This window comes from Lysinibacillus sp. JNUCC 51 (assembly GCF_015999525.1).
Classification (GTDB): domain Bacteria; phylum Bacillota; class Bacilli; order Bacillales_A; family Planococcaceae; genus Lysinibacillus; species Lysinibacillus xylanilyticus.
Genome location: NZ_CP065545.1, coordinates 2200686 through 2258356, shown reverse-complemented (window position 1 = coordinate 2258356; position 57671 = coordinate 2200686). Strand labels below are relative to the sequence as shown.

Sequence of the window (57671 nt, the reverse complement as noted above, 5' to 3'; positions counted from 1 at the left end):
AATGTTGATGGCATTCTCTTTTTTGATGTTCTCTTTTTTTCGAAGGGGAGGGATAAGGAATGAAATGTATAAAAATAGATAAAGACAGATGTGTTGTGATTGGAGCTGACATTCCGTACGAAGTGGAATGCAGTGATTCTGACTTATTTGTAGAGTTATTTAATGCAGATGTTAATGCTTTAGAATTATCAGAAGATAATAAGTTAAATTTTGAAATAGTAAATAAATTTAAAAATGATCTTCAAAATATTAATGAAGGCAATGATACAACTGATTATATATATATTAATAAAGAGAGAAAGCTAACTAAAGAAGAAGAAGTCCTTTATGCTCAACCCGGTAGTATAGTGTATATTTCAAATTGTTCTGTAAATTTTATTCTTAAGAATTTTTCAGACGTTGCAGAATCTAAACATATATATGTTATTGAATTATTTGATGATATTTTGATTACAGGTGTTAATCAAGAAAAAGGTACCTGCTTAAAATGTTTATTAAATAGATATCTAGAAAGCAGAGATGAAGTACTAAAAATCAAGAATGTCAAATCTTTAATAACAAATACGCAAACAAACAAAGAACTTACTTGCGCAGCTGAAACTTTAGCAAAATTTAAATTAACAAATGCTGACGATACTATCACTATTTTTAATAAAAATAGCAAAAGTATTATAAATACTAATCTAATTAGTATGAATGGTTGTCATTATTGCTTTGGAAAAAATAAGAGTAGCTTTAATGATATTGAATGGTTGGAATCGAATGAAGCAATTGGTAAAGAATATAGAACTAAAGAATTAGAAAGTGCCGAAACTATTTTAAAAGAGTATATTACACCAATAGGACCCATTTATAATCTTAAAGAATATGAGAAAAAAGATTTTTTAAATACAAATGTATATGAAGTGAATTCCAGTGCTTCATATGAGGAAGTTGGCTACAATCTACATGGTGGAAAGGGATATGATAAGCAGACCGCACTAATTAGTGCAATAGGTGAGGCATTAGAAAGATATAATGCACGAAGATTCGAAACAGATTCTCTAATTAGAGGAACATTTAATGAATTGCAACAAAAATATAATATATTGAATCCTAAAAATCTAATTCTAGATAAGAATACCCCGAATGAATATCATTCTGACAAAATTTATGATTGGATAATATGTAAAAATTTATCTACGAATCAAGATATGCTTGTACCAGCAATTTCTATTTTCTTTCCGTTCTATACATTTGATGAATCTGAATTATTCCTTTCTCAAAGTTCAACAGGTTTGGCATCAGGTTTTTCAATTTCAGAAGCAATTTTGTCGGGGTTATTTGAAGTTATTGAAAGAGATGCTTATACAATTTATCACAAAAATTCTATGTATTACGGTAATATCGCAACTAATGTTTATTCTGATGAAGTAGCAATATTAATTAATTCTCTTTATAACAACGGAATTGAAGTGATTTTACACTATTTAAAAACAGATGTAGCTGCCCATGTAGTGCATTGCTCTTTATTTGATAAAAAGGACCGTTTACCTATATATACACATGGCTCTGGCTGTAGTCTTGATATAAATTCAGCTATTAAAAATGCCATAATTGAAGCTTGCCAATTACGTATATCACAAATACAGCTATTGAATAGTGAAGGTGATAATGAATCGGAAGATTTTAAAATCTACTATGAGTGGGCAAAAGGTAACACAGATTATGTGAATCCATTTATAAACCAACCTAACGAACGTACAATATCAGCGTTCGAAGATTATAGACAGGGTAGTATAAACGAAAATTTGATGCATCTCTTAGCAAGTATAAGTGAATTGGGATATGAGGTTATAACGGCCGATTTAGGAAGAGAAGATAATTTACTTAGTACAGTAAGAGTAATAATACCAGGATTCCAAGATATAGATGACTATGGAGGAAGGGAATCGAAACGTTTAGACGAAATTCCATCACTCTTAAACTTATCGGTTAAGTATAATAAAAATCCAATGTTTTCTTAGTAACAAGCAAAGGAGTATTGATGTGCTTAAACTAACAACCGAAGTGGAAATAGAAGGGAATTTAATTGTAAATAAAGCTTATGGAAATACGTTAGAAGTAAATGACGGATTGAAGGAGTTTATTCTTGAATCAATGAAAAATGGCTTAACCCAAACCATGGAAAAATGGGGAATTGATGAGGGTGATCCTATAGTTATAGAACTTATAAAAGGTGGTTTTATATTTGATAGTGAAATAGGATTCCAAGTTGAAAATCTACACACAGTTGTAAATCATTCGCATACATTTTTTGGAGTACCTAATGGGGATATATACCGAGATTATTTAAATAATGATGAAGAGGGTATTTGTGGTTTTATTTCCGTTCCTTATAATAGAGGTTCTTTAGTTTATAACATAGATATTGAATCACCTAATTATATAAGAGTTAAATCTAATGATCTCTTTCAGATAACATTACAAAACAATGGCAAATCACATGGTTATTATTCAACATTTCAAAACAAAAATATTTTTATAGATAAAAAAGTTAAAGACTACGGTGAAGTTAAACAACTATCCTCAGTTACAGCATACTTTGAAAGAATCGAAGATATATCAAGGAAATTAATGAACTCAAATATTACGCCCTTGTTTATCGGTGGAGATCACACTATCACATATCCAATTATCAAAGGTATTAATTCGTTAAATAAGGAATTTCAAGTAATTCAAATAGATGCTCATTCAGACTTTTCTCCTGTGTTAAACAAGAAGAGTGCTCCTATCCAACATAGTAATATTATTTCATTAATTAGTGAGTTTTCGAATTTAAAACGGATTTATCAATTTGGATTAAGTGGATTTATGACTGACGAAGAGCTATCAGGATTAACTCAACATAATAAAATCTCTTCTTATTTCAGGAAAAATATAAAAAATGTACAAATTGATAAAAATTTGCCAACTTATATTACTGTCGATGTAGATGTATTTGATTCAACACTTATGTCTGCTGTATCTTATCCAAATATAGGTGGATGGGACTTTAATGATTTTATCGAGTTTATCAAATTATATATATCCAATTTAAATATAATTGGTGTAGATATTGTAGAGTATGATAAATCAAAAGATAGTGATGGGAAGGGAGCAATCTTGGTAAATAACATTATTTTAGAACTTCTCGGTGCTGTCTAATAATGAATTATACCATTTAGTGCATTTTTGGAAAGGATACCTAATATGAACCAAGAAATTAAATTAATTAAAAATAAGTTTTATATACTGGAGGGGTTATACAATCTAGGGATTGTAATTTTTTCGGCTACAATATATTTATATTTAGAAAATATAGGATACACATTAAGTGAAATTAGTCTTTTCATTTCGCTCTTCTGGTTAATTAGCTTTGTTACAGAGATCCCTTCCGGAATGATATCGGACACATTCGGTAGAAGAAACACCATGCTACTTAGTTGCTTAATCCGCGCAGCAGGCCTACTTTTTCTATTCATTTCAGAAGGCGAGTTAATCTATCTAATATTGGGGGCAGTCCTTACTTCAATTGGAGAAACTTTAAAATCGGGGACATTAGATTCTTGGCTAGTTGAAAGTGTAAATAAAATTAATAGTGACGAACAGCTAGATGAGATATTTTCAATGAATGGAATCATTGGGAAGACGTTAGGTATGGCAGGTGGATTTATTGGAGCTCAATTCTTAGGTAAAATAAATCTTTCATATCCAATAATTACAGGAGCTGTTTTACTTTGTATTACTGCAATTTTTGTAGCCAGTTTCATTAAAAATGAAAATACTGAAGTAAAAGAAAAGCTACAATTTAATAAGGTTTACAAAGAGTTTTTTAATTCATTTAGAGAGGGGATTAGATACTTTAGAGAAAATAAAAGTTTTTCGTATTTAGTTGTTTCATTTCTTCCCTTAACTATTATACTTGCTGGACCTAGTAATCAATGGCAGTTATTTTTCCAAGGAGAAAATAAAAGTATTATTACAGGTTATTTATGGATTTTTATAGGTTTGGTGTCAATGGTTGGAACATGGTTTATAGGTAGACTTCCACAACTTGAAAAGAAAAGAATGAACATTCTTATCATCAATGTAATAGTTAACTCGATATCTATTGCAGTACTTACAATGATAGAATCTTATATTGCTGCATTTGCATTGTTTTTAGTACATGTATTTATAACAGCAGGAGATGAAATCATCCGTATTACAGCACTTCATAAAAATATTAAAAATGAGAATAGAGCAACAATTATATCATTTTATTATACATTAGAAGCCATTTTTACAATAGTTGGTTTAGTACTTGTTGGTGTACTCTCTGATTACTTTAACATGAATATTGCTTGGTTTACATGTGCTTTATTAGGGTTCGTAATTGCATTACCAACAATGATTTTAGCTAAGAAACGAGGACAAACACTATGAAAAAAACAGTTCGTGAAAGATATTTTAATGGCGAATGTCTGTCTATTATACCTAAAAAAGAAAAGAACAAGTTAGAAGTATTGGAAGAGATAATTAAACTTTTCGAAAAGAACCGTAGATATAATGAAAAGGAAATAAATGAAATTTTAAAGAATTTATATCCGGATTTTGCAATTTTAAGACGGTATTTAGTTGATTATGGATATCTAAATAGGGATAAAAAATGTACTAATTATAGTGTTAATGAAAGGTAATATATCCTATGTATTTTGAGTTGGAAGAGGATTATTTTATTAGGGTTCCTTATTTTACTGAATCTTTTTGGAGAAGTTTTGTAGAAAAAGAAGAATGTACTTATCCTTCATTTTCACCAATTGAGGAAGATTACTTTCATTCATCTTTAATATTGTCTTCATTAGAGTTTTATCAAGCTCTAAGTCAATATGAAAAAAAGAATACTAAAAAACAGAAATCGATAGAAAAAACGCTATCAAATTATTTATATAGAATGACATATAAACAATCTCCTTTTGGTTTTTTTAGTACTGTTATTGGCGTAACAAAGTTTAATGATTCGCTAAATGGGGTTCTTAATAATATTAATGATTTGAGAAAACAGAATTCCAAAATTTCTATTAGTAAAGAATGGTACCTTAATCTAGTGAAAAATGTACAAACCGATGATAAAGTTATTAGAAAATTAAAAGTAAAAAGAGGGGATTATATCCTCAAAAATCAAAAAAAATATGTAACAAGAATTGACTATGATCTTTTGCCTGAATATGAGCTGATAGTATTCAATAAGTATATAGAGGAAATCTTAGACATATGCACAGAATTTACTGATATGGATACCCTTATATTTAAAATTGGAGAGAAAAATAACTTAACTGAAAAACAGGTTATGGCTATTGTTAAAAAGTTACTAGAGCAAGATATATTAGTATCTGATATTCATCTTCATGAAACCAAAGATAATTTGGAAGTGATAATAAATAAGCTTAAAGGTACTAAATATCAAGAAAAATTGTTATCAATAGTTGCAGATATTAAATACTTAAATAAAGAAAAAGAATTTACTCCTATTTCCCTAATATCTTTAATAAACAAATGTAAAGAAATTTGCGAATCTTCTCAATATATAGCAGGGAATTCGATTATCAAAAACAATGATTTATCTGTACTCGATAACAAAAGATTATTTAATAATCTCCAAGAAATATTGCCATATTTGCTAGTAACTTTTAATAAAGAGGTGGAAGAATTAAAAATATTTACAGAAAAATTTTATGATCAATACTCGAATAATTATGTACCTTTTTTAAGAGTTATTAACGAGTGTGGAACTTTTAGCTATAATGAGTCTGATAATTTAAAGTCTAGTAATTTCTTAATTAATAAAATTATTGAGGCTTTAGCTGGGAGAAAAAAAATTAATTTAAATCTTGATGATTTTCCTATAATTGATGAATTAAAACTACCTTTTTTAAAAAAAATACCAAATTTGCAGCTTTTTATAAATTTGTGTTCTATAGACAATGAAACTTATGTGAAAATAGATAATGGAATAAAAATGAGAAACAAAGGTTCGTTCGAAGGAAGGTTTTTATCAGATATAAACAATACAAAAGCTAATACTGACGACGATTTTATAGTAGATATGCCATATTCATCTGTAGACCTAAAAATGAACAATATTTTAGGGGATTCCATAAATGACATAGATCTTAATGATATATATGTATTTTGGAAGGACAATAAGTTAAATTTATTTTCGAAAAAATTAAACAAAGAAGTAATAGTAAGAAAAAATAATATGGTGAATTTTATGTATATACCATCCTTTTTAAGGCTGCTATATACGATTTCTAATCAGTTAACATGGACTGGATTATACGAAGATAAGTTAGATTATCTTCAATATATACCTAGAATTACTTATAAGAATGTTATTTTAAAGTTAGAAACATGGAGAATAATAGTAGATGGATTAGATTATAATAATTTTGTTAATAAATTAAACTTTTTGAGTAAGAAATTCTCTATGCCGAAAAATATAATTATATTTTCGGGTGACGATAAATATCCTTTAGATTTATCAAATAGTTACGACGTTAATAAAAGTTTTGAATTATATAGAAAAAATGGTTATTTGGAAATAAAAGAGGATATTAGGGAAATTTATGCTGGTTACTCAATAGATTTTGTAATGAATTTTAATAACGCTCTATTTAAAATGAAACAGTCAAATATAAGTCCTAGAGATAATATAATATTTTTGTCGAACGAAGCATCGATGACTTTAGGAGCATTAAACGATAAGTGGCTCTTTTTTGAAGTATTTATTGATCGGTTAGAGCAGAACTATATTCTAGAAGAAATATGCAAAATAAGTCTAGGAAATAAATTCTTCTTTGTAAGATACTTTAATAATGATGATGAGACATTACGAATAAGATTTAAAATTAATAATCTTATGGAATGCACAAATGTAATGGGTATTCTTTGTAATTTTTTTAACAAAGAAATTAATAATAAAACTATAAAAAAATATAGTCTAAACAGCTATGAAAGAGAGAATTTATACTTTGGTGGCGAGAAAAATTTAGTTGAACTAGAAAACTATTTTATTTTAGAATCGGAATTTGTAATAAATAATATTCTAACCAAAACTAATTTCGATGAAAAAAGAATACTTATTATTCTTTACATTACACATTTCGTAAAGAAATTAAATGTTGAGATGGAGCCTATTATAATAAGGCGATCGTCAAAAGAATTATATAGAGCCATGAAGAGACAATTAATTGAAGTATATCGTTCACCTCTTGATATAGATATAGAAGCAAACGTTTCTTCGATAATTCAGAATGCAAAGGTCAATACATTAGATTTAAGCGATCAATTAAAGAGAAAATTGATTCATTTATTTATAAACAGAGCTATTGGATATGTACCTGATGAAGAAAAGCTAATTATTGATACAGTAAAACAATTTATAGTTACATTAAATTATTTAGTAGAAAAGTAGGGTGGACTGATGCTGTTAGAATCTGAATATGGTTATTTATACGAAGAAGTGGAGAATATTAATTATTTACTTTCACTAAATATGGAGCTCCCTGCTGAATATATAGAAGATGTATCAAGGACAATATCTACATTCAATAAATTATCTGAAAATAATGATTTTACTGATAAAATTTTACTGAATAATATGAAGGAGGGGGAGTATAGATATTTAATTGATGAGCAAGGTAATAGTTTAATAGATATCTATAACAAAAAAATAAAAGAGGTCACATTAGATGTTGAATATATTAATGGCTTATATAATAAAATGATTTTGAAAAGAAATGAATATATTCAACAGCAATTATATAAGGATTACTTTACTTATTATAAAGAAAAGAATGATAATAACTTATTAGATAAACTTTTTAATTCAAAAGTTAATCAAGTTATTCCTAATTATATAAAAGAATTAAAACTATTTTATAATAAATATGAAATAAATGACAATGATATTTTACATCCATTTAAATTAAACAATATAAGAATAAATAATCAAAAATACAAAGTAAATTTTAAAGAAGATGTTTTAGAAAATATAAAAATAATGGACTCTGATTTTGGTAAGTATCTTGAAAGAATTTACAATGAGGGTTTTATTATCATAAGGGAGTCTAATTTACAAGAAGGCTTTTTTGTCGAGTTGCCCTATACTAAAAAAGGATTCGTATACTTAGGTTGTATTGGAGATATTGATGATTATTTTAATACCATACATGAAATAGGCCATTTTTATCATCAATATATTACATCCAATGTTGAATATAAAAATCAATGTAACTCATTAGAAATTAAAGAGTTTGTTGCACATTCATTTGAAGCTTTATTTGTAAGGCAGTTTTCATCAGAAAAAGTAAAACAAATTTATGAAATACAGCAAATATCTTCTGTTTTATGGAATATTGTTTTATTTGAGTTCCAAAAAATCATCTATAGAAATCTCGATGATTACGTATGTTTGGAAGAAAAAGAACATATTTTTGTAGACTTAATAAAAAAGTACACACATAGTTATTTAGATAATACTAATAAATATGACATATTATTAGGAAGTACATGGATGTATGAGTCTATGTTGTTTGAGACACCATTTTATAACTGTGAATATATTTATGCTCAAATAAATGCAGTAGATATATTGAATGACCATCAGAGAAGTCTAGAAGAACTCAAGAATAATTTTAAAAATGGGAAAAATATTAATATTAAATCATTAGAACAAGTTATATAACACGAGTAGATATTTTGGTATTTTCCCTGGTGTTCGTTAAATAGGTTGATGTTACGAACAGAGCAATTTTTATAATGAATTAGCTGTATTAATTAAATATTAGTCTTAATTATTGTTGCGTATTTTGGGTAAGGCTAAAAACGAAGAGCTGCCAGAGATTCATGTCAAAATTTTTGCCTCAATGAAAATCATTATGCGAATGAAGTTTTTCGTGTAAATCTTGTTCATAAGATTGGTCTTTTTTAGTGGATTAGGACGGTGTAATCACCTGACTCTTCTATTATAAAGGACTTTTTTTATGCGCAAATAAAGAATGATGAATATTTTGAATAATTTTGATTGAAGTAGTTTTAATGCAATGGTTAAGGGTATATATTAACTAAATGGTTTAGATATAGGAGAATGGGAGGGGGGATTATGAGGAATTTAGGGCACATTTTTAGGGATATAAGAATAGACAAAGGGTATTCTTTGAAGGACATAGCAGATGGTATTTTAAGTGTATCTTTTTTATCTAAGTTTGAACGAGGAGATTCTGATATTTCTCTATCCAAGTTTTATTTATTATTAGAAAGGCTCAACATAACATTGGATGAATTTTTATTTATCTCTAATGACTATAATCCAACACAAGTCGAGACCTTAATGAAAAATGTTAGAAACGCTTATGAGAATAACAATATCAATTTATTATATAAATTAGAGCAAGAAGAAATCTATAAGTGGAAAAAATATAATTTCTCAAGTCATAGGTACAATTCTATTATGATTCGTGCTCTAGCCTATGACTTAAATAAGCAATTAGAATTGTACCAAGAAGATATTACATTTCTTAATGAATATCTTTTTAAGGTAGAGAATTGGGGTTTTTACGAAATCATGTTATTTGGTAACTCTATGAGTATTCTTCCCATTGAATCAATTATTACTTTTTCAAAAGAAATATTAAATAAGACTCAATTGTACAGTAGGGTAAAAAAGAATAAAGAAAAATTGATAAGAGTGCTTTTAAACACTATTGTTTATTGTATAGAGTCAAACAGATCATCAAGTGCGTTACATTTTATTATCTCTGCTGAAAAAATACTTGAACGGAATTCTGATCTGTACTTTGAAAAAGTAAAGCTTCTTTATTTAAGTGGAATTTATAAAATTATTTCAGGAAACAGTGATGTAGGAATTGTTATGTCGAATAAAGCTATAAAAATAATGGATGCTTTGGGTGATATCAATGCAGTTAATAATCATGAAATCCATTTAAAGAAAAAGATAGAAATTTCAAATATGACAACTCTTAATTAATCTATCTAAATTTTACGGGGAAAAATATATAACATTAGAATGATTTTTAGTTTTGGAAGTTGCGGAAAGAACATTATTTTGTGATCGAACAAGATATAGAGAATATTTAAGAGACTAACATGGAGATGGAGTTGGTCTTTTTGCGCTATTTGTGGTTTTTTAGAGCATAGGCTTACAATTACTTTGTTTTATGCTTATAATAGGGGGGTCAGAATTTTATCTTCATTCGGTAGAAGCTCCCACCTTTAAAGGTGATGAGATGAATGTGCATGTTTCCTTTTCAGGGGGTATCCAAACGCTTACTAAATAAAGATAAAAGCCTCGGCGGATGTCACGGATTTTCAAAGGAATGAATACCCAGGATGTTAGCCTAAAACCTTCGCATCCTGCGAAAACGGCTAGCTGACCTGCATCGGTAAAAACGCCACGTCCTGTGGCATTACCGAAATGACCGACATCGTGTCGGCCCTCGTGCAGGCCTAGGCACAATTCAAAATCCGGACGTAATTACGCCATGGCGAAAGTGATCTGATGAAAAAGTAGCCACAAAGTGAGCGATTGCGATTGAAAAAATTATTATATGTAGCTTTTTTTCTTGTTTTTATAGTCATTTTTTTGTACGTAAACAATCACTGGCTGGTCGTAAGCAAGTATGAATTCGAGTCAGAAAAAGTGCCTGCCAGCTTTGATGGGCTACGCATTACACAAATATCAGATTTACAGGATGCTCTCTTTGGCGAACAGCAAGAGAAGCTCATAGCAAAGGTGAAAGCAACAAATCCTGACCTGATTTTTATTACAGGTGATTTAGTTGATAGTAATCGTTATGATTTGGAGCGAAGCTTGCAGGCTGCTAGGGGATTAGTTAAATTAGCGGATGTCTATTATGTACTAGGGAACCATGAAGTAGCGACGAATAAAGTGAATGTAATTTATGAGGAGCTATCATCGTTAGGTGTACATGTATTGTCCAATGAATCGACCGTCATTGAGCGCGACGGGGAGCGCTTGGCGATTGTTGGCATAGAAGATCCGTTATCTGGTAGAACAACAAAGGAAATGCTAGAGATAGCAACAGAAAATGTTCCACCAAATATATTAACGATTTTACTAGCGCATCGACCAGAAGTGTTTAATACGTATGTGGATTTTGGAATTGATTTAGTATTCGCAGGACATGCACATGGCGGACAAGTTCGAATTCCTGGTATTGGTGGTCTTTTTGCACGAGGACAGGGAATACTTCCAAAATATACGGCTGGCGTTTTTGAGGAAGGAACGACAACAATGGCCGTTAGTCGAGGATTAGGTAATAGTACAGTACCTATTCGAATTTTTAATCCACCAGAGATTGTTGTAATGGAATTAAAGAAAAAATAAGCACTGCGTCTTTGCTACGCAGTGCTTTCTATTTGTTTACGCTCTATACGTTTAACAAGATAGATACTTATTTCATATAAAATAATCATTGGAATTAAGACGAGTAACTGGCTAATAAAATCGGGTGGTGTAATTACAGCAGAACCAACCCCCATCCCGATATAAGACCAGCCTCGTATTTTTTTCATGGATTCAGCCGTTAGTACACCAATAGACGATAAAAAGAGGGCTACGATTGGTAATTCAAAGAGTAGTCCGAGTGGTATAGTTGTCATCACTAAAAAATGCATGTATTCATTTGCTGAAACCATAACATCAAAATTAGTTGCTCCTACACTTACTAAAAATGCGTAGCTGAGTGGATTAACAATAAAATAACCGAATGCTACGCCTAATAAAAAGAGTACGAGCATGACAGGTGCATAAAGACCGAGGAAACGGCTTTCTTCTTCTTTTAAACCTGGCTTTACGAAGCTCCACAAAAAATGAACTAAAAACGGCATAGATAGACCGAATGCTAGTGTTGTGGAAATCGTCATGTAAAATTTTACAACCTCTAATGGCCCTAAAATAATTAGTGAATGTCCTCGAGTTACATAAGGAAACCAAATATTAATGGTAGAGAATACGATAATAAAAAATAAAATAAATACGAAAAGCCCTTTAATAATTTGTTTTCTCAGTTCAGTAAGATGTTCAAGTAATGATGCAATTGGGAAAAGAGGTTCATTAACTACCACGTCCTGATCAATTGTCTCTACTGGAACTTCAACAAAAGCCTCCACAGGTGTGAGAGGCTCAGCTTCTTTCTTATCAAGTGGACTTAAATATTCTCTTTTTCCTTCTTCATATGGATCCATAGGAAAACCTCCTACGAAGCGTCAGATTTTTTATTTTCTTTTTTCGCTGAATCATCTTCATCATCAATAAGCCCCTTTGTGGACTTTTTAAACTCTGCAAATGTTTTACCGACTGCGCCGCCGATTTCAGGCAATTTTTTTGGACCAAACACGATTAAAACAATTACTAAAATGATGATTAACCCAGGTAATCCAATTGCTCCAAGACCTCCCATAGTCTTGCCTCCTTTTAATAAAATGTATAGTATATCAATTTTGCCCTGGCATAATTCCGTGACACCCGCTGAAAGAAGTTATACTAAGGAACCACCTGATTTGCTATATTTCACAACACCCTCTGCACAGCGATAGGCTAGTGCCCCTAACGTACCAGTTGGATTATAGCCACTATTGTGTGCAAAGTTTCCTGCGCTCACAGCAAAAAGGTTTTCTGCATTCCAATGCTGCATGTAGTTATTCACAACGCCATCCTCAGGCTTTAAGCTCATAACTGTTCCACCTGTATTATGGGTTGTTTGATACGGTACAATATTGTAATCAGTAATTTCAGCATTAGGGACAACAGTTTTGGCGCCCATTTCTTTCATAATGTCAGCTGCACGTGCCGAAATATATTTATGAAGTGCGCGATCCTGATCCGTAAAGTTATACGTTAACTGTATAAGAGGTAAGCCATAAGCATCCTTATACGTAGAATCAAGAGACAAATAATTTTCTTTATGTGGCATTGAAGCACCCTGTGCACCAATCCCGAATGAACGAGTATAGTAATGAATAGATTGCTTTTTAAATTCTGATCCCCAAGTTGGCGTATCAGGAGGTGTTGGATTCGAGCCGATAGGCCGTGCACCTGTTTGTGTTAGAGCTATATTTCCACCGTGAATAAAATCTAAGTCGCTATGGTCGAAATTATCGCCATTATAGTCATCTAAACTCACACCGAGTGAACCTGCACCCATAAAGGTGTTATACTGCTCATTGAAGAAACCTGCTGCTCCAGGTAGTATTTGATAGCAATAGTTTCTTCCAAGTGTCCCTTTTCCAGTAGCTGGATCGTAACGTTCTCCAATGTTAGAGACCATTAATAGTTTGGCATTATTAAAGACATAACTAGTAAGTACGACAGCATTAGCTGGTTGAATAAATTCTTCACCAGATATCGTATCGATGTATCGGACACCAGTTACTTTATTGTCTTTCTTTAAGATTTCAACAACATTGGAATTGTAGCGTAAGTCAAAGTTGCCTGTTTTTAATGCAGTAGGAACAACTGTAACCTCAGCAGATGATTTGGCGCCATATTCACAGCCGAAGCGTTCACAGAAGCCGCAATATTGACAAGCATTAATCGTTTCGCCATCAGGGTTCTTATAAACTTCTGATAAGTTAGCAGAAGGAACCATGTAAGGTGATAATTTTAATTTTTTTGCAGCTGTTTCAAATTGCGTAAGCATCGGTGTCATTTTCATAGGCCCAGTCGGATAAGGATTTGATCGTTTTCCACTAAATGGATTTTTGTCATCTCCCGAAATACCTGCTGTTTTTTCGAACTTGTCGAAATAGGGCTCAAGTTCATCGTATGTTAATCCCCAATCTTGGATTAAATAATCAGGTCCAAGCTTATTCGCACCATATCGTTTGTCTGTCAATGTTTTAATTTGAAAATCATATGGTAAAAAGCGATACGTCATACCGTTCCAGTGTGTACCAGAGCCGCCAAGCCCTTCACCAAGTAAAAAAGAACCGAGTTGACGCATAGGCAATGCTTTCATATTGCGATTATTACGGAAGCTTACTGTTTCCTTAGAAAGGTTTTGCATTATATCGTAACGAATTGCATAACGATATTCGTCATGGATAGTCAAATAATCTTCTGTGCCACGCTTTTGTCCGCGCTCTAGACCAACGACCTTTAAGCCTGCCTTCGAACACTCTGCCGCGACAATACCGCCGGTCCAGCCTACCCCGACTGTTACAACGTCTACACTAGGTAATGTTTTTGCCATTTTTCTAACCCCCTTATATTAGTGGCTACCTAATGAATTAGGCTCAATTTTTTGGAATTTTGGATCTTCGATTTGAGTAATATACGCCATTTGATGACCAGGGAAGCCTTTCATACGCCAGCCATCCATATCACGATTCCCACCATATATTGGATCAGAATAGGCACCTTCTAATGTTGCTGCACGCAATAAATTAAAGAAGAAAGCAGATGTGACACCGCTCATTTGCACTTCGCCTTTCTGGAAGGCAGTTAAAATTTCATCCATTTGCGTACCATCTATATCGTTAAAGCTCTTTTTATAGCGATTCTGTGCTTCCGCCTCTAACTTTTGAACACCTTGCTTAAAAATTTCCGCACGCGTTAAACGACTCTGATAACCTTGTGTTGGAGCACCCTCGCCAAATGGTCCATGCATATATTCTTTAGAATTACTGCCATATTGCCCTGCAAGCTGATAGTCAATAAAGTAAGGTACATCTAAGCCCTTTGCCCCTGGACCTAAATCGTCCTCAGGGAAAATACGTTCAGTAGCATTTGCTAAAATATTAAAATCTCTTTGATTCATAAAAAACATTTTGGCTTTTGGCGAACCAGTCTCTTCAGTAGCAGTTCCATGCTGACCATGCTCTTGCGTGGCAGTTCCTTTACCAGACATGTTATAGCCTACAAGACCACCTATTAATCCACCGCCGACTAATGTACCTGCTGCAATCCCTGTTGTTTTTAAAAAATCACGACGTGAAATATCTTTTTCAGGACTCATAGAAATCCTCCCCTCAAAATGATAGAAACTATTCTATTTTTTATAATCAGCAAAAAAAGTAAATTATAATCAGGTATATCTGGAAAATTTTTTAATTTAATCCAATAGGTGAATCAACTTGGTGTAATCAAGATGGGGTGTGGATAAGTTGTGTGTTAACTGTGGGTAATGTGTGGATAAATGAAAGCTGCTAAGAGATCGATTATTACAGCTGAGCGAATGTCTGTGGATAATCATCGATAGGGGGATAGTAGCAATAGAAGTTCGGCAAGTGATGATGTGCAAAAATAAATAATAAATAAAGGAGCTCCCCAAGTAATGGAGAGCTCCTATCATCTAAAAGGTTAGTTAAGTACTTCTTGCACAGCTTCAAATAGTTGCTGGGTAGAGATAATACGCTCGCCACCGCCTTGTACCATCTGATCACTGCCACCGCCTTTTCCATTAACGAGTGGAAGTGCTTTTGCAGCAATGTCCTTCATACTTTTCTCAACTTTTGTACCACGTGCTGCGACAAACTGAAGCTTGTCTTCATTTTCTGAAACGAGTAATACGATAGATTCGGTCTGCTCTGCGACAATAGTTCTTGCTAATTTTTGAAGCTCTTGCATAGAACGCTGAGTAAAGGCTGCAGTAATAATACGTTCTTTACTAGAAACTAACGCTTTTGCTTCATAATTTAGTAGTTCCTCTTTTGCTGCCGCGAGTGCCTTTTCTGTGTTTTTCTGTGTTGTTAAGACTTTTGTTAGTGCTGAAGCTGCTTCAGTTTCAGGTACACTTAATTGTCTTGCAACATCAGCTAATACTTTCTTTCGCATCGCAAGCTCCGCTAAAACTCTGTGACCACAGACAAAGGAGACACGAATATTGCCCTTCATTTTTTCAGTGCCAAGGATTTTTATTGCACTTACTTGTCCTGTAGATGTTGGATGCGTACCGCCGCAGCCGTTGTAATCAAAATCAGGAATAATAACAAGTCGAATATCTCCTGTGACGGCCACCTCTTTACGAAGGCTATAGTTCTCAAGCTCTTTCTCTGTAATCCATTTCGTGTCAATTGGACGATTCTCTACAATAATTTCATTAGCACGGGCTTCCGCAGCCACAAGCTGTTCTTCCGTTAGGCTGTCTACTGCAATATCAATTGTGACCTGCTCAGTGCCCAAGTGGAAGCTAACCGTTGGTGCATCAAAAAGCTCGACAAAGGCCGCGGTTAAAATATGTTGACCTGCATGCTGCTGCATATGATCAAATCGTCGTTGCCAGTTCAATTTACCAAGCACTTCTCCAGCTAAACTTGAAGAGTCACCTTGAATATAATGTCGAATTTCATCATTAATTTTCTCAACATCAATGACCTCGACATCATTTAAAGTACCCGTGTCATGAGGTTGTCCACCTCCTGTTGGATAAAAAGCAGTATTTGATAGCACCACGTAGTTACGGCCATCTATATCGGTTCCTTTATTGACAATTGTTGCATTAAATTCACGTAAAGTAACATCTTGATAATATAGTAGATCTTTCAAGAAAAAAAACCTCCTTTATGTAGAGTATTCTTAAGAGAATCGCGTCTCTCAATTAGTTCAATTTAATTGTGGCATAATTACTTTCAAGTGTATACGAGTTTTCTATTTGACCCATGCTGAATTTGATTTAATATATAGTATGAACAGGTTAACTTAAAGGAGATCGTACAATGGAAATTACACAATTCTCAATGGAAGAAATTTTAGATCCAACAAACATTATTGAAGGTAAGCGTTACGAATTTATTTTAGATGTAGATATTGATGAAGAAGATGAGCTTTATCACGAAGCAGGAATTGAAATTCGTGTACTAATCGCTGAAAAAGGTGAAGAGTCATTTATTTTAAATTACTTCATCATGGAAAAAGCAGAAGGTGAGTATTTAGATTTTGCATTAGAGGATGAAGAGCTAGAAGAGATTTTAGCATTCTGCAAAGAGGAAATTGCAAAAGCATAATTTGCTCGCATAAAAGCCTTTCCAACAAAAATAAATATTTTCTTATTTGATAAAATTCCGCTTTTCTTTCTGGGGACAGGCACGAGCTACATTGGTGAACTCTTGTTTGTCTCCAGGGAGTCAACGCGGAATTTTAACTTATTTCAGCAGATGTCCAAACATTCGCTGAAATAGGGAACTCAGTCTAAGAACGCCACGTCCTGTGGCAATTTATCTGTGCGAAAGCGAAGCGACAGCAACAACACATGACTGAGTGACCAATATCGTTTAGCCTAAAGGCTCCGGCGGATGTCGCAGAATCGGAAAGGATGTTAGCCTAAAATCATCGCATCCTTGCGATAACGGCTAACTGACCTGCATCCTGCCGCTACGCTTTCGCGCAAAAAACATTTGCAGGCCTAAGCACAAAGCCGATTCCGGACGCAATTATGCAAGGCATAATTGATCGTTACATCACTAATTAAGAATTATTTAAGATTGGTGAAATATTAGTGTTGTGTTGAAGTGCTAGACTAAGCTTAAGACTTCAATAAAACGGGGATTTTTAAATTTATCATTAAAAGTTAGGGATAATATTTTTTAAAACGTATTATTGTATATAGTTGATTGGAGTGGAGGCTGGGCGACTCCTTGGGGATTAGCGTCACAGATGAGACCCTGCAGCGAAGCAAAGCGGCTCATCGGACGCCCCCAGGAAAGCGCTCAGCCGGAACGGAAATCAACCCACGTTATGGTGAAGAGCTGATTTTTAAACGAAGAGGTGTTTTATGTCAGTTTATACACATTCTATTATGGTTGCTTTTTTAATAACAATTTTCTCATCCTTTGTACTATTTGTACCTTGGCTAATTTACACGTATCGGAAATATGGCTACTTATCTGTATCCAAAACCATTATTATGTTCTCATTTATTTTTTACTTTTTATCGGCATTATGCTTAGTTTTACTGCCTTTCCCGGAAACACGTGATACTTGCTCTTTGCAGGCCCCAGATACAGTCCATTATAATTTACATCCTTTTCAATTTGTCACTGATATTTTAAATGATAGTAGGATTGTTTTGACGGATCCATCAACGTGGATGTATATACCGAAAAAGCCTGCTTTTTTCCAGGCGTTCTATAATTTCTTACTGCTCATGCCATTTGGTGTATACTTGCGTTATTTTCTTAAAAAAAGGGAGTACTGGAAGCGTGCATTTCTATTTAGCTTTTTGTTAACATTGTTTTATGAGGTAACCCAATTTACAGGGATATATGGCATCTTTAATTGTGCGTATCGAATTTTTGATGTGGATGATTTAATGCTTAACAGTGTTGGTGCACTATTAGGGTTCTTTTTAGCTCCAGTTGTGTGGGCGCTGTTTCCTTCTCATGAAGAGGTGGCGGCTAAAGCAGCAGAGATGGTCAAAAAAGATATCGTCAAGCCATTATCAATTTTGTTAGCACTAGCAATAGATTTAATTATCGCACAGTTCATTTTATTCATCATTGATGCTGTAACAGGATATAGTGGTATGTTCGAGTTTTTAGTGAAAATTGCATTATATATGTTGCTATTTGGTGTTGTTCCAAGCTTTACAAACGGTGCAACTTTAGGGATGAAGTTCATGCGCTTTACAATGGTAAGTGAAAACGGCAAAAGTATTGTAAGTCAATCATGGCGCCGTTGTATTGCCATTCTTGTAGTAGTATGTACATTGAAGATTATAACAACGCTAGGCGATATCCAATTAGATATGGATTCACCATTTTATGTACTACAAATTGTCATTACATTGCTAGCATTTATAGCGAACTTTACTTTAACGATGATCATTGCTATTCATGTAATACGCGTCATCGTAAGTGGAGGCAGACGCCGTTTATTTATGGACTATTATGCAGGCTTAATAGCAACGAGAAAAAAATAAGGGGGATTGTTGGATGAAATACGTAATCATCGGAGGAGATGCTGCCGGAATGTCAGCAGCAATGGAAATATACCGAAATGTGCCAGGAGCAGAGATTACATCTGTAGAACGTGGATTTATTTATTCATATGGGCAGTGTGGCTTGCCCTATGTTGTAGATGGGCGTATTTCATCGACAAAGAGGCTTATAGCAAGAGACGTAGAAACGTTTCGTGATAAGTATCGTATTGATGCCCGTGTTGGTCATGAGGTTAACCGAATTGATGTAGACAAAAAACTTGTTATTGGAACGCAGTCGTCTGGAGAATCATTTGAAATTCCCTATGATAAGCTACTTATTGCAACAGGTGCAGATCCTATAATGCCTGTGGAGAAGGGTTCAGATTTAACGGGTATACACACGGTTAAAACAATACCTCAGCTAGAGGATTTGCTAGCTGATTTAACGTCAAATATAGAAAATGTAACGATTATAGGTGCAGGCTATATTGGGCTAGAGATGGCCGAGACAATACACGCTTGCGGCAAGAAGGTAAGATTGATTCAACGAGGTAGCTATGTTGCAAGAATTCTAGACGAAGAGCTTGCGCAACATGTTCATGAGGAAGCGAAAAAGAACGACATCGAGCTTGTGCTAAATACAAAAGTAGAGGCGTTCGAGGGCAATCACCGTGTTGAACGTGTTATTACGGATAATGGCACATTTGAAACAGATTTAGTCATTATGGCTGTGGGGATTAAACCGAACACACAATTTTTAGAGGGAACAGGCATTGCATTAGCTAAAAATGGTGCAGTCATTGTCAATCGACATTTAGAGACATCTGTTGAAAATATTTACGCTGCGGGAGATTGTGCAACGCATTTTAATATTGTAAAGGAACGCTTAGATTATATACCTCTTGGCACGACAGCTAATAAACAAGGTCGTTTAGCAGGACTCAATATGTCGGGCAAGTCTGCGCCGTTTAGTGGTATTGTAGGTACTTCAATCTTAAAGTTTTTCAATTTAACGATCGCCACGACTGGTATTAATGAGCGCAATGCTAAAGAGCTAGGTTTTGAATATGAGGCATTTAAATTATCTGCACGCCATATTGCAGGTTATTATCCAGGTGCTCAACGGATGTTTATTAAAATTGTTGTTCGTAAAAGAGATCAACAGCTTTTAGGAGCACAAATTGTTGGACCTGCAGGTGTTGATAAACGGATCGATGTGTTTGCAACAGCGTTATACAATAAAATGACATTACCAGATTTATTAGATTTAGATTTAGCCTATGCGCCTCCATTCAATGGTGTTTGGGATCCCATACAGCAGGTTGCCAGAAAAAATGCGCGTTTATAACATAGGAGGTTATTTGCAATGAGCATTTACGACATTCAGGTTGCTTTAGAAGATGGTACTGAATATAGCTTAGATCGTTATAAGGGTAAGGCAATGTTAATTGTTAATACAGCTTCCAAATGTGGCTTTACACCACAGTTTGAAGAATTAGAAGGTCTATATAAAAAGTATCAAGATGAAGGCCTTGTTGTGCTTGGCTTCCCATCCAATCAGTTTAAGCAAGAAGTTGCGACTGCTGAGGAAGCGGCATCACAATGTCGTGTGACATATGGGGTCACGTTCCCTATGCATGAAATAGTAAAGGTCAATGGTAAGGATGCACACCCTATTTTTGACCATTTAACATCCCATTCAAAAGGTTTTCTCGGCAACAGTGTAAAGTGGAACTTCACAAAATTCCTTGTGAATCGCAATGGTGAGGTTGTTGGACGTTATGGATCAGCGGATAAGCCAAGTAGCTTTGAGGATGAAATAAAAAAAGCATTAGCATAATAAAGTTAAAGGATTCACGCACAGTTTTGTGTGTGAATCTTTTTTTGCTCTTTGGAAGTTGGATGTCGATAAAGTTCAAAAAGTTGGTTGATAAAAAGTGAAAGTTAGTGGATAAAATTCAAAAGTTGGTTGATAAAACGTGAAAGTTAGTCAATAAAATTCAAAAGTTAGGCGATAAATCTTGAAAGTGCTCCGATAACGAAAAATTGGATGATATTTTGTTTAAATGTATGTCATGTGGATAAATTGATTGGAATGAGGACTGGGCGACTCCTTGGGGGTTAGCAATAGAGGAACGAAGGCTAAAACCAACACGTCCTGTGATAACGCCTTCGTGACCAACACCCTGCTTTTGCTGCCGCTTCGTTGCACTTCGCTTTCGCGAAAAAAAACCCTGTTGCCCCAAGCGGCTCATCGGACACCCCCAGGAAGCTTTGCTCTGTGCGACAGCAACAATGTTTTAACTGTGCGAAAGCGAAGCGACAGCAACAACAATGTTTTAACTGTGCGAAAGCGAAGCGACAGCAACAACAATGTTTTAACTGTGCGAAAGCGAAGCGACAGCAACAACAATGTTTTAACTGTGCGAAAGCGAAGCGACAGCAACAACAATGTTTTAACTGTGCGAAAGCGAAGCGACAGCAACAGAGAGCCAAGTCGGAACGGAAATCAACTCCTCGTTTATGATGATGATTTAAGGTTGTTGTAAGCTTGCGACAAATTTGCTGTAAGTTTGGGGGGATATACTAAAGTCAGAAAGAAGAGGTGAGCGTTTATGACGTCATTATTAAAAGTACAAAATGTAGAAAAAACTTACGGCAAAGGCGCAAATACATTTACAGCGCTATCGAATATATCATTTGAAGTAGAAAAAGGAGAGTTTGTTGGTGTAATGGGGCCTTCGGGGGCTGGGAAATCGACGCTACTAAATGTGTTAGCGACAATTGATACACCAACGACTGGTGAAATTATTATTGGTGATACAAACTTAGCGCGCATGAAGGATGCAGAGTTAGCAGATTTTCGTCGCGATAATCTAGGCTTTATCTTCCAGGATTATAACTTACTCGATTCATTAACAGTTCGCGAAAATATCGTACTGCCGCTTGCGATTGCAAAAGTGCCAACAAAGGCAATTAACGCAAAAGTAGAACGCATAGCTACACTGTTTGGGATAAAAGAGTTACTCGATAAATACCCATATCAAATTTCAGGTGGGCAAAAACAACGTACAGCATCATCGCGTGCATTAGTTACAGAGCCGAAATTAATTTTTGCGGATGAGCCAACAGGTGCTCTTGATTCAAAATCAGCAACAGACTTGCTTGAAAGTTTAAGTGATCTGAATAATTCTCAAGCGGCTACTATTATGATGGTTACGCATGATGCATTCGCAGCAAGCTTCTGCCAGCGCATTCTATTCATTCAGGATGGACAGCTTTCTAAGGAAATTCATCGAGGTACTCAAACAAGAAAGCAATTCTTCCAAGAGATTTTACAGGTGCTTGCTGGCATCGGAGGTGGAGTAAATGACGTTATTTAGTTTAGCGCGTAAAAATATTCAGCGCAATTTGTCGAACTACTTTTTATACATCGCCTCAATGGTTTTTAGTATCGTCATCTACTTTACGTTTGTGACATTAAAATATAATGATGATCTTTTAGCCTCAAAACAATTTTCGCAGCAAATTAAAGGATTGATGAGCGGATCATCTGTTGTATTATTATTCTTTATCGTCATCTTTATGGCGTATTCCAATTCGTTTTTTATGAAGAAACGGAAAAAGGAAGTAGCACTTTACTCGCTACTAGGTGTGCGTAAGCAGAAAATTGGCTTAATGCTCTTTTTTGAGAATTTAGTAATCGGTTTTGTTTCTCTAGTACTAGGAATTGTTCTTGGATTCTTTATGTCTCAAGGTTTATTAATGATTTTAGTACGTTTGATGGGCTTCGAGGTTGTAGGGAGTTTAACATTTTCCACTGAGGCTCTAGTAAATACAGCAGGAATTTTTACGCTACTATTTTTATTCACATCTTTACAGGGCTACCGTGTTATCTATCAATTTAAATTGATTGACCTGTTCCATGCAGAGAAGCAAGGAGAGAAAATTCCTCGTGCATCGATTTTAACAGCTATTCTTGGGACAGCGTTACTTGCATTTGGTTATTATACAGCGTCTGCAGATATCTTTACGAGTAATATTTGGAGATTCTTCACTATACTAGGTACTCCATTAATGGTTATAGGTTTGACAATTGTAGGGACATATCTATTATTCCATAGTGTTAGCGTATTTGTGTTAACAGCATTGAAAAAAGCAACTTCTTGGTCATGGAAAGGCTTGAATTTAATTGGTGTATCGCAATTATTGTACCGTATTCGAGCAAATGCTAAATCTCTTTCGATCATCGCTATTTTAAGTGCGACTACGATCACAGCAGGTGGCGGAGTTTTCGGAATGTACTACAATGCGGAGGCCAGTGTACGTCAAATGCTACCTAACACATTTATGTGGAAGGGCGATACGGTGAAATTTTCTCAAGAAGACGTCTTATACAACGAATCGCTTTCTGTGAAAAATTTACGCGTGGATAATGAATATTCGTTTTTTGAATATACATTATTAAAGGAATCTGACTATAATCGTTTAGCAAAATTGCAAGGGAAAAAAGAAGAACTGCACATTGCAAATGGTTCAACAGTTTTACTTGATGCAAGTTTCGATGAACGTTTTTCACATGATTTTACTGGTGAAGAGTTTAAATTGGAGAACGGGGAATCATTCCATGTTGATAAAATGTATACAGAGAGTGTATTAAACTTTATTCCAGCTGGGACAGTCCTCGTAGTTAATGATAAAGTGTTCGCTGCAACAAATGCAGAAGGTGTTAAAATGCAGGTAGTTGGTATGGATAATGACTTGAAGCAACAGGCTATTTCAAAGGGAATTTACAATCAACTATCTACTGAACAGCAGGAAGGGTTTTCAAGTGTTCCACAAAGTTATGAGGATGGTATAGCTACTGTAGGATCACTATTGTTTGTAGGAAGCTTTTTAGGATTAGTATTTTTAGCAGCGACAGGAAGTATCATTTACTTCAAAGTTTTAACAGAGGCAGAGGAAGACCAGCCTAAATATGCAATTTTAAATAAAATCGGTGTTAACAAAAAACAAATATTAAAAACAGTTGCAGGGCAGGTTGCCGTTATCTTTAGTGCACCACTCGTTGTCGGCATCGTCCATAGTGCATTTGCGCTACTAGCCTTTTCACAGTTATTTAGTATGGATATAACTAAACCAGTAATACTGTGGATGATTGCTTACTCAGCAATTTACGGTATATATTATATCTTTACAGTTCGTTCATTCTATAAAATTATTAGACAGGGGAATTAATATGAAAAAGGTTTTCGTAGGTATAGGAGCATTGTTCCTATTGTTCGTAGCGGGACTTGTTGTTCTGATGACAGTAGATTTTAACCGTTTAAATAAAGAAGCATACTATGTTCATATCACTACAGATGGTGATATAGAGGAATATAAGTTAGATAATGGAGAAATTATGAAAATGTATTGGTACGAGATACCTGCTTATGACGAAAACGGTAAAGAACAAACATTAAAGTTTTCAGCTCATAAAAATTTACGTCACGATGCATACATGAAGCTTTATGTAAAAAAAGAAACGGAAGTTACATCATATGATGAAGTGAAATTCAATGAGCTACCTGCAAAAGTACAGGAGCTAATGAAGAAATAAGAAGAAGGAGTAGTCCCTAGTATCGGGCTACTCCTTTTCTCCTTCTTGTAATTGAATGCTGACAGTTGTACCTTGTTGTTCTTCAGAGGTAATAGTTACAGTTCCTCCGTGCGCTTCAATAATATCTCTAGCAATAGCAGTACCTAACCCAGTACCAAGTGTTTGTTCAGTATTTGTCCCTCGATAATAGCGCTCAAAAATATGTTCAAGATCTTCGGCAGAAATGCCTTTACCATTATCAGAGATAGTAATAGAAGTATCATCAACAAGAACATTGACTGCAACATCAGAAGGATTATGAAGCAATGCATTGTGTAAAAAATTCATCACCGCTCGTCGCATAAAGTGTTCGTCGATGTGATACTTGATGACATCTTTAGTTGCATTAAATTCAATATCGGCTTGCTCGTATTGTGGTGTATTAAGTGTATCAATTACGATTTCACGAATAAATTGCACCATATTTACCTCGATTAAGCTGAGGGGAAGCTGTTGATGTCTTAATCGCATAGTTAAATTTAAATCATCTAATAAATCTTGCATATGCAATGATTGTTTTTCGATAATCTGAGCATATTCTGTTTGTTCACCAGGAGTCATTTTCCCATCATTCAGCAGCTCAGCATAACCACGAATCGAGGCAAGGGGCGTTTTCATATCGTGTGAGACATTGCTGATCCATTCCTCGCGCATCATCTCTAATCTTTTTCGTTCCTGCTCATGTGCAGCGAGCTCTCTCGATACCTCTTTTAAATTTTCAAAAACTGGTTTGTAAACACCACCAGGCATTTTACTAGGCAAATGCTCACGATTTTTTAAATGACGAATACGTTCAATCAGTGCATATAGAGGTTTGGTCAACGTACGACCGAAAAGCCATCCAACTAATGTAGCTACTAATAAGTCGGCAATAACAATGAATAACCCAAACTTGCCAATAAACTGTAATACTGATGGGCCAGAAAAATGCATGACTAATCTTGTAGTACCACTACCCTTAATACCAATGAGATAACTAACATCATCTTTACTGCCTACATAGACCGTAGTATCAGCATCAAATTCTTTATATTTATATACTTGAATTAAATCGATGGGTGCATAATGCGCCTGAGCCTTATCTGGTGCAAAATGAGATTCAAGAACCTGGCCATTTACATCTAGCAATTGAATCCAAGCATTTCGCTGATGTAAGTGTTGAAGCCCCTCTTCATTTACTGCAGGCGTACCATTACTGATTTCAATATACTTCTGGAAGTCCCGGACAAAGTTTTCCTCTGTAGTTGCTTGTACACCATCATAATCATTTGCTAGCCGATAAGAGAGGAGCCCGATTAGAATGGCCGTATTTACGAAAATAACAATAATAACAATAGACAGCACAGACAGAAGGAATCTAGCTGTTAATTTCCATTTCATACTTGCTCCTCTTTTGGAACGACAAATTTATAGCCAAGCCCTTTTACAGTTGTAATATACACAGGTTTTGATGCATCCTTCTCAACCTTTTCACGCAGACGTCGAATATGCACCATTACGGTATTATCTGAGCCAAAAAAGTCTTCTCCCCATACACGCTCAAACAATGTCTCTTTACTTAAAATTCGATTAGGATTGTGCATAAAGCAAGCCATTAAGCCGATCTCCTTAGCCGTTAGCTCCAATAAATCATTGCCCTTATGTACCTCCGTTTCATCACCATTAAGCAAGAATGGACCAACTTGAATAGACTTTACGGAAGTGACTGGCGCTGTTTCTTGCGTTTGGTAGCCTGCTCTACGAAGCTGTGCCTTCACACGATAGGCAACCTCTTTAGGACTAAAAGGTTTCGTAATGTAATCGTCTCCTCCGATAGCAAGTCCTAAAATTTTATCTATTTCCTCATTTTTCGCTGACATGAAAAGCACCGGCACATGCGACACTTCTCGAATACGCCGACATAAATCATAGCCCTCACCATCAGGAAGCATCACATCAAGAAGTACAATATCGGGTTGAGTCTGTTGAAAGCTTGTCCAAGCTTCTTGAATGGAGCCAGCTGTATGAATTTGCTTATAACCTTCTCTTTGTAGGCTGACTTTTAGAAGGTTTGCTAAATCTGCCTCATCATCCACCACTAGAATAGTTGGTTCTTGCATAGTTCCACGTCCTTTCTTCTTTATTGTAGTAGTTTAAGAATAGCGTATGGCTAATAAGTTTAGTAATAGCGCGATAAGCAATTCCTTATTATTTGAAATAAAAGTTACCGATTGAAATATCACTTTATGTGACTCATTATAAATGAAATTTGCTTAAAAAAGGAATTGAGACATTCCTTGAATAAAAAATATAAAAATGTTAACCGATCAGTTCCCTATTTCAAAATGGGCAAACAGTAATGGCTATCCGGATTTAGATAATCTTATTTCGTTAAGTGGGCTATATTATAAAGAAAATTATAATCCAGAATACAGATAATTAACTTCAAACTACAAAATGGTTGGAGAAAAGGTCAGTACTATTAAGAGCATTAAGGCTTTTTGAAACTTTTTACAGATGTAAAGCGTAATAAGAGTATCAACCATTTAAGGAGGCAAACAATGTTTAAAAAAATAGCAGCAGACGCGCTCGGACTTTCAGATATTGGGGTAGTTGTCACTCGTGAGGACTATGATAAGACGGATGCAGATGATTTTATCCTGCATGAAATTGATGAGAAAATTTATTTTTTAATTAAGACGAAGGCAGATGAGTATTGCTTTACAAATCGTGCGATAATCCATGTAGACGGTGAAAGCGCAATGAGCAAAAAGCGTTTACTGCGTCGTTACGACTACTCAATGCACAATATTAGTGATGTATTCCTCGAAACAGCAGGAACTATTGATCTTGATGTCGAAATTAAATTTACAATCGACAATACACCATTATCAATTGATATTCATAAACGTTTTATCGATGACATTAAAGATTTATATAAAGCGTTGCATGCCATCAGCTATGAGCAAAAGCAAAATGCATACAAGCTAGAGGTGGCAGAAAAGAGTTTATCCGTTGCTTCTGCATCCATTGGTCGTATCGGTAATGACAATGTCTCACCATCTGCATCCTTCGAAGAGATTACACGTTTTGCGAATAATTGGATGATTGACCATAAGGACAAATACAAGAAAGAAGATTTCTCACACATATTTGATTTATACATGAACAATTAAGGAATATAGCTCTCTACGTTTTGTGGAGAGCATTTTTAACATAAGTATATACATAAAATCAGAACTAGGAGCGTGACGAAAAATGATAAACGAGTTGCAAATGCTAGAAAAAGAAGAAATGGAAAGTGAAGACCTTGAAAGTGGAGATCTTGTACAGCATCCGCAAGCCGTCGAAACATTATTCGTAAATGAGTTCATAGATGGTATTTTAGATCCACAACAGAAAATGCTTGGACCTGTCAAAGATGGTGGCACAATTATTGCTAATACTACGCCGGGATGTTGGGGCCCGATGCTAACACCGACGATCCGTGGTGGGCATGAAGTAACAAAGCCTATATTTGTAGAAGGGGCAGAGGTAGGAGACGCCATTGTCATCAAAATTAAATCCATACAGGTGACATCAATAGCAACAGCATCTGGGCACGATGAGGTAATTCCAGATCGATTCATTGGGGATCCATTCGTATCAGTAAAATGCCCAGGTTGTGGTAAGCTTCATCCTAGTACAGTTGTCAAAGGGATAGGTCGGCAAGCCATTCGTTGTTCGACATGTGATACAGAAACATCACCTTTTAATATGACGAATGGCTATACTATGGTGCTAGATCATAAAGGTAATATTGGTGTGACTGTTGGGCGAGAAGGGGCTCGCCGTATAGCACTTGATGCTAAAAATTATATGCGTACACCTGAAAACTCTGTGCAAAATCCTGTGGTTGCATTAGCAACAAGTGATTTGATTGGTGTTATGGCAAGAATGAGACCTTTTTTAGGGCAGCTTGGAACAACACCTTCAAAGGCGATGCCAGACTCCCATAATGCTGGTGATTTTGGTTCGTTTTTAATCGGTGCGCCACATCAATATGCATTTACGCAGACTGAATTAGATACACATCGTACAGATGGACATATGGATATAAGCCGTGTTCGTGAGGGTGCGACAATAATTTGCCCAGTAAAGGTTCCGGGGGGCGGTGTGTATATTGGTGATATGCACGCAATGCAAGGTGACGGAGAAATTGCAGGACATACAACGGATGTTGCCGGCATTGTTCAACTTCAGGTAAGTGTGTTGAAAAAGGTGGCTTTGGATGGCCCTATTTTATTGCCAAATACAGAGGATTTACCTTATACGGCTAAACCTTTTACAAAGGAAGAAAAACGTCGTGCACGTGAGCTTGCTGAGGAATTCGGCGTCAAACAAGTGGAGGAAGTATTCCCTGTATCAATTGTTGGCTCTGGAACATCATTAAATGAAGCAACAACTAATGCTATAAGCCGTGCTGCAAGGCTTTTTGAGATGAGCGAGCCAGAGGTTATGAATCGAGCGACAATTACAGGATCAATTGAAATTGGTCGTCACCCTGGAGTTGTAACAGCAACCTTCCAAGTACCTAAAACAGTACTAAAAAAAGCAAGAATTTATAAGCCAGTGAAAAAACAATATGATTAAAGGCATTCCGAAAAGCCCAGAAAGAAAGCAAACTAGAAGATTTCATAGTTTGCTTTTTTTGTGTGGATTATATTTTTATATGGTGAAAGACAGATTTGAATTTATGTCTAAAATTCGACATTTTGAAATTAAATTCTTTTTAGTAGTGTTATAATAGAACAAGCTTAGAAATCGATACGGTTCTATAGAATTTAGAATAAAGAGGAAGGTAACTCATGGCAGATTTCATACGCTTGCAGGACAAGGAAGAAAACTCAAAACCTATTAAAACATATATATTCAAGATGAAAGGTGGGGGACATGCTCCTTCGCGCACAAATTTTGCTGATGCCATAACAGGTGCAATCGGTGGACTAATATGTATTTCTGTGTTGCTTTGGTTGACGAACTATACAGGTGCCTCATGGTTAATGGCGTCACTTGGTGGAAGCTGCGTACTCGTATTTGTCGTTTGGAATGCGCCATTGTCCCAACCTCGAAATATTATTGGAGGTCATTTGATTTCAGCTTTTATCGGCTTGACCATGTATTCGTTGTTAGGGACGAGCATTGTCTCAATTAGCCTTGGCGTAAGTGTAACAATTTTTTTAATGGCCTTATTAGGAATTATTCATCCGCCAGCAGGAGCGAATCCAATTATAATTATTTTAGGAGGCTATGGATGGAGCTATCTAGTAATGCCCGTTCTTATTGGTGCTCTCATTATCGTATTCTTTGGTCTTGTCATAAATAATCTACGAGAAACACGGAAGTATCCTTTGTTTTGGTGAGGAATAAATTCGGGCATGTGGCAAAAAAATGTGTTGCGCTTCATGAAAATAAACATTGCCGGTACGCTTTCGATGCAGAAAAAATACGTCAAAAACTTTGACGTATTTTTTTGTATCTATTAATGCGTTGTAGTTAAAGTTGTCGATTTTTCACGAATACTTTTGTTGTCATTTCTTTTATGTAAATCATGATTTCTTTAGCATATGTTGGATAAGATTTGTTATATTGAAGAAAGAGTGTTAAAAGATATAATCAAGTATTTTACAGGATAGGGGAAGATCTTTGTTGGTTGAATTTGATGGGGGGATCCAGTTGCATGCTGTTGGATTGTGATGAGCAGTTATTCATGACATATAAACAAAGTGGTGAAAAGGGTGCTGAAAAATTACTTTCAAAATGGTTAGAAGCAGAGATTGATTCACCAGCAGACCCGAAAATTCTAGGTACTGCACTTTCACCAAATTTATTTTTAGTGAATGAGGAAACAGCGATGAATATTGCGTTTTCAACTGCACGAAAATATTGGGGTCGTGTAACGACAGATATGCAAACTTTTTTTAATAAACATGGTTTGGATACTAAATTTGTCACTGAACGTCTCAATGCCTTTTTTTATACGCAAAAAGGCAAGGAGACCTTTTTTGAGCAGCTTTTTGCACAGCATACAATGGACTTGGAACGATTAATCTGGCTAATTTTCGGGAAGCGTATGCAAATAACAATGCCAGTTAACGAACTACAAACTATATTTTTATATAAATTTGAAAATGAATATTTTGTGCATATGATTTATAAAGGAGAAGCTCAATTTTGGCATTGGCTTTTCATAAAAAAAGTTTATTCACTGTTTATCCACAAACCATTAGAACAATTCACATTTATCCATGAAATGATGGGGCATATTGAGCAATCTACAAGAAAAACTTGTGTACATGTGGATAACTTTGTGAATAATTATAGAGGAACACTGGATAAGTGTATAACTTATGTGGATAACCGTAATTCTACTTGCCTGGCTAAAAAACAGTTACATCTTTACCAAATTGTAACGCACTATCGTCTATCGGAAGGGGATTATCGGTGTGTTAAAGCGCTAATTACTTCTTTTGAAGCGGATTGGCGTTATTCAATGTATGCATTGACAGAGAAAGAAAAAGCTTTGATTGCCTATCTTCTGTTTCATATAGCGCATCGGGAGCAGAGCCACGAAACTGTTATTCATTACGGTGAGTATTTATTAGAAGATGAACGACTTAATAATTATGCGATAGAGATTTTGTTGGAATATAAGGATTTATTGCCGAATCGTAAACCAACACCTCCTGCCATTATTAAAAATTATGAACTAAATTTTTTAGAAAACTTGTATGCAGTATTGCTTGATCATTATGTAAAAATGGGGCGTTATCAAGAGGGGCTCCTGCTTTTAAAAGAACATGTACTAGCATCCAATAAAAAAATACATGCCTCTTTAGTACAGAGTAACTATAGTAATGAGCAATTTATTGCGATTGAGGCATCAGTTCAGCAGGATATTGCTCTTCATGTTAATAATTCATTACAGCATATCGGCTTGTCTGTGGAAGAATGGCGTCGACTTTATCGTCAGATAGAAACGCCTTGCTATTCGGTAGCGCAGAGCGCATCCACGCATATGCTCAATATATTAAAAGTTTTATTTGTGACGGAGCAGTATGAGCTGTTTGAAAAATTGATGGAAATTTATAAAAAATATTTACTCATTGATGATCATTTCGAAAAACTACGAGTCTTTATAAGTGCATATGTTTAATTATTTCAGCCGGTGTACAAACATCCGTACCTGTCGCTTCGCTTTTGGAACAAAAAATAAAGGAGTTCAGTCGTCCCGTGGCAAAGACTGAGTGACCACATCAAAAAAGTGTCTAATGTATTTTAATTGCAGCATTAGACACCTTTTTTATTTTGTACAGTTGGCCAATATTATTCTAAAACCCCTTTGTCCTTTAAGTCAGCAATTTGCTCGACACTATAGCCAAGTGAAGACAACACTTCCTCATTATGCTCTCCAAGCTTGGCACCGACATGCTTGTACTGCGGCTTAACACCGTCAAACTTAAAAGCAGAAGCAATTTGTTTTTGCGTAGTACCGTCGCTTTTAGGAATATCAACAATCATACCACGAGCCTTAAGCTGAGGATGATCGCATGCCTCCGGGAAAGTTAATACAGGTTCGACACATCCCTCGAAATCCTCGGTAAATACTTCAAGCCATTCTTCGTAAGTCTTCGATAAAAACGCATCATGGACAGCTTCTTTAAAACGAATTTGTGTATAGTATGAATCATTAAACGTATTATCAATGAGCTCAGGAATATCAAGCGCCTCACAGAGTAATCTGCGGAATTGAGGTTCAAGACTTCCTACCGAGAAAAATCGGCCATCCTTTGTTTTGTAAAAGTCATAGTAGCTACCACCATTTAAAATTTCCTGCTCAGGCTGAGGTACACGACCGCCGCCAATATAAGCAGAACCATACATAGCATTGAGTGAAAATACAGCATCGGTCATACTTATATCAATATATTGCCCTTCACCTGTTTTTTCACGGTGTAAAGCAGCTGCGAGTACTCCAATTGCTGAATGCATTGTTCCCCCAGCAATATCGGCTAGCTGAACACCCATTGAGACAGGTTTTTTATCTTTATGACGTGAATAATCAAGTATGCCAGCTAATGATAAATAGTTATTGTCATGTCCAGGCCGATTGCTATATGGTCCGGTTTGTCCATAGCCTGTAATAGCACAGTAAATAACCTTAGGATTTACTTCTTTTAGTGCTTCATAGCCGATGCCAAGCCGTTGCATGACACCAGGCCGAAATCCTTCGATAATTATGTCGTACTCTTTCACGAGTGACTTAACAATCTCAATAGCTTCAGGAGATTTTAAATTTAATGTTAATGACTTTTTAGAACGATTCAAATGTTGATGAATATACGCCTCGTGATCATCGTCGTAAGGAGGCATAATACGTGTTAAATCTACGCGCTTTGATGATTCAACGTGAATAACCTCAGCGCCTAAATCAGCAAAAATCATTGTCGCCATTGGTCCCGGTAGTAATGCAGAAAAATCGAGAATTTTTAACCCCTTTAAAATACCCAAATCTCCCAACCCCTTTTTGTGTAGGCTACATTGTATTCAAAAATGCATTGTAGCGCTTTTCTCATAATCCCCATTTTGTGAAAAGCATGCATCACCACTGTATTGATACAGAATGGTGATAAATTATCAGTATTATAACAGAAGAATTGATGGCTTGACTATGTTAATTTTTATTATAGAATATTTAGTTGAAAAATTATATGTCAGAATAACGATAAAAGTAAAAATATTCAGAATGTAGAATTATTTTCATAACATGGGGGTGATTTCGTTCGATTTGTTCAACCAATCAACTATTTCTGTATCGAAAGCGAAGTGTCGGCTACATCCGCTGAAAGAAGTTAAAGCATCCTTACAGATATCGACAAGGCTACAAAAAATCTCTATGCAATAGATTTCTGCATAGAGATTTTTGCCATTCAAATTACTTGGAATAAAAGTTAACTGTATAATAGGGTGCACCGCTGTCTTTAAAACAGACACCAACAAAAATATGTGTAAATTCTTTTCTTAAAATATTTATACGATGTCCTTTGGAATTCATAAGTGCTTCATGGGCAAATATACTATTGGGCTGACCATGTGCTATATTTTCGCCATACCAATAGTGATTAACTCCACCAGCAGTGAGGCGGTCATTGGAATGATTTCCTTTATGATCTTCATGACTAAAAAATTGATGTGTGATCATATTGCTACTATGCTGCCGAGCAATAGGGTTACACCCATTGTCATAAATGAGTGGTTGCAATCCTTCAATAGCCCGCTCATGGTTAATAAGATCAACCATTAAATCTTCAAGTCCTGTTCGTAATTCATAGGAAGGCTTACTATAATAACCACGTTTACTTAATTCGGTTTTAGCGTTTATCCAAATAATAGAACGAACAATATTGTTTTTGTGCAAATCATAGAAAAAAGTAACATAGTGACCATCAATTAAATAGGTCCCATGTGTAGTATTGCCTTCACAATCATTGTAATTGAGCACATAGCTTGTATTTTGATAGTGAATGTCTCTAAGTGGAAGACCATATTTTCTTTTCACATCTATTCGGTTAGAACCGATAGGAATACCAAATAAGCTATGCCCAGTGCGTGTTTCATATCCTCCGACCTCATTGAAATTATGCTTTCCTACGAGAGAAAATTGGGAGTAGTCCATCTCTACTTGATGCCATTTCATTAAATATTCACTTTGAAAGCTAGATAGTGACAAAGTTTTTTGTGTATTTGTTACTTTTGTATGAGCTGACTTATTCGGATTGAGAGAAGTATTCGTCCAAAGAGCCATACTAAAACCAACCATTATTGGAGCTACTTTGCGTAACAACATATTTAAACCCTCTTTTAATAATAAATTTATAATAAAAATCTGACAAAATAATAAAAGCTTTATAGATATAAAATACTATATATTTGTCCTGTTAACGATGCTAAATATCTGGAACTCCACCTACTATATGGCTTCTTAAAGGATAATATCTGTTAAAGTTGATTGGAGCCGGAACGGAAATCAACTCCACGTTTAAGTGGCGAGCATTATTTTTGTTATAGAGGGCCATGAAAGTACTATTTTTACAAATACTTTTTTCTCATTAAAAGAAATTTTCTTAATAAGGAATTTTTTTGTGCTTTAATATAATGAGAGAGGAAATTATAAACTAGGGGTAAAAGACAGAAAATGAAACCAAAACAGATAAAGTTAAAGTATTTAATCATGGGTGTTGCTATGGCTGCTTTTTTCTTAACAGGAATTGGTAGCGTTTGGAGTGGTTACCGTATGAATGTTGCTTCGATTAAAGAAAATACGCTTGAAACGAATCGAGTATATGCGCAAAAATTAGCAACAACCGCAAGTTCTTATCTTGAAGAATCTTTTCAGATTTTAGGGTATAGCGCCAGTACGATAAAGACCAAAATGCATGATAAAAATGCATTGGTTCAGGAAACAGAGCGTTTAAAAACTCAAAATAACATGTTTAACTCTGTTCTTATCACAAATGCAAAAGGTCTTGTTTTATCTATTTCACCACCATCTGAAGAGGTACAAGGTGAAGTATTAACATCAGTTGGAGCAAAAGAGGCTCTATCTAAAAGGGAACCTCTTGTCTCAAAGCCTTATAAGGGAATGACCGGGCGCCTCCTTATTTTTATATCGTATCCTATATTTTCAGAGACAAATGAATATTTAGGAATGGTAGGTGGAACAATTCATTTAAAGGAACGAAATGTTTTCAATGATTTACTCGGAGAGCATTATTATCATGATGGTTCATATGTGTACGTAGTTGATTCTGATGGTCGCGTTATCTATCACCAGGACCCAAGCCTAGTTAATGATATTGCTATCGATAATAAAGTTGTCCAAGCAGTGGTTTCAGGAAAAAACGGGGCTCAGCAAGTATTGAATACTAGAGGAGTGGAAATGCTTGCTGGTTATAGCAGCGTACCTTTAACAGGCTGGGGAGTAGTTGCTCAAAGACCGTTAAATGTAGCGTTAGCTCCTTCATTTGATAGAGTGCAGGATGTAGCTATAAAATCCATTCCGCTTATGCTAATTTCAATTTTTATTGTCCTTTGGATGGCAGCACGTATTGCCAATCCTTTACAGCAATTAGCTACTTTAACAGAGGAGAGCATGGAATCAAAAAATGTAGAAGGCTTGAAATCTGTACGTAGTTGGTATTTTGAAGCGCACTATCTAAAAAGTGCACTCATTCGGAGTTTAACATTTTTACAGGGCCAGGTGTCCTATTTTAAAGATCAATCTACAACAGATCCGTTAACAGGTGTAACCAATCGTCGCACAATGGATGCGATGCTAGCTGAGTGGCTTGAAAATGATTTGCCACATGCCTTAATCTTACTTGATTTAGATCATTTTAAAAGTGTTAATGATACATATGGGCATGCTGTAGGTGATAAAGTTCTACAATTTTTGGCTCAAAATATGAAAGCAGTCGCTCGTAAAGGAGATGTTTGCTGTCGCTACGGTGGTGAGGAATTTGTAATGTTATTGCCGAATACTTCTGCTGAGGAAGCGGCGCAGGTGGCCGAGCAACTACGCGATATTTTGACACATACTATAAGTCCTTGTGGTCGCCCAGTTACATTATCAGCAGGTGTTGCAGTGTATCCACAAATGGCTGATACGACAGAAAAGTTAATTGAAGCGGCGGATGGTGCGCTGTATCTTGCAAAACAAGCTGGACGGAATCGAGTCATAGTAGCAGAACAAGAAAAAATAAAAAAATAAAAAAATGTGTTGAAATAGACATACATTTCTAATTTTTGGGGTACATGATTAATGCAACGATCATTTGGGCAAGCTATTTATAAGTCATTCCCCCAAATGACTTATAAATTCTGTTCAAATGATACGTAAACTCGGGACGCATCTCTCGATCGACTTGACAAGATGTAAGGTTATCCCCCTTTCCCTTATGACATCACAAGTACGACTAGATGTATGCCTATATATTGTTAAAGCCAAGTAAGCACCGATGCTCCTTGGCTTTTTTATGTGGGGTTAAAAGTAAAATGGTTTGGATGAAACTGAAATTGTTCTGATAAAACGAGTAAATATTCCGATAAAAGCTAAAATTGTTCCGATAAATCTTCAAAGTATTCAATTCATCACAATAAAGTGGAGCTGATTTCCGTTCCGACTGAGTCGCTTTGCTGGCGCTCCAGGGTCTCAGGCCAACAGATGTTTTTTGCGTGAAAGCGAAGCGGCAGCGGCAGCAAAAGGGTTTCATTCTGTGCGAAAGCGAAGCGGCAATGGCAACAGCACCGATGTTGGTCACGAAGGCGTTATCACAGGATGTGATGGTTTTGGCCATCGTTCCTCTGTTGCTAATCCCCACTGAGTCGCCAAGTCTCTACTCCAATCGACAAATGTCTTCTCTAACTTTTGATAATGAACTTTCTATTTTATTTCTAAATTTTGTTAACAATTTTATTCCAGTATTTTAGAATTATCTATGAAGGTTCACTATATACCTGTCGATATAAAGAGTATGATGAAAATGATATTTTGAACGTATCAAATACATAGATGAAAGGAAGAGTGGGATGGATAAAACCAAAGTCCAAAAAGTGAATAAAGCACTTATAGCAACTGTTTTTGCTACTAGCGGGATTGCTGTTGTAGTGCCACCACCACAAAAGGCAGCTGCAGCTTCTTCACCATTTACGGATGTTGACCCATATTCAAGTCATTATAACGATATTTTAAAACTATACAATGCAGGTGCGATTAGTGGGTATGCAGACCAAACTTTTCGACCAAATCAAAGTGTAACACGTGGTCAGGCGGCAAAAATGCTAGCGACTGTTCTAAACTTAGATTTGAAAAATGTCCAAGATCCTTATTTTAAAGATGTCCCGAAAAACAGTGAGTATTACAAGTATGTAGCTGCTTTACAAAATGCAGGAATCATGTCTGGGTATTCAAACGGAACATTTATGCCTAATGAAGTGGTTACACGCGGGCAATTAGCGAAAATTTTAGTGCTTGGCTTTAAATTTGAGGTAGCATCTAATTACAATAATAGTTTCAAAGATGTAACTAGCCAAACAAGCAACGCCATCTATATCCAAACTTTAGTAGATTTAAAGATTACAGAAGGGACAACATCTGTCACTTTCTCACCATTTAATGCGGTAACACGTGGACAATTTTCATCCTTTATTGTGCGTTCGCAAGAGAAGAAGGGTAATGCCACATCTTTAAAAATTACAGGTGTTGAAGATGACACTATCTACATAAATGGCGAGCATTACTCAGTTCCAAAAAGTCTCTCACATATTTTTAACGAAGATAATGCACCGGTATTAAAAGGAGCACTTATTGAAGGGGATCTTTCAGGTAAAACCATTCGCTCTGTTTCAAAACTTACATTGAATGCAAGTGGGACAAGCTCAAGATTTCTAGAGTTTGATGGCAATCACGGGTCCTTTGGTGGGACAATCGTTGTTAATGGGAACTATATTGAATTTTCAAATGTTACCCTGACTGGCACTATGCTTGTCAACGAAACGGTACGTCCACCTTTACAATTAGGCGTTTCCTACTATAAGCCATTATCGTTAGGCCGTATAGCAAGCACCAATACAGCATTTATCAACTGGTCTAATCCAGATAATCCAAATGATGAAGGCTCATCCTCATCTAATAACGGTCCAGCAACAGATCTTCAAAATTGGACAGATCAGAATTCCGACAAGAATCCTGATAAAAACAAACCATTTGAGAACTGGTCTAAAGATAAAGTGACAATGAAAAATGTTGAAAAACATATTGAATTTTATAACAGTACTGTATCACGACTAGTTGTCTCTCAAAGCGGTACAAAAATCGAAACAAATATGAAGCTACCACGTGTAGACATCATCGGGAATGTTCGTGAATTTGAGATTCAAGGAAATATTGGCACACTAAACCTTGATACAGAAACGAAGCTAACGGTTTACGGAGATGGCAAGATTGACTGGATTAATTACAATAGCTATACAGATTTAGAGCTATATCTAGATGGTCGTGTAGGTGTTCTGTATGTTGATAATGTATACGGTTGGGTTGATATTGGAGATTACACGTATGTTGACAAAGTGATTATACCGAAGGGCGAGGGACCGAATAATATCTTCGACGACTTCTTAGAGGATAAAGATAATATCGGTAATATTGTAGATGAAGACGGTAAACCAGTCGATAAAGACGATATTGATAATCAAAAACCAGCTGATAAAACAAAACCGTTAATCGACATTACGAATGTATCAGTTTTAAGTGGTAGTGATGTTCAGGTTGATTTCACTTCAGATAAAGTTGGAACTTACTACTATATTGTTCGTGAAAAAGGCGCCGATGCACCGACGAAAAAAGAAATGGTAAATCGCATTTCTACTGAAAATGCCGCACATGGATCGAGCGCAGCAGTGAATGGCAAAAACACTATTAAAATCACTAATTTAGGTGAGAAAAAAGAATATGTTGTTTATGTGATGGTCGTTGATGGGGCGAAAAATGTTTCGGATATTAAATCACAAGAATTCAAAATGAAGGATACTATAGCACCTGTAGTGACATTTAAATCTATAAATTCACTTCCAGGAGGAAAAAGAGCAGAAGTAACATTTAATTCAACAAAGTCTGGGGAATATTTCTATATAGTACGTAAAAAATCGGATACAGCTCCTGCACCAACAGCTGAGGAAATTGTAAAATCAGCAAATAAGGGTAAGATTACTGGCAATACTGCCGCTGAGTTAACAAAGACCTTACTGTTAGAAAATCTAGAGGCCAAAACAGAATATGACTTCTTTATAGCAGTGAGAGATGACTCAGGTAATATATCGAAGGTTGCTAAAACGTTGATTAAAACACTTGAGTTAGATGAAATTCATCCTTTTGTAGAGAAGACGAAACTAGAACTTGCTGTTGGAAAAGAAAACCAATTCTACATTTATCTAAATGAAGCATTAGACCCTAAAAGTGCTCGAGATGTAAATAACTACGATTTATCAGGAACAGTTATCGTCAATACGACAGGTCAGAAAAAAATTAAACCTTCTTCTGTAGAGTATAAAGAAGGCGATAAAAAAGTATTATTAACAATTCCATCAGAAACAGGTTTTGTTTATGGAGATACATTACGTGTAACTGTCCTACCTGGTGTTAAGGATTTGGCAGGCAATGAATTTGAAAATACCAATACTGTTGAACCTGGTAAAAATGTTCGAAACTTTGCAGAATATGTGCATGAAAAATTCGTTGACCCTATCATTACGATTGAAAATGTTGTTAGTAAACCTGACCAATCTGATAACTATAAACGAGCTGAGGTAGAATTTAAGCCAAATAAAGCAGGGACGTACTACTACATGGTGTTACCTGATACAGTCGTAGACAACAATGAAACAAAAACATTTGAACAATATTTAAAAGATAAAGGCATTACGAAGAGAGATTTCTATAATGAATTTGCAACTGATTCATCATTAAAATCAGGCTACTTCCAAATAGGCGGAAAAGATATTTATATTGAAATTGGCTCTGGTCCTGCCGACTTAGAAGAGAAAACAAAGAAATTCCCTATTGTTATTGATAAAAATAAACTAAATCCATTTATAAGCTATTCGGTTCATATGGTATTAAAAGACCGTGGTGGCGATCTTTCCGATATAGTTTCTAAAGAAATATTTGGGGATTCAAAAGCACCATTAGTTACTGATTTAGAGATTAAGTCTGGGACTGCAAAAAAAGGTCCTGACGATACGAAAGCCACTGTAAGTTTCAGTACAGATGAGACAACAAATCTGCATTACTGGTTCGTACCAAAGAAAAATGCTGATGGAACAGATAATCCGGATGCAAAGCTAACTATTGATACGGCAGCAGAAAGAAAAACATTAGAAGACAAGCTTAAATCAAGTCCTGTAGTTAAAAAAAGTGGAAAAGGTGCGTCTGGACCTTTAGATTTGACAGGGGTTACTTTAACACCACATACCGAATATGTTGTTTATTTAGGTGCACAGGATACGTATGGTAACTTTACGGTTTATAAAGCCAATACAAATGGAAATCACGATGAATCAAATGATGGTTGGATGAAACAAGATTTCTATTCCGATGGCACACCACCACGTTTTGAGATGACGGTTGATAAAGAAAAGAAACACAATATTGTATATCGTAATCTAGATGATACGTTTACGATTTCATTCAGTGAAGCCATAATGCGTGATGAAAAAGGCGATTCTTCTATTAAAGATCTAAGTCTATTAACAATTACAGACGACGCGGGTCAAGATATTACTTCACAATATCAATTTGTTAAGTATACACAGGGGAAAGCGACAACAGAGGAAAGTCAGTTAATTATTAAACCAACTACCTCTGGTACGGCGGACAAATCATTTACTGTGAAGATGAAAGATGATATAGCTCGTGATTACATTATTTCAGGCTCTGAAGGTAATAAGTTTGATTTAGCTGACTTCGGTAAGTATGTATATCCAGGTAAAGATGCATATAACACAATGAGTTATGCTAACTTAACAGGGAATGTTGAGGGCGTACCTGCAGAATACAATTCAACAACAATGAATGTTTCTATAAATATTCTGACACTGCTTGAATTAAACCAAGAATATTTCTATGCGGTTACTATGGCGAATAAAACAACATTAGACCCGCAATTAATAATAGATAGTGTTAAAAATAATAAACCGGCCGATAGTGGAATATCTTCATTTGGTAAAGGTTCTATTAAAAAAGCAGCAGATGGTAGTGCAATCTTACCTCTTGTAGCTAACCCATCTACTACCCCTGGTGGAATTAAGAATGTGTTTAAAACTGGTCAAAGAGTATTTTTATTCACAAAAGATCAATATGGAAATATTGTCTGGGCTTATCAAAAAGAGACAAATGGTACAGGCCATACTTCACAAAAATATGTTGATATCCAGTATTCACCTAAACCATAAAAAAGAAGCAAAGCTAGAGAATTCTTATATCGAATTCTCTAGCTTTTTTTACATCAAATAACAAGCTGAATTTTGAGAATAAAAAAGAGGGGCTTATAAACAGCCCCTTCATCCTCAAACCCAACCAAAAGCACGAGCAATTGTTGCAGTTAGCCAAGTTACGCCAATGGCAATAACAGTTGGAATTAAAAATGACATAAATGTCCACTTTGGACTTTTTGTTTCTTTATAAATATTGACTAAAGTCGTTCCACAAGGGAAGTGTAGCAGAGAGAATAACATCATATTTAAAGCTGTTAGCCACGTCCAACCTTGGTCGATAAACACTTGTTTTAGTTTCGATAAATCCTCAATTTCTAGCATAGCTCCTTGAGATAAATACGCCATAATTAGGATAGGGATAACAATTTCATTGGCTGGTAGCCCAAGAATAAATGCAGCCATAATAAAGCCATCCATACCAAGAGCCTTACCAAACGGATCTAAAAAGTTAACAAAGTGCATTAGAATACTTGTATCACCAACATAAATATTAGCGAATACCCAAGTCAAAATAGAGGCAGGCGCTGCGACGATAACTGCTCTTTTTAATACATACCATGCTTTATCAAGACTTGCTCTTAAAATTGTATTCCAGAACTTTGGTTTTCGGAATGGTGGAAGCTCTAATGTGTAATGGGTTGGTACACCCTTTAAAGCTGTTTTAGAAAGAACCCAGGACACAGATAATGTCACAACGACACCTAACATAACAAATCCTATTAAAATACCCGCTGTTACAAGTGTACCTGTTGCACCTGAAAAACCAGTTACCATAAATAATGATGCTAATAAAATAAGTGTCGGCCATCTCCCGTTACAAGGAACAAAATTGTTCGTTAAAATGGCTAACATTCGCTCACGAGGAGATTCTATAATTCTCGTAGACAGGATAGCAGCAGCATTACAGCCGAAGCCCATTGCCATTGTTAATGATTGCTTCCCGTGTCCTCCTGCGCGTTTAAATAAACGGTCCATGTTAAATGCTACACGTGGAAGGTAGCCGTAGTTTTCTAAAAGAGCAAAGATAGGGAAGAATATTGCCATAGGCGGTAACATAACACTAATAACCCACCCGGTACCTCTAAACAACCCAAGTACCAAAATGCCGTGTAGCCATTCTGGTGCGTGCATTGTTTCAAAAAGAATTGTTAGCTTACCCTCTAGATAGCCAAATAAGCTTGCTATCATATCTGATGGTATGTTTGCGCCAGCAATAGTAATGTAAAAGATAGCCCCAAGCATGATAAGCATAATAGGGAATCCCCAAATGCGGGATGTGAAGATTTCATCTAATTTATCAGATCTGTACATGGCAGAGTGCTGCTGCGATACTACTTTTTTGCATAAAGATTTGCTTTTAGTATAAATATCACTAACGATTTCATCTCGAATATCCTCATTCGAAACTTCCTTTACTTCAGCTAAAATCCCCTTAAGTACACTATGATTTAACACTGACTGGGACTCCATTCGTTCTCACCTCGTGCTGTTTATTATTTTTATGATTTTGTAGTTTTAAAATCAATTCTTCATCACCATCAAGTAAGCGAAGGGCAATCCATCTCGATGGATATTTTTCATCAAAATAACCTTCTAATTTCGATTCTACCTTTGTAATGGCTTCTTCTATTTCTTTCGAATATTTCATACGATACGGAGTTGTAACAATTTGCCCCTTCACCAGTTGACTTAATGTATCGAGCAATCGATTAATACCTTTTTTATTTCTCGCCGATATTTTTACTACTGGGACGCCTAGCTCACGAGCCAATCTCTTGTCGTCAATTCGGATACCCTTTCTCTCAGCTTCATCTATTAAATTGATACAAATGATAACATTATTAGTCATTTCTAAAACTTGGAGTGCAAGATTTAAATTTCTCTCTAATGATGTTGCATCAAGCACAACAATTGTTGCATCCGGTTGGTCAAAAATAATATAGTCTCTTGCGACTTCTTCATCTGCTGAATTGGAAAATAGAGAATAGGTCCCTGGTAAATCTACGAGAATATATTGCTCTCCTTTGTGTTCAAAAGATCCTTCAGCATGAACAACCGTTTTCCCTGGCCAGTTCCCGGTATGCTGCTTCAATCCCGTTAATGTATTAAATAATGTGCTTTTACCTGTATTTGGGTTACCTGCTAAAGCTATTCTATTTACTCTCACTTTGTATTCCCCCTAACAATTTCGCCCAGAATCATAGAGCTTTCATCATGACGTAATGCAATCGTTGTATTGCTTACACGATAAGCAACAGGGTCTCCTAAAGGACTTTTACGAAGAACAGAGATTTCTGCTTCTTTTACAAAGCCTAAGTCCAATAATCTTCTTCTTAAAGGACCTTTAATGTTTATTTCTTTTATTAAAAAGCAATCTCCAAACGAGCATTCAGAAAGAGGTTTTAATGTCTTTTCCATACACATCTTTTATTCCTTTCTATAATAATATTTCCCGAACATCATATTGTTTCTCTAAGGAAACTTTAATAATGATTATGCCTGTTTTATGACAAATGTCAATAGTTTTCTGAAAACTTTAGAAAAATTGCGAAAACGGAGCATACTACTTAATCGGTTGTTGGACCAAGAAATGTTGAAAAAAGGGGAACTGTTTGGTGTGCCGAGAAGTTGGTGATGTAATGATAAAAAAGGTCCTCTTAATGATGTATTAGTGTAAGTAGGATTTCGTTACACGTGCCCATAGAGTTTTTGAAAGAAAAGTCTCTGCTTTGAAGAAGCGATGGTGGAGCAGAAAAAATACATATTAAAACCCTCTGCAAATAATAAAATATTGGCAGAGGGTCGTAATATCCACTAGTGGATTAATAATTAATTTGGAATGAACCAGGGGTATTTGTTTGAATGAAATGGCGATTTCCTTCTACTGTGTAATCAGCTGGCACTTGTTTGCCAGAGTCATAGGTACGAACGATGGAGGCATTCTGTGATAAATTATCGATAATGATTTCCATATTCGCCTCAAATTCAACTGGTTTTTTATTTAATGTTGCCTGGAATGTGATACGATTCGAACTTTTTGTAATTTTAATTTCCATAACACCAGTATCCTCATTAAGAAGAGTTCCTAGCGGTGGAATAATAACAGTCATATTGGATTTTGTTGTTAAAACGAAGCGCTCTGTATTATTTTCCGTGTCGGCAACGTTTATTTTTGCTGTATAGGTATTTTTGTTTTTAGTCATAGCAGTAATTTTACCAGGTACGGCTGCTGTATCCGATAAAATTGGCGTTTTTGTCCCGTTCCCTTTAGTCGGTAGATCATATTTTCCGTTTACAAAGTCTACTAAAGTCCAGACATTAGGCACAAGCTGCTGCTGCACAGGTGTTAAAGCCTCGAAGGCTGTTTTCGCTGCCTGCACATCTTGAGTAGTAGACGTTTTAGGCGATAAAGCTGCAATTGCATTTTCTACATCCTTAGCTGCCGCCTTATCCTTCGCAACAAGCTGTTCAGCATCTAATAATGTCTTTTCGATACCAGCCGGTAAATAGACGTATGTAAATCTGCGTAGTGCATTAAGCTCAGCTCTAGCATCAGCAACATCTTGATGGAAGGTAATGCGAGAAGAGTTTAATAATTGGATTTTATTGATTACTTTATCGACAGATGTATTAGGCGTGATGTAGGATGTCAGTATTTTTTGTGAATCCGCACTCACAAATGTCTTTTGCGCTGCATTTAACGTATTGTACCAATCTTTCGTTTCCATAACGTTTTGATAGTAATTGACAGAAGTTGGTTCTACTGAAGCTAATTTCTCATCAATTTGTTCAGCAAGCTTACGATACGCTACTCTCGTTTGTTGATGATTTGATAACGTTGAATAATTCGTGACATACTGTTTTTCCGTTTCAGTTAACTCATTGTAGGCCTTGATGGCTGCTTCTAAATTTGTTTGGAATGAAGAAGTTGTATCATTAATGTTTGAAATAAGTCGATCAACATTCGCAACTTTATAGTTGTAGTAATAAGTATTATTGTATATGTAAGCAGTTTTTACATGCCCTGTAATATCAGCAGCTGATGCTGACGTGGTAGGTGCAGTATAGATAAGTGAAGGGACCGCAACTAGGGCGAGTAAGGCTAGCTTTCTTTTGTTTTTCATAATACGGGAAACCTCCTATTTGGTTTTGGATAAGTGTGATGGCTAAATCATAGGATTTTTATCCTAGATGAAATCTTTGATTGCGTCGAGAATATCCTAATATATGTTGATAAACCAATTTTATCATATTAGGCTTCTTTTATGTATATTTTGAGTGAATAGGTAGATAGGTTGTGCATTTTTTAAAAACATTTTGTGTCTTATGTACTTATGGGCATATGAAAGGTAAGCAGATTCTTTTTTAATAGAGAGGGATAGAATCGCAAGAACGATTGATAGAACCTGTAAAGTGACGGTTAGAACCCTCATATTAAGGCGATAGTTTGTTATAATAATCCTAAGAAGAAGCGGGGGTGTTTTATTTGCAACGAAACTGGCAAAAGGTAGTTGTTGAAAAGCTGCCTCAGCTGTTAAACCAGCATTTGTTATTGTTTTTGGTTCTTATGCGCATGGCTCGGCACGTGAAGATAGTGATTTAGATATTGGATATTTTGCAGATAAATCTCTCTCAGGTTATGAACGTTTTCTATTAGCCTGAGAAATTGCACAGTCTTGTAATGTTGATGTTGATTTAATCGATATGAAGAAGGTTGATACCGTGTTTGCGGCACAAATTTTTTCAAGCGGTATGGTCATTGATTGTCAAGATGAAAACGCTTTTGTTAAAGAACGAATGAAGGCTCTATCAATGTATGTGACGTTAAATGAACAACGTGCGGGAATTCTGAAGGCAATTGAAGAGAGGGGTAGTGTCTATGGTGAATAATGATGTTGTTCTAAATAAGATTGCAACCATTGAACACTGTGTGAACCGTGTTAAAGAGGTGTATGATGGTAATTCTGAGAATTTGCAAGACATCACGAAGCAAGATAGTATCATTTTAAATATTCAACGTGCGTGTGAAGCTAGTATTGATTTGGCTATGCATATTGTAAGTGATTTAAAGTTTGGTTTGCCTAAAACGAGTCATGAAGCATTCAAGTATCTAGAGGAAAACGATATCATTGACCATGCATTAGCTAAAAATTTAATGAATATGGTAGGGTTCCGAAATATAGCTGTGCACGATTATCAAGCCATTGATATACTCCAAGCAATTATCGAGAATCATTTAAGTGATTTTAAAACCTATGCAGAGGCGATATTGCTTATTTAAAAGAAACAACAGGCTATAGAGATTTTTTAGCCTGTTGTTTTTAAATTTAAAACGGATAAAAGAATTTTTATCGTTGTTTACCTGGACTTTGGACATCATTATAGATGGTGATGGCCTTGTTTAAACTGTTAATAGCATCTGTCACCTCGTATGAAGAAGCATAGTAGTTATTAACAATAGATTGAGCGTGTTGAACTGCTTTTTCTAGGTCACGTTTTTCTCGTTCAGTAGTCCATAGTTCATAATAGGGGATATCGGTGCCATCTCCATTTGCAGAAACTTTTACATACTGAACCGAATTAATGAGTGATTGTAGCCAAGATTTATCAACGTAATGCCAAGAATTCACACCCGATTTATAATTACTCCTATATGTTGAAATAGCATTATTTAAATAATAATATGCAGACGAAATATCTGATAGAGACGAAGAGCTATTGTTTGCAATATTTTGTGCGTATGAAACGGCAGAAACTAGAGCGTCTTTTTCACTTTGCGTCGTCCAAATTACATAGGAGGATAATTCAGATCCATTCACAGAAACGGTTACATACTGAACAGAGTTAATAAGTGATAAAAGGGCAGATCGATCGACATTATATTGATAAGTGCCATATTTTTGTACATTCTTATACACTGTGATAGCGTAGTTTAAATTGCTAATTGCATTTGTGATATCATACTGAGTTGCATAGTTATTATTTACAACAGACTGTGCAGATGAAACGGCAGAGGTTAGAGCATCCTTCTCACTTTGCGTCGTCCAAGGTTCATAAGAAGCTACATCATTACCATTGTTCCAGGAAACCTTTACATACTGAACAGAATAGATCATCGATTGTAATGAAGACTTATCCCCATAAACATATTTTGTTCCGTTTTTTTGCGCAGCTTGATAAACGTTTAAGGCAATTCTGTACTGTGTAATAGCATTGTTTACTTGTTCCTGAGAGGCGTTGGAATTATAAATTACTGCTCTTGCATTGCTTACAGCAGATTCGAATGCTGTTCGTTCAGCTTGCGTTGTCCATTTTTCAGTTGTTAAAACGTCATATCCGTTAAAAGATACTGCAACGTACGGAGGTGAAGCTACTAAATTACTTAGCTCCGTTTTATTTAAAACAGGTAATGTCACAGAGGCTTTTTTATCATCCACCTGCACTTTGTTAATTAGATGCCCTGAATTTAATGCCACCTTTTCCCCATGTTTGACAACCACTTGCTCAATTTTACCTTTTCCGTAAAGGCTAAAATCTTTCTCAACATCAATTGTAAGCTTATCAACATTGGCTGTAACTTCAAATGCTGTAACTTTACCAACTACTTCAATTTTTGAAATAGCTTTATCAGAAGTGACATTTACTTTAGTGCGCTTTAAGTTAATATTTGGAGATTTAATATCTTTTAGAGAAACATTTAACCAATTAATATTTCGAATCAATACAGGTTTAAAAGTAAGTGTATCTCCAATAGTAACGTCATCAATTGTAATTGCCTTCTTCACACGATTAGTTACAATAAGCTCATCTTTAATAGTTACATTTTGAACTTTTACATAATCCGCATTTACAGTTAGGCTCCCTTCAATTTGTGCGTCACCACCATCAAAATATACCGCATTATTTTTTGTACCAGCTTTAGTTAATGTTAGTGCTGTAACGCTTGTAATTTCGCCGTTTTTTACGACAATTGTAGCTTGGGCATTCTTCAATGCAGTACTATTCTCTGTATTAAAAAGAGGCATCAGTGACTGACTAATTTTAAATTGGCCATTGGATGTAAGTACTTTATCTTTAGTGATACTGGTAATGGTAACGGTTTGCCCCTTTGTTTTGGCTGAAGCCACTTGTGCATCAATTTGAATTGAGTGGTTTAAAGATGAAACATTTGAAGCAGCGTTTGCATGTGAAACTGGCAAAACTAAGGTTACTGTAATAGATGTTGCCAAAAAAGCTGATAACGCTTTATTCTTCAAGTTAATCACTCCGATCATAGTATTTTGTAGATAATATATCATATATTTCAATATTATAGTATATAATGGGTATGTTTTACTAGATAACCAAATTGATGGATAATTAGTCCTTTTTTTATGCGGTTTGGATTTTCGGTATATTTACATTTAAATTCTCTTTAAAACGGCAAAATTCTACTTGGTTTGTTAAATATCTTATTGTGATACGACCTGCCATCCATTATCATTATGTATAAAAATGGGGTGTTGTGATGGGGAAATCTAGGAGTATTGCTTTCAAGCTATCGGCTCTAATTATAGGGCTATTTTTAGTATTATTTATTACATATACCGTTATTGTAGGCGTTATTTTGAAGAATCAAAGTGTTGATGATGCAGAAAGTGCAACATTGGAAAATGCTGAGTATTCGGCAGCAAAGATGAGTGAACGCTTTAAAAAAGTAAACACGACTTTACTTACGACGAAACGTATAGTTGAGGGTATGGAGAAAAAAGGCAAGCTTTCCGCAGAAGACATAATAGATATGATGGAAACTAACTTAGTTAATAATGAAGATTTACTTGGTGTAGGAGCTGTTTTTGAAAAGAATTCTACAAATATAGAACCGACTATAAATTCTACTTTAGTGGATTCAAAAAATCGCTTTATACCTTATTTAAGTAAGGATGGAAATGGAATAAAAACGAATTCTCTTGAAGGTATCGAAGACAAAAGCATTTCCGAATGGTATTGGATACCAAAAGAAGAAGGGAGATCCGTTCTAACAGAACCGTATGATTATAAAATAAATGGGCAAACAGTACTAATGACAACGATTGCTGTTCCGTTAGTTGATGCTTCGGGGTCAATTTTTGGCACATTGACGGCTGATATAGCTATTGATTATTTAAAAGGATTAACAGAGTCGGTAAAACCGGATGGTGGCTATGCAGCTATTATTACTAATAATGGAGTTTTAACTGCAAATAGCTTTGGTGAGTCATTAGATGGGTTAAAAATGCAAGATAATTTGGATTGGACAAGCATTAAACAAACAATGGATAGTGGCGAGCTAAAAAGTATGTATTTGGGTTCCGAAGAGCTTAAGGAAAATTCATTTAACGTTTTTGCTCCGATGAATTTAGATGGAATTGATGAAACATGGACTGTACAATTAGTGCTACCAAAATCCAAAATATTAGAAACTTATAATCATGTGCTTGTTTTTACTATCATAGCGTCAATTATTATAGTCGTTTTAATGACCGTCGCTAGTGCATTGTTTATCTATAAATTACTGAAGCCATTAAAGTTTTTACGTACTTCTATTGAAACAGCAGCGGATGGGGATTTAACTCAAAAAGTTGATGATAAATATATTAAGCCTGATGAGATTGGTGCTGTTGCATTAGCTTATAATAATATGTTGGATCAAACGAATAGCGCCATTCAAACGGTGCTGAATGCTACGACATTACTTAATCAATCATCAAATCATGTTCATGAGGCGTTTAATGAAATAGTTGCTTCAAGTCAAGAAGTCTCAGTAGCTATTAATGAAATTGCACAGGGAGCATCAAAGCAATCTGAGGATACAGAAGAAACCAATTATCGAATGATTGATTTATCCGATCAAATTGATACTATTACAACGCTTTCAAATGAAATGGACGAGCTGTCGAATAAAACGAAAGCAACCACAGACAAAGGAATGAAAGAAGTCGAAAGCTTACGTGAACGTAATTCAGAAACGAATGTAATGAATGGACGTATTCAGCAGCAAATGGAATCATTGGCGTCTAATATTGCCAATATCAATCAAATTATAGCGTCTATTCAGGGTATTACTGAGCAAACAAATCTATTAGCCTTAAATGCAAGCATAGAAGCTGCTCGTGCTGGTGAACATGGTAAAGGTTTTGCAGTTGTCGCTGAGGAGGTACGAAAGCTAGCAGAGCAATCCAGGAATGAAACAGAGGTTATTAAACAAACGGTAGACAGCATTCTTAAAAATTCTCAGCAAACAGTTGCTGTCATTGCCTCAAACGCGGGCTTAATACAAGCTCAAAATGAGTCAGTACAAAGCACAGAGGTTGCATTTAAAGAAAATAGTGAGCTTTCTAGTTCTATTGCAACGTCAATTAGTGAGTTAATGATTAAACTTTCTCATATGTTAGAGCATAAAAATCAAGCGATTATGGCAATCCAAAGTATTTCTGCTATTTCTGAGGAGACTGCTGCATCTGCAGAACAGGTAAGTGCATCTTCTATTGACCAACAAGCGGAACTACAAAAGGTTGCAGAGTCCATCAATAATATGAACGAAATTTCAAAAGAATTACAAGAGGTCATTAATCGCTTTAAACTTGCTTAATGGAATTATATGAAAGACTGCGTCAATATTTTTGAGGTAGTCTTTCTTTTTTTATGGTAAAAGAATGGCTATGAGTTAACTATGAAGTACATTGACCGAGCATAAAAACAGCACTACTATAGGAGAGGGAGGGGGGACATCGCTATGGTGTATCTCGGTATGATATTTTTTCAAATTGTAGCTCCGATTTTAGTGCTTCTAGTGCTTGGTGCAGTTTTACAAAAGAAATTCCGCTTTAATTTAAAGGCATTATCTCAACTTATTACATATTGCTTCATGCCAGCAGCTGTTTTTGTGAATTTATATGAAACGAGTATAGAGCTGTCTGTGCTTGGGGAAGTTGCGTTATTTATTCTACTCTTTATCGGAAGCCAAATGGTGCTTAGTCACTTTCTAGTAAAGGGACTCGGTTTAGAAAAAACAGAGGCGGCAGTGTTTAAAAATAGTGTTGTCCTAATTAATTCAGGTAACTATGGTATTCCGGTGGCACAAATGATTTTCGTGACCCAGCCGATTGGAGTAGCGATTCAGGTCATTCTCGTTATATTTCAAAATATGACGACCTATACTTACGGCTTGTACAATTTAATTTCTTCAACAAAATCGGGCATGTCTATTTTGAAAGACTTCCTCAAAATGCCTATAATTCATGCACTTATTATTGGTGTTGCCATGAACTATTTTAATATCGCTATTCCGCAGTTTGTAAAAATTCCAATAGACCATGTGGCAGATGGCTTTATCGCTGTTGCATTAATAACTTTAGGGGCGCAACTATCACAGCTTGAAATCAAATCCATGTTTAATAAGCTTGTATTCATTAGTTGTTTTACACGACTAATCATAGGGCCAGCTGTAGCATTGTTAATCATTTTTGCGCTTGGTCTTGATGGTGTCGTGGCACAATCACTTTTTATAGCTAGTTCGTTCCCGACATCAAGAAATAGCTCTAGTCTGGCATTAGAATATGACGTAGAATCGGCAACTGCTGCACAAACTGTTTTGTTTTCAACGATTGTGAGCTGTATTACAGTGACGATTGTGATTTACGTAGCGGAGCTGTTGTTCACCTAACTGCTGGGTGTTATTCGGAATAAGATAGGGTGACAGCCCATCTTGAGTAAGTGGCTATCCTTCTGATATTTTAAAATAGGCTAATCATTAAAAAGTTAGGGATCATATGTTTAAAAACGTATTTAATGTAAATAGTTTGATTGGAGTGGAGGATGGGTGACTCCTTGGGGATTAGCGAATAGAGGAACGAAGGCTAAAATCATCACGTCCTGTGATAACGCCTTCGTGACCAACATCGTGTTGGCCCGAGACTCTGGAGCGAAGCGAAGCGGCTCATCGGACGCCCCCAGGAAGCTCTGCTCTGCGCGAAAGCGAAGCGACAGCAACAAAGCGCCCAGCCGGAACGGAAATCAACCACACGTTTTAATGATAAGCCAAAAATAATCAAATGAAGCTTCCATCTCTTAGCAATATCTGCTACACTATCATCAAACTTAATAGTATTAACTAGGGGAGTCTGATGAGTCAGGCTGAGAGGGAAACGCATAGAGGTTTCTTGACCCTTTGGACCTGATCTGGCTCATACCAGCGTGGGAAAGTTAACCATTATTGCAACCATGTTATTTGCAATAACTATACCTTTACATTCTTAGCCGGATCCAAATTTTTTTTTGGATTCGGCTTTTGTCTTCATTCAGCGAAAGAGTCCTATCTTTGAAGGTGATGAGATGAATGTGGTTAAGATTCCTTATCAGTGGGTGCCAAACACCTGCTGAAAATAGAGGAACTCAGTCTAAGAACGCCAAGTCCTGTGGCAACGACTGAGTGACCAACATCATGCTGCTGACGCTATGCTTTCGCGCAAAAAACATCTGTTGGCCTAAAGCCTCCGGCGGATGTCACGGATTTTCAAAGGAATGAAATGTGCGGGCACAATTACGCCAAGGCGAAATTGATTTTCTGTTGGGGTGAGCTAGATTCGGTCCTTGTATAAATGTAAAAGGGAGCGAAGTAGTTTATGACAACAGTTAGCGACAAGAATATTACGATTATGTCAAGTTTTGAAGGAAGTAAAAAAGTTTATGTAGAAGGTTCTCGACCAGATATTTTAGTGCCAATGCGTGAAATTGGTCTAAGTCCAACGACAGGAAGCTTCGGTGAAGAGGAAAATGCGCCAGTACGTGTTTATGATACGAGTGGCCCGTACACTGATCCTGCTTATAAAGTGGATATTACGAAAGGATTGCCAGCTTTACGTAGTGCATGGATCAAAGAACGCGGTGACGTTGAAGAATACGAAGGTCGAACTATCAAGCCAGAAGATAATGGATTCCGCAAAGCGGATGATCCACGAATGAATGAAAATGTTTTTCCGGATTTATCTAGAAAGCCTTTGCGTGCGAAGAAAGGTAAAAATGTAACACAGCTTCACTATGCACGAAAGGGAATTATTACTCCAGAAATGGAATTTGTGGCGATTCGTGAAAATATGGATCCAGAATTTGTGCGTTCAGAGATCGCGGCAGGACGTGCTATTTTGCCATCAAATATTAATCACCCTGAGGCTGAGCCAATGATTATTGGACGTAACTTCCACGTGAAAATTAACGCCAATATTGGAAATTCAGCGGTGTCATCCTCTATTGCAGAAGAGGTAGAGAAAATGACGTGGGCTACACGCTGGGGTGCTGATAACATTATGGATTTATCTACTGGTAAGCATATTCATACGACACGTGAATGGATTATCCGTAATGCCGCGGTGCCAGTAGGGACAGTGCCGATTTATCAAGCGCTAGAAAAAGTAAATGGTGTGGCAGAGGATTTAACGTGGGAGGTGTATCGTGATACGTTAATCGAACAGGCTGAGCAAGGTGTTGATTACTTCACGATTCATGCAGGGGTATTGCTACGCTATGTGCCATTAACGGCTAATCGTGTAACAGGCATAGTGTCTCGTGGGGGCTCGATTATGGCGCAGTGGTGTTTATATCACCATCAAGAGAGCTTCTTATATACTCATTTTGAGGAAATCTGCGAAATTATGAAAACCTATGATGTTGCCTTCTCTTTAGGTGATGGTTTACGTCCGGGTTCAATAGCAGATGCAAATGATGAGGCTCAATTTGCAGAGTTGGAAACGCTAGGGGAATTAACGCAAATTGCCTGGAAGCATGATGTACAGGTGATGGTAGAAGGACCAGGGCATGTACCGATGCATCTTATTAAAGAGAATATGGACAAGCAGTTAGAGGTGTGTAAGGAAGCTCCTTTCTATACTTTAGGGCCACTGACAACAGATATTGCTCCTGGCTATGACCATATTACATCGGCAATTGGTGCTGCGATGATAGGTTGGTTTGGTACGGCAATGCTATGTTATGTGACGCCTAAAGAGCATCTAGGCTTACCAAATCGTGAGGATGTTCGTGTAGGAGTTATTACGTATAAAATTGCTGCACACGCTGCAGATTTAGCGAAAGGGCATCCGGGAGCACAGCAGCGTGACGATGCACTCTCTAAGGCGCGCTTTGAATTCCGCTGGCGCGATCAATTCAATCTTTCGTTAGATCCAGAGCGTGCAGTCGAATACCATGATGAAACGCTGCCTGCAGAAGGGGCAAAAACTGCGCACTTCTGTTCAATGTGTGGACCTAAGTTTTGTAGTATGAGAATCTCGCAGGATATCCGTAATTATGCAAAAGATCAAGACCTAAATACGACTGAAGCGATCCACAAAGGTATGCAGGAAAAGGCTGAGGAATTTAAAAAGGCAGGCAGTCAAATTTATCAATAATTATCAAAGGGCTTGTGTCTATCAAATTAGGCACAAGCTTTTTTGTCGTTAAGATAAAAAAGCTCCATGTGAAGTTGTGCCCTTCACATGGAGTAGAAAGTTGGATTTGGATATCAATAATAGTGGAAAATTAGACGTTAGTTGGTTGTTTTACGTATGGGTTTGAAAGATCTACGCCTTCTAATGAAAGACCCATAGCTTTTGCTACCCCTTCACCATATGCTGGATCAGCTAAATAGCAGTGAAGGATATGACGACGTTTGATGAACTCTTCAACTGACGCCATATCATTAGCAGTATTTTCGAATAGGCGTTGTTGCTCTTCGGCAGTCATTAGGCGGAATAATTTACCTGGTTGCTCGAAGTAGTTGTTGTCGTCTTCACGGAAGTCGTGGATACCAGCATTACCGTCAATACGTAATTCAGGCTCTTTGTAGTCTAGATTATGCTCCCATTCACCATAGCTATTTGGTTCATAGCCTAAAGTTGAACCAAGGTTGCCATCGAAACGCATAGCACCATCGCGGTGGAACGTACGGAATGGGCATTTTGGTGCGTTTACAGGAAGCATGTAGTGGTTCACACCTAAACGGTAGCGTTGTGCATCCGCATATGCAAAGATACGACCCTGTAACATTTTGTCTGGCGAGAAGCTGATACCAGGGATAATGTTAGAAGGGGCAAATGCAGCTTGCTCAACTTCAGCAAAGTAGTTGTCCGGGTTTTTATTTAACTCGAATTCACCCACAGGAATTAATGGGAAGTCTTTTTTATACCATACTTTTGTTAGATCAAATGGGTTATATGGTAATTTACGAGCTTGCTCCTCTGTCATTACTTGAATGTACATTTTCCATTTAGGGAAATCGCCTTTATCAATTGCATCATATAGATCGCGTTGTGAAGATTCGCGGTCGTTACCGATTACTTCATTAGCCTCAGCGCCAGTTAAGTTTTTAATGCCTTGCTCTGTGCGGAAGTGGAATTTAACCCATACACGCTCATTTTCAGCATTAATAAAGCTATAAGTATGAGAACCGAAACCATGCATATTGCGGTATCCAGCCGGAATACCACGGTCAGACATAACGATAGTTACTTGGTGAAGTGCCTCTGGTAATGAAGTCCAGAAATCCCAGTTTGAATTAGCGTTTTTCATATTTGTACGTGGGTCACGTTTTACTACGTGGTTTAAATCTGTAAAGTGTAAAGGATCACGGAAGAAGAATACAGGTGTGTTGTTACCAACTAAATCCCAGTTACCTTCTTCAGTATAGAACTTAAGTGCAAAGCCACGAATATCGCGCTCAGCATCTGCTGCACCACGCTCACCTGCAACTGTGGAGAAGCGTGCAAACATTTCAGTCTTTTTCCCAACTTCTGAGAAGATTTTTGCTTTTGTATATTTAGTAATATCATGCGTTACAGTGAAAGTACCGAATGCACCTGAACCTTTAGCGTGCATACGACGTTCAGGAATAACTTCACGGTTGAAGTTTGCTAATTTCTCAACTAGCCATACATCCTGAAGTAATAGAGGACCACGAGGACCTGCTGACATTGAATCATGGTTGCTTACTACTGGAGCGCCACCTGCTGTTGTAAATCGACGGCTACGATTATTTTCGTTTGTCATATTAGTTTACCTCCTGAAGAAAAAATTGTGAGTCAAACTCTTCATCAATAACTATAACAAATACAAACTAGAATTGCTAGTAAATTATAATTATTATTGTTAAAGAATTTATATATTAAGATATAAACTATAAATATATGCTAGATTTAAAGGGCTTATGAATAACTTTTACCAAAAATCTAGCTTTTTTAAACCATTTTCGAGAATTACTTAAAAATAAGTTATGGAGAAGAGGGCAATCGAGAATAAAAGAAATTAAAATGAACTCTTTCGTTTATTTATTCTTATTGAAAATGGAATATGATAATTGAAAAAAGTAATTAATTACAGTAACAGTGAATCACTCTTTGGGAATCACCAGCTATCGTTGAGATTCCGAAAAGATAAAGCCTTCATCTACTATGCTTTCGCACAAGCTCCCAGCTGGAACGGAAATCACCCTCATGTTACGTTTTACGATAACGATGAGGGGTAATTCCGATGTGCTGTTTAAAAATTTTAATGAAGTAATTCGAATCATCGAAACCATTTAAATATGCAATTTCGCTAATAGCAAAATCTGTTTCTACAAGCATCTTTGTGGCATTTTGAATTCGGACCTGCTGTAGATAGCGTTTAAATGGCAAGCCTTGCTTCTTTGAAAAAATCGTACTTAAATAATTGGGGCTAATCCCTAATTTATGGGCAACGAAAGGTAAAGATAACCCGCTATCCTGAAATTGCTGGTCGATTATTTCTATGGCCAGCTCTACATAGTCAGCCCGTTTTTCTATTCGTGCCTCATTAGCTAATTCAATTAGTCTTTGTGTAAATGAGATGATGCCATTTAGAATGGTATAAAATATAGGATGCTCGATAATTAAATGAAAAAGCTGACGGTAATTTTGTTCAATAGCAGCTTTCTCATGTAATTTATACTTCAGCATAAAGCGCCGAATTTGCGC

Annotated in this window: 45 protein-coding genes and 1 riboswitch (1 of these 46 only partly in view); of the genes, 29 read left to right on the top strand and 16 right to left on the bottom strand. The window is 35.9% G+C overall.

Annotated elements, in window-relative coordinates; translation table 11 throughout:
• Window positions 1-59: 59 nt before the first annotated feature.
• The 8 genes from JNUCC51_RS10810 to JNUCC51_RS10775 all read left to right on the top strand — a co-directional run bounded on the left by JNUCC51_RS10810 (window position 60) and on the right by JNUCC51_RS10775 (window position 11431).
• Window positions 60-2006: a YcaO-like family protein gene (locus tag JNUCC51_RS10810; protein WP_337991982.1), complete on the top strand. Its 1947-nt coding sequence runs from the start codon at window positions 60-62 to the stop codon at window positions 2004-2006.
• Between the two features lie 22 nt (window positions 2007-2028).
• Entirely contained in the window at window positions 2029-3186 is a 1158-nt protein-coding gene (locus JNUCC51_RS10805; protein WP_337991981.1) for an arginase family protein, read from the top strand.
• A gap of 45 nt (window positions 3187-3231) precedes the next feature.
• On the top strand, window positions 3232-4446 hold the full coding sequence (locus JNUCC51_RS10800) for an MFS transporter (RefSeq protein ID WP_337991980.1): 1215 nt from the start codon (window positions 3232-3234) through the stop codon (window positions 4444-4446).
• The gene (locus JNUCC51_RS10795) at window positions 4443-4700 is read left to right on the top strand and encodes a DUF2087 domain-containing protein (protein ID WP_337991979.1); all 258 of its coding nucleotides are present in this window, start codon (window positions 4443-4445) and stop codon (window positions 4698-4700) included. Before JNUCC51_RS10800 ends, JNUCC51_RS10795 begins: the two co-directional genes overlap by 4 nt.
• A gap of 8 nt (window positions 4701-4708) precedes the next feature.
• Window positions 4709-7477: a thiopeptide-type bacteriocin biosynthesis protein gene (locus JNUCC51_RS10790; protein WP_337991978.1), complete on the top strand. Its 2769-nt coding sequence runs from the start codon at window positions 4709-4711 to the stop codon at window positions 7475-7477.
• Between the two features lie 9 nt (window positions 7478-7486).
• Window positions 7487-8749 (top strand): hypothetical protein, encoded by a 1263-nt coding sequence (locus tag JNUCC51_RS10785; RefSeq protein ID WP_337991977.1) that lies wholly within the window; start codon window positions 7487-7489, stop codon window positions 8747-8749.
• Window positions 8750-9166: 417 nt separating this feature from the next.
• Window positions 9167-10051, top strand: a complete 885-nt coding sequence (locus JNUCC51_RS10780) for a helix-turn-helix domain-containing protein (RefSeq protein ID WP_337991976.1) — start codon at window positions 9167-9169, stop codon at window positions 10049-10051.
• A gap of 564 nt (window positions 10052-10615) precedes the next feature.
• Entirely contained in the window at window positions 10616-11431 is an 816-nt protein-coding gene (locus JNUCC51_RS10775; protein ID WP_337991975.1) for a metallophosphoesterase, read from the top strand.
• 14 nt (window positions 11432-11445) lie between these two features.
• Here the strand turns inward: JNUCC51_RS10775 and tatC are convergent, their stop codons facing one another.
• The 5 genes from tatC to JNUCC51_RS10750 all read right to left on the bottom strand — a co-directional run bounded on the left by tatC (window position 11446) and on the right by JNUCC51_RS10750 (window position 16591).
• Entirely contained in the window at window positions 11446-12291 is an 846-nt protein-coding gene (tatC, locus tag JNUCC51_RS10770) for a twin-arginine translocase subunit TatC (RefSeq protein ID WP_337991974.1), read from the bottom strand.
• An 11-nt stretch (window positions 12292-12302) separates the two neighbouring features.
• Window positions 12303-12506, bottom strand: coding sequence for a twin-arginine translocase TatA/TatE family subunit (tatA, locus tag JNUCC51_RS10765; protein ID WP_134026093.1), 204 nt, complete (start codon window positions 12504-12506; stop codon window positions 12303-12305).
• A 78-nt stretch (window positions 12507-12584) separates the two neighbouring features.
• Window positions 12585-14297 (bottom strand): GMC family oxidoreductase, encoded by a 1713-nt coding sequence (locus tag JNUCC51_RS10760; RefSeq protein ID WP_337991973.1) that lies wholly within the window; start codon window positions 14295-14297, stop codon window positions 12585-12587.
• Between the two features lie 18 nt (window positions 14298-14315).
• Window positions 14316-15062: a gluconate 2-dehydrogenase subunit 3 family protein gene (locus tag JNUCC51_RS10755; RefSeq protein WP_337991972.1), complete on the bottom strand. Its 747-nt coding sequence runs from the start codon at window positions 15060-15062 to the stop codon at window positions 14316-14318.
• 344 nt (window positions 15063-15406) lie between these two features.
• Window positions 15407-16591, bottom strand: coding sequence for an alanyl-tRNA editing protein (locus tag JNUCC51_RS10750; protein ID WP_337991971.1), 1185 nt, complete (start codon window positions 16589-16591; stop codon window positions 15407-15409).
• Window positions 16592-16761: 170 nt separating this feature from the next.
• Between JNUCC51_RS10750 and JNUCC51_RS10745 the strand changes: the two genes are divergently transcribed.
• The 8 genes from JNUCC51_RS10745 to JNUCC51_RS10710 all read left to right on the top strand — a co-directional run bounded on the left by JNUCC51_RS10745 (window position 16762) and on the right by JNUCC51_RS10710 (window position 24564).
• Window positions 16762-17049, top strand: a complete 288-nt coding sequence (locus JNUCC51_RS10745; RefSeq protein ID WP_337991970.1) for a DUF6509 family protein — start codon at window positions 16762-16764, stop codon at window positions 17047-17049.
• A 767-nt stretch (window positions 17050-17816) separates the two neighbouring features.
• Window positions 17817-18962: a VanZ family protein gene (locus JNUCC51_RS10740; protein WP_337991969.1), complete on the top strand. Its 1146-nt coding sequence runs from the start codon at window positions 17817-17819 to the stop codon at window positions 18960-18962.
• Window positions 18963-18975: 13 nt separating this feature from the next.
• Window positions 18976-20310, top strand: coding sequence for an FAD-dependent oxidoreductase (locus tag JNUCC51_RS10735; RefSeq protein ID WP_337991968.1), 1335 nt, complete (start codon window positions 18976-18978; stop codon window positions 20308-20310).
• 18 nt (window positions 20311-20328) lie between these two features.
• Entirely contained in the window at window positions 20329-20802 is a 474-nt protein-coding gene (locus JNUCC51_RS10730; RefSeq protein ID WP_337991967.1) for a glutathione peroxidase, read from the top strand.
• A gap of 441 nt (window positions 20803-21243) precedes the next feature.
• Window positions 21244-21489, top strand: coding sequence for a hypothetical protein (locus JNUCC51_RS10725; protein ID WP_337991966.1), 246 nt, complete (start codon window positions 21244-21246; stop codon window positions 21487-21489).
• 88 nt (window positions 21490-21577) lie between these two features.
• The gene (locus JNUCC51_RS10720) at window positions 21578-22345 is read left to right on the top strand and encodes an ABC transporter ATP-binding protein (protein WP_337991965.1); all 768 of its coding nucleotides are present in this window, start codon (window positions 21578-21580) and stop codon (window positions 22343-22345) included.
• Window positions 22332-24200 carry an ABC transporter permease gene (locus JNUCC51_RS10715; RefSeq protein WP_337991964.1) on the top strand — a complete coding sequence of 623 codons (1869 nt, stop codon included), beginning with the start codon at window positions 22332-22334 and terminating at the stop codon, window positions 24198-24200. The genes JNUCC51_RS10720 and JNUCC51_RS10715 overlap by 14 nt, the downstream gene beginning before the upstream one ends.
• A 1-nt stretch (window position 24201) precedes the next feature.
• Window positions 24202-24564 carry a YxeA family protein gene (locus tag JNUCC51_RS10710; protein WP_337991963.1) on the top strand — a complete coding sequence of 121 codons (363 nt, stop codon included), beginning with the start codon at window positions 24202-24204 and terminating at the stop codon, window positions 24562-24564.
• A 27-nt stretch (window positions 24565-24591) separates the two neighbouring features.
• On the opposite strand, the gene JNUCC51_RS10705 is transcribed toward JNUCC51_RS10710, so the two are convergent.
• A complete protein-coding gene (locus JNUCC51_RS10705; RefSeq protein WP_337991962.1) occupies window positions 24592-25983 on the bottom strand; it encodes a sensor histidine kinase in 1392 nt (463 codons plus the stop codon).
• A complete protein-coding gene (locus JNUCC51_RS10700) occupies window positions 25980-26702 on the bottom strand; it encodes a response regulator transcription factor (RefSeq protein ID WP_337991961.1) in 723 nt (240 codons plus the stop codon). Before JNUCC51_RS10700 ends, JNUCC51_RS10705 begins: the two co-directional genes overlap by 4 nt.
• Window positions 26703-27143: 441 nt before the next feature.
• On the opposite strand from JNUCC51_RS10700, the gene JNUCC51_RS10695 reads away from it, so the two are divergent.
• From JNUCC51_RS10695 to JNUCC51_RS10680, 4 genes are all read left to right on the top strand, one after another.
• Window positions 27144-27758: a PH domain-containing protein gene (locus tag JNUCC51_RS10695; RefSeq protein ID WP_337991960.1), complete on the top strand. Its 615-nt coding sequence runs from the start codon at window positions 27144-27146 to the stop codon at window positions 27756-27758.
• A gap of 82 nt (window positions 27759-27840) precedes the next feature.
• On the top strand, window positions 27841-29214 hold the full coding sequence (locus JNUCC51_RS10690) for an acetamidase/formamidase family protein (protein WP_337991959.1): 1374 nt from the start codon (window positions 27841-27843) through the stop codon (window positions 29212-29214).
• Window positions 29215-29429: 215 nt separating this feature from the next.
• A complete protein-coding gene (locus JNUCC51_RS10685) occupies window positions 29430-29984 on the top strand; it encodes an HPP family protein (protein ID WP_337991958.1) in 555 nt (184 codons plus the stop codon).
• 317 nt (window positions 29985-30301) lie between these two features.
• On the top strand, window positions 30302-31777 hold the full coding sequence (locus JNUCC51_RS10680) for a hypothetical protein (protein WP_337991957.1): 1476 nt from the start codon (window positions 30302-30304) through the stop codon (window positions 31775-31777).
• A 170-nt stretch (window positions 31778-31947) separates the two neighbouring features.
• Here the strand turns inward: JNUCC51_RS10680 and JNUCC51_RS10675 are convergent, their stop codons facing one another.
• Both JNUCC51_RS10675 and JNUCC51_RS10670 read right to left on the bottom strand, forming a co-directional pair.
• Window positions 31948-33132, bottom strand: a complete 1185-nt coding sequence (locus JNUCC51_RS10675) for a CaiB/BaiF CoA transferase family protein (protein WP_337991956.1) — start codon at window positions 33130-33132, stop codon at window positions 31948-31950.
• Window positions 33133-33556: 424 nt separating this feature from the next.
• Entirely contained in the window at window positions 33557-34468 is a 912-nt protein-coding gene (locus JNUCC51_RS10670) for a CAP domain-containing protein (RefSeq protein ID WP_337991955.1), read from the bottom strand.
• A gap of 348 nt (window positions 34469-34816) precedes the next feature.
• On the opposite strand from JNUCC51_RS10670, the gene JNUCC51_RS10665 reads away from it, so the two are divergent.
• From JNUCC51_RS10665 to JNUCC51_RS10655, 3 genes are all read left to right on the top strand, one after another.
• Window positions 34817-36391 carry a sensor domain-containing diguanylate cyclase gene (locus tag JNUCC51_RS10665; RefSeq protein WP_337991954.1) on the top strand — a complete coding sequence of 525 codons (1575 nt, stop codon included), beginning with the start codon at window positions 34817-34819 and terminating at the stop codon, window positions 36389-36391.
• Between the two features lie 464 nt (window positions 36392-36855).
• Window positions 36856-37110 carry a hypothetical protein gene (locus tag JNUCC51_RS10660; RefSeq protein ID WP_337991953.1) on the top strand — a complete coding sequence of 85 codons (255 nt, stop codon included), beginning with the start codon at window positions 36856-36858 and terminating at the stop codon, window positions 37108-37110.
• A gap of 99 nt (window positions 37111-37209) precedes the next feature.
• Entirely contained in the window at window positions 37210-41628 is a 4419-nt protein-coding gene (locus JNUCC51_RS10655; protein WP_337991952.1) for an S-layer homology domain-containing protein, read from the top strand.
• 114 nt (window positions 41629-41742) lie between these two features.
• On the opposite strand, the gene JNUCC51_RS10650 is transcribed toward JNUCC51_RS10655, so the two are convergent.
• The 4 genes from JNUCC51_RS10650 to JNUCC51_RS10635 form a co-directional block, all read right to left on the bottom strand.
• Window positions 41743-43140: a nucleoside recognition domain-containing protein gene (locus JNUCC51_RS10650; protein WP_337991951.1), complete on the bottom strand. Its 1398-nt coding sequence runs from the start codon at window positions 43138-43140 to the stop codon at window positions 41743-41745.
• Window positions 43112-43837 (bottom strand): FeoB small GTPase domain-containing protein, encoded by a 726-nt coding sequence (locus JNUCC51_RS10645; RefSeq protein WP_337991950.1) that lies wholly within the window; start codon window positions 43835-43837, stop codon window positions 43112-43114. The genes JNUCC51_RS10650 and JNUCC51_RS10645 overlap by 29 nt, the downstream gene beginning before the upstream one ends.
• The gene (locus tag JNUCC51_RS10640) at window positions 43834-44088 is read right to left on the bottom strand and encodes a FeoA family protein (RefSeq protein ID WP_337991949.1); all 255 of its coding nucleotides are present in this window, start codon (window positions 44086-44088) and stop codon (window positions 43834-43836) included. The genes JNUCC51_RS10645 and JNUCC51_RS10640 overlap by 4 nt, the downstream gene beginning before the upstream one ends.
• Window positions 44089-44492: 404 nt before the next feature.
• Entirely contained in the window at window positions 44493-45794 is a 1302-nt protein-coding gene (locus JNUCC51_RS10635; protein ID WP_337991948.1) for a hypothetical protein, read from the bottom strand.
• A 427-nt stretch (window positions 45795-46221) separates the two neighbouring features.
• On the opposite strand from JNUCC51_RS10635, the gene JNUCC51_RS24810 reads away from it, so the two are divergent.
• From JNUCC51_RS24810 to hepT, 3 genes are read left to right on the top strand one after another with little or no spacing between them, the layout of a single operon-like run.
• Window positions 46222-46332, top strand: coding sequence for a nucleotidyltransferase domain-containing protein (locus JNUCC51_RS24810; protein ID WP_443136998.1), 111 nt, complete (start codon window positions 46222-46224; stop codon window positions 46330-46332).
• A gap of 60 nt (window positions 46333-46392) precedes the next feature.
• Window positions 46393-46560 carry a hypothetical protein gene (locus JNUCC51_RS10630; RefSeq protein ID WP_337991947.1) on the top strand — a complete coding sequence of 56 codons (168 nt, stop codon included), beginning with the start codon at window positions 46393-46395 and terminating at the stop codon, window positions 46558-46560.
• Window positions 46553-46951, top strand: coding sequence for a type VII toxin-antitoxin system HepT family RNase toxin (gene hepT / locus JNUCC51_RS10625; RefSeq protein ID WP_337992219.1), 399 nt, complete (start codon window positions 46553-46555; stop codon window positions 46949-46951). The genes JNUCC51_RS10630 and hepT overlap by 8 nt, the downstream gene beginning before the upstream one ends.
• Window positions 46952-47018: 67 nt before the next feature.
• On the opposite strand, the gene JNUCC51_RS10620 is transcribed toward hepT, so the two are convergent.
• Window positions 47019-48926, bottom strand: coding sequence for an S-layer protein (locus tag JNUCC51_RS10620; RefSeq protein WP_337991946.1), 1908 nt, complete (start codon window positions 48924-48926; stop codon window positions 47019-47021).
• 251 nt (window positions 48927-49177) lie between these two features.
• Here JNUCC51_RS10620 and JNUCC51_RS10615 point away from each other — a divergent pair, with 251 nt between their 5' ends.
• The 3 genes from JNUCC51_RS10615 to thiC all read left to right on the top strand — a co-directional run bounded on the left by JNUCC51_RS10615 (window position 49178) and on the right by thiC (window position 55091).
• On the top strand, window positions 49178-51280 hold the full coding sequence (locus tag JNUCC51_RS10615; protein ID WP_337991945.1) for a methyl-accepting chemotaxis protein: 2103 nt from the start codon (window positions 49178-49180) through the stop codon (window positions 51278-51280).
• Between the two features lie 144 nt (window positions 51281-51424).
• Window positions 51425-52354, top strand: a complete 930-nt coding sequence (locus JNUCC51_RS10610; protein WP_268637899.1) for an AEC family transporter — start codon at window positions 51425-51427, stop codon at window positions 52352-52354.
• A gap of 439 nt (window positions 52355-52793) precedes the next feature.
• A riboswitch (TPP riboswitch) is annotated at window positions 52794-52908 on the top strand.
• Between the two features lie 404 nt (window positions 52909-53312).
• Window positions 53313-55091: a phosphomethylpyrimidine synthase ThiC gene (thiC, locus tag JNUCC51_RS10605; RefSeq protein WP_337991944.1), complete on the top strand. Its 1779-nt coding sequence runs from the start codon at window positions 53313-53315 to the stop codon at window positions 55089-55091.
• A 130-nt stretch (window positions 55092-55221) separates the two neighbouring features.
• Here the strand turns inward: thiC and JNUCC51_RS10600 are convergent, their stop codons facing one another.
• Together JNUCC51_RS10600 and JNUCC51_RS10595 are read right to left on the bottom strand one after the other, a co-directional pair.
• Window positions 55222-56727: a catalase gene (locus JNUCC51_RS10600; RefSeq protein WP_337991943.1), complete on the bottom strand. Its 1506-nt coding sequence runs from the start codon at window positions 56725-56727 to the stop codon at window positions 55222-55224.
• Window positions 56728-57173: 446 nt separating this feature from the next.
• A protein-coding gene (locus tag JNUCC51_RS10595) for a response regulator transcription factor (protein WP_337991942.1) crosses the window boundary here: on the bottom strand, window positions 57174-57671 show its end. It continues 948 nt past the right edge of the window; the window shows 498 of its 1446 coding nt (coding positions 949-1446); its start codon lies off the right edge, out of view; the stop codon is at window positions 57174-57176.

Excerpts from the sequence above, each read along its gene's own strand:
- JNUCC51_RS10610 (WP_268637899.1), top strand. The coding sequence starts at position 51,425 with ATGGTGTATCTCGGTATGATATTTTTTCAAATTGTAGCTCCGATTTTA.
- JNUCC51_RS10735 (WP_337991968.1), top strand. The coding sequence starts at position 18,976 with ATGAAATACGTAATCATCGGAGGAGATGCTGCCGGAATGTCAGCAGCA.
- JNUCC51_RS10685 (WP_337991958.1), top strand. The coding sequence starts at position 29,430 with ATGGCAGATTTCATACGCTTGCAGGACAAGGAAGAAAACTCAAAACCT.
- JNUCC51_RS10635 (WP_337991948.1), bottom strand. The coding sequence starts at position 45,794 with ATGAAAAACAAAAGAAAGCTAGCCTTACTCGCCCTAGTTGCGGTCCCT.
- JNUCC51_RS10800 (WP_337991980.1), top strand. The coding sequence starts at position 3,232 with ATGAACCAAGAAATTAAATTAATTAAAAATAAGTTTTATATACTGGAG.
- JNUCC51_RS10615 (WP_337991945.1), top strand. The coding sequence starts at position 49,178 with ATGGGGAAATCTAGGAGTATTGCTTTCAAGCTATCGGCTCTAATTATA.
- JNUCC51_RS10600 (WP_337991943.1), bottom strand. The coding sequence starts at position 56,727 with ATGACAAACGAAAATAATCGTAGCCGTCGATTTACAACAGCAGGTGGC.
- JNUCC51_RS10780 (WP_337991976.1), top strand. The coding sequence starts at position 9,167 with ATGAGGAATTTAGGGCACATTTTTAGGGATATAAGAATAGACAAAGGG.
- thiC (WP_337991944.1), top strand. The coding sequence starts at position 53,313 with ATGACAACAGTTAGCGACAAGAATATTACGATTATGTCAAGTTTTGAA.
- JNUCC51_RS10690 (WP_337991959.1), top strand. The coding sequence starts at position 27,841 with ATGATAAACGAGTTGCAAATGCTAGAAAAAGAAGAAATGGAAAGTGAA.
- tatC (WP_337991974.1), bottom strand. The coding sequence starts at position 12,291 with ATGGATCCATATGAAGAAGGAAAAAGAGAATATTTAAGTCCACTTGAT.
- tatA (WP_134026093.1), bottom strand. The coding sequence starts at position 12,506 with ATGGGAGGTCTTGGAGCAATTGGATTACCTGGGTTAATCATCATTTTA.
- JNUCC51_RS10720 (WP_337991965.1), top strand. The coding sequence starts at position 21,578 with ATGACGTCATTATTAAAAGTACAAAATGTAGAAAAAACTTACGGCAAA.
- JNUCC51_RS10710 (WP_337991963.1), top strand. The coding sequence starts at position 24,202 with ATGAAAAAGGTTTTCGTAGGTATAGGAGCATTGTTCCTATTGTTCGTA.
- JNUCC51_RS10670 (WP_337991955.1), bottom strand. The coding sequence starts at position 34,468 with ATGTTGTTACGCAAAGTAGCTCCAATAATGGTTGGTTTTAGTATGGCT.
- JNUCC51_RS10730 (WP_337991967.1), top strand. The coding sequence starts at position 20,329 with ATGAGCATTTACGACATTCAGGTTGCTTTAGAAGATGGTACTGAATAT.
- JNUCC51_RS10665 (WP_337991954.1), top strand. The coding sequence starts at position 34,817 with ATGAAACCAAAACAGATAAAGTTAAAGTATTTAATCATGGGTGTTGCT.
- JNUCC51_RS10680 (WP_337991957.1), top strand. The coding sequence starts at position 30,302 with ATGCTGTTGGATTGTGATGAGCAGTTATTCATGACATATAAACAAAGT.
- JNUCC51_RS10790 (WP_337991978.1), top strand. The coding sequence starts at position 4,709 with ATGTATTTTGAGTTGGAAGAGGATTATTTTATTAGGGTTCCTTATTTT.
- JNUCC51_RS10655 (WP_337991952.1), top strand. The coding sequence starts at position 37,210 with ATGGATAAAACCAAAGTCCAAAAAGTGAATAAAGCACTTATAGCAACT.
- JNUCC51_RS10755 (WP_337991972.1), bottom strand. The coding sequence starts at position 15,062 with ATGAGTCCTGAAAAAGATATTTCACGTCGTGATTTTTTAAAAACAACA.
- JNUCC51_RS10740 (WP_337991969.1), top strand. The coding sequence starts at position 17,817 with ATGTCAGTTTATACACATTCTATTATGGTTGCTTTTTTAATAACAATT.
- JNUCC51_RS10695 (WP_337991960.1), top strand. The coding sequence starts at position 27,144 with ATGTTTAAAAAAATAGCAGCAGACGCGCTCGGACTTTCAGATATTGGG.
- JNUCC51_RS10705 (WP_337991962.1), bottom strand. The coding sequence starts at position 25,983 with ATGAAATGGAAATTAACAGCTAGATTCCTTCTGTCTGTGCTGTCTATT.
- JNUCC51_RS10640 (WP_337991949.1), bottom strand. The coding sequence starts at position 44,088 with ATGGAAAAGACATTAAAACCTCTTTCTGAATGCTCGTTTGGAGATTGC.
- JNUCC51_RS10795 (WP_337991979.1), top strand. The coding sequence starts at position 4,443 with ATGAAAAAAACAGTTCGTGAAAGATATTTTAATGGCGAATGTCTGTCT.
- JNUCC51_RS10810 (WP_337991982.1), top strand. The coding sequence starts at position 60 with ATGAAATGTATAAAAATAGATAAAGACAGATGTGTTGTGATTGGAGCT.
- JNUCC51_RS10785 (WP_337991977.1), top strand. The coding sequence starts at position 7,487 with ATGCTGTTAGAATCTGAATATGGTTATTTATACGAAGAAGTGGAGAAT.
- JNUCC51_RS10745 (WP_337991970.1), top strand. The coding sequence starts at position 16,762 with ATGGAAATTACACAATTCTCAATGGAAGAAATTTTAGATCCAACAAAC.
- JNUCC51_RS10700 (WP_337991961.1), bottom strand. The coding sequence starts at position 26,702 with ATGCAAGAACCAACTATTCTAGTGGTGGATGATGAGGCAGATTTAGCA.
- JNUCC51_RS10650 (WP_337991951.1), bottom strand. The coding sequence starts at position 43,140 with ATGGAGTCCCAGTCAGTGTTAAATCATAGTGTACTTAAGGGGATTTTA.
- JNUCC51_RS10760 (WP_337991973.1), bottom strand. The coding sequence starts at position 14,297 with ATGGCAAAAACATTACCTAGTGTAGACGTTGTAACAGTCGGGGTAGGC.
- JNUCC51_RS10715 (WP_337991964.1), top strand. The coding sequence starts at position 22,332 with ATGACGTTATTTAGTTTAGCGCGTAAAAATATTCAGCGCAATTTGTCG.